Annotated in this window: 67 protein-coding genes, 3 tRNA genes, 2 rRNA genes and 1 riboswitch (1 of these 73 running past the window's edge); of the genes, 12 read left to right on the top strand and 60 right to left on the bottom strand. The window is 56.7% G+C overall.

The features are described 5' to 3' along the window. The 5 genes from atpB to upp all read right to left on the bottom strand — a co-directional run. Positions 1-179: the start of a F0F1 ATP synthase subunit A gene (gene atpB / locus VE009_RS20840; protein WP_325011007.1), read on the bottom strand. Its footprint begins 613 nt before the window's first position; 179 of the gene's 792 nt are visible here — the first part of the coding sequence; the start codon lies at positions 177-179; its stop codon lies off the left edge, out of view. A 7-nt stretch (positions 180-186) separates the two neighbouring features. Next, entirely contained in the window at positions 187-567 is a 381-nt protein-coding gene (locus tag VE009_RS20835) for an ATP synthase subunit I (RefSeq protein ID WP_325011005.1), read from the bottom strand. Beyond that, a complete protein-coding gene (locus tag VE009_RS20830) occupies positions 560-781 on the bottom strand; it encodes a hypothetical protein (RefSeq protein ID WP_325011003.1) in 222 nt (73 codons plus the stop codon). The genes VE009_RS20835 and VE009_RS20830 overlap by 8 nt, the downstream gene beginning before the upstream one ends. A gap of 166 nt (positions 782-947) precedes the next feature. Continuing rightward, positions 948-2,090 carry a non-hydrolyzing UDP-N-acetylglucosamine 2-epimerase gene (wecB, locus tag VE009_RS20825; RefSeq protein WP_325011001.1) on the bottom strand — a complete coding sequence of 381 codons (1,143 nt, stop codon included), beginning with the start codon at positions 2,088-2,090 and terminating at the stop codon, positions 948-950. 21 nt (positions 2,091-2,111) lie between these two features. Beyond that, a complete protein-coding gene (upp, locus tag VE009_RS20820; protein WP_325010999.1) occupies positions 2,112-2,741 on the bottom strand; it encodes a uracil phosphoribosyltransferase in 630 nt (209 codons plus the stop codon). Positions 2,742-2,912: 171 nt separating this feature from the next. On the opposite strand from upp, the gene spoIIP reads away from it, so the two are divergent. Next, complete coding sequence (spoIIP, locus tag VE009_RS20815) at positions 2,913-4,163, top strand: stage II sporulation protein P (protein WP_325010997.1); 1,251 nt, start codon at positions 2,913-2,915, stop codon at positions 4,161-4,163. A 77-nt stretch (positions 4,164-4,240) separates the two neighbouring features. Then, positions 4,241-4,585: a hypothetical protein gene (locus VE009_RS20810; protein ID WP_325010995.1), complete on the top strand. Its 345-nt coding sequence runs from the start codon at positions 4,241-4,243 to the stop codon at positions 4,583-4,585. A 52-nt stretch (positions 4,586-4,637) separates the two neighbouring features. Here the strand turns inward: VE009_RS20810 and VE009_RS20805 are convergent, their stop codons facing one another. The 14 genes from VE009_RS20805 to ychF all read right to left on the bottom strand — a co-directional run bounded on the left by VE009_RS20805 (position 4,638) and on the right by ychF (position 22,777). Continuing rightward, the gene (locus VE009_RS20805) at positions 4,638-4,874 is read right to left on the bottom strand and encodes a hypothetical protein (protein ID WP_325010993.1); all 237 of its coding nucleotides are present in this window, start codon (positions 4,872-4,874) and stop codon (positions 4,638-4,640) included. Further along, a complete protein-coding gene (locus VE009_RS20800) occupies positions 4,864-5,064 on the bottom strand; it encodes a hypothetical protein (protein WP_325010991.1) in 201 nt (66 codons plus the stop codon). Before VE009_RS20800 ends, VE009_RS20805 begins: the two co-directional genes overlap by 11 nt. Positions 5,065-5,135: 71 nt before the next feature. Next, the gene (locus tag VE009_RS20795) at positions 5,136-5,972 is read right to left on the bottom strand and encodes an endonuclease/exonuclease/phosphatase family protein (RefSeq protein WP_325010988.1); all 837 of its coding nucleotides are present in this window, start codon (positions 5,970-5,972) and stop codon (positions 5,136-5,138) included. Between the two features lie 86 nt (positions 5,973-6,058). Beyond that, positions 6,059-7,306, bottom strand: a complete 1,248-nt coding sequence (gene glyA / locus VE009_RS20790) for a serine hydroxymethyltransferase (RefSeq protein ID WP_325010986.1) — start codon at positions 7,304-7,306, stop codon at positions 6,059-6,061. A 25-nt stretch (positions 7,307-7,331) separates the two neighbouring features. Next, the gene (locus VE009_RS20785; RefSeq protein ID WP_325010984.1) at positions 7,332-7,919 is read right to left on the bottom strand and encodes a TIGR01440 family protein; all 588 of its coding nucleotides are present in this window, start codon (positions 7,917-7,919) and stop codon (positions 7,332-7,334) included. A gap of 20 nt (positions 7,920-7,939) precedes the next feature. Continuing rightward, positions 7,940-8,398: a ribose 5-phosphate isomerase B gene (rpiB, locus tag VE009_RS20780; RefSeq protein WP_325010983.1), complete on the bottom strand. Its 459-nt coding sequence runs from the start codon at positions 8,396-8,398 to the stop codon at positions 7,940-7,942. 81 nt (positions 8,399-8,479) lie between these two features. Further along, positions 8,480-8,560, bottom strand: a riboswitch (ZMP/ZTP riboswitch). Between the two features lie 51 nt (positions 8,561-8,611). After that, positions 8,612-9,193 (bottom strand): low molecular weight protein arginine phosphatase, encoded by a 582-nt coding sequence (locus VE009_RS20775; RefSeq protein WP_325010981.1) that lies wholly within the window; start codon positions 9,191-9,193, stop codon positions 8,612-8,614. 64 nt (positions 9,194-9,257) lie between these two features. Next, the gene (locus VE009_RS20770; protein ID WP_414694912.1) at positions 9,258-9,818 is read right to left on the bottom strand and encodes a manganese efflux pump MntP family protein; all 561 of its coding nucleotides are present in this window, start codon (positions 9,816-9,818) and stop codon (positions 9,258-9,260) included. A 94-nt stretch (positions 9,819-9,912) separates the two neighbouring features. Then, positions 9,913-10,989 (bottom strand): L-threonylcarbamoyladenylate synthase, encoded by a 1,077-nt coding sequence (locus VE009_RS20765; RefSeq protein WP_325010980.1) that lies wholly within the window; start codon positions 10,987-10,989, stop codon positions 9,913-9,915. Between the two features lie 135 nt (positions 10,990-11,124). Continuing rightward, entirely contained in the window at positions 11,125-18,543 is a 7,419-nt protein-coding gene (locus VE009_RS20760; protein WP_325010978.1) for a leucine-rich repeat domain-containing protein, read from the bottom strand. 324 nt (positions 18,544-18,867) lie between these two features. After that, positions 18,868-19,518: a stage II sporulation protein R gene (spoIIR, locus tag VE009_RS20755; protein ID WP_325010976.1), complete on the bottom strand. Its 651-nt coding sequence runs from the start codon at positions 19,516-19,518 to the stop codon at positions 18,868-18,870. An 88-nt stretch (positions 19,519-19,606) separates the two neighbouring features. Further along, on the bottom strand, positions 19,607-20,479 hold the full coding sequence (prmC, locus tag VE009_RS20750; RefSeq protein WP_325011464.1) for a peptide chain release factor N(5)-glutamine methyltransferase: 873 nt from the start codon (positions 20,477-20,479) through the stop codon (positions 19,607-19,609). Next, positions 20,479-21,555 (bottom strand): peptide chain release factor 1, encoded by a 1,077-nt coding sequence (gene prfA / locus VE009_RS20745; protein WP_325010974.1) that lies wholly within the window; start codon positions 21,553-21,555, stop codon positions 20,479-20,481. The genes prmC and prfA overlap by 1 nt, the downstream gene beginning before the upstream one ends. A 121-nt stretch (positions 21,556-21,676) precedes the next feature. After that, positions 21,677-22,777: a redox-regulated ATPase YchF gene (ychF, locus tag VE009_RS20740; protein WP_325010972.1), complete on the bottom strand. Its 1,101-nt coding sequence runs from the start codon at positions 22,775-22,777 to the stop codon at positions 21,677-21,679. A 166-nt stretch (positions 22,778-22,943) separates the two neighbouring features. On the opposite strand from ychF, the gene tadA reads away from it, so the two are divergent. The 5 genes from tadA (at position 22,944) to VE009_RS20715 (ending at position 25,980) form a co-directional block, all read left to right on the top strand. After that, positions 22,944-23,444 (top strand): tRNA adenosine(34) deaminase TadA, encoded by a 501-nt coding sequence (gene tadA, locus VE009_RS20735; protein WP_325010970.1) that lies wholly within the window; start codon positions 22,944-22,946, stop codon positions 23,442-23,444. Continuing rightward, entirely contained in the window at positions 23,437-23,913 is a 477-nt protein-coding gene (locus tag VE009_RS20730) for a GNAT family N-acetyltransferase (RefSeq protein WP_325010967.1), read from the top strand. The genes tadA and VE009_RS20730 overlap by 8 nt, the downstream gene beginning before the upstream one ends. Before the next feature lie 45 nt (positions 23,914-23,958). Beyond that, positions 23,959-24,036, top strand: a tRNA-Arg gene (locus VE009_RS20725). Between the two features lie 164 nt (positions 24,037-24,200). Further along, a complete protein-coding gene (locus tag VE009_RS20720) occupies positions 24,201-25,250 on the top strand; it encodes a tyrosine-type recombinase/integrase (protein ID WP_325010965.1) in 1,050 nt (349 codons plus the stop codon). 64 nt (positions 25,251-25,314) lie between these two features. After that, positions 25,315-25,980 carry a hypothetical protein gene (locus VE009_RS20715; RefSeq protein WP_325010963.1) on the top strand — a complete coding sequence of 222 codons (666 nt, stop codon included), beginning with the start codon at positions 25,315-25,317 and terminating at the stop codon, positions 25,978-25,980. A gap of 569 nt (positions 25,981-26,549) precedes the next feature. Here the strand turns inward: VE009_RS20715 and VE009_RS20710 are convergent. The 19 genes from VE009_RS20710 to VE009_RS20625 all read right to left on the bottom strand — a co-directional run bounded on the left by VE009_RS20710 (position 26,550) and on the right by VE009_RS20625 (position 36,742). Continuing rightward, positions 26,550-27,014, bottom strand: coding sequence for a phBC6A51 family helix-turn-helix protein (locus VE009_RS20710; RefSeq protein ID WP_325010960.1), 465 nt, complete (start codon positions 27,012-27,014; stop codon positions 26,550-26,552). Further along, the gene (locus VE009_RS20705) at positions 26,992-27,540 is read right to left on the bottom strand and encodes a hypothetical protein (RefSeq protein WP_325010958.1); all 549 of its coding nucleotides are present in this window, start codon (positions 27,538-27,540) and stop codon (positions 26,992-26,994) included. Before VE009_RS20705 ends, VE009_RS20710 begins: the two co-directional genes overlap by 23 nt. 159 nt (positions 27,541-27,699) lie before the next feature. Further along, positions 27,700-29,835: a phage tail tape measure protein gene (locus VE009_RS20700; protein ID WP_325010957.1), complete on the bottom strand. Its 2,136-nt coding sequence runs from the start codon at positions 29,833-29,835 to the stop codon at positions 27,700-27,702. A gap of 66 nt (positions 29,836-29,901) precedes the next feature. Further along, positions 29,902-30,228: a hypothetical protein gene (locus VE009_RS20695; RefSeq protein WP_325010955.1), complete on the bottom strand. Its 327-nt coding sequence runs from the start codon at positions 30,226-30,228 to the stop codon at positions 29,902-29,904. Position 30,229: 1 nt separating this feature from the next. Further along, positions 30,230-30,514 (bottom strand): hypothetical protein, encoded by a 285-nt coding sequence (locus tag VE009_RS20690; RefSeq protein ID WP_325010953.1) that lies wholly within the window; start codon positions 30,512-30,514, stop codon positions 30,230-30,232. A gap of 2 nt (positions 30,515-30,516) precedes the next feature. Then, a complete protein-coding gene (locus VE009_RS20685; RefSeq protein ID WP_325010951.1) occupies positions 30,517-31,278 on the bottom strand; it encodes a hypothetical protein in 762 nt (253 codons plus the stop codon). Then, the gene (locus VE009_RS20680; protein ID WP_325010949.1) at positions 31,271-31,612 is read right to left on the bottom strand and encodes a hypothetical protein; all 342 of its coding nucleotides are present in this window, start codon (positions 31,610-31,612) and stop codon (positions 31,271-31,273) included. Before VE009_RS20680 ends, VE009_RS20685 begins: the two co-directional genes overlap by 8 nt. Positions 31,613-31,614: 2 nt before the next feature. Next, positions 31,615-31,824, bottom strand: coding sequence for a cold shock domain-containing protein (locus VE009_RS20675; protein WP_325010947.1), 210 nt, complete (start codon positions 31,822-31,824; stop codon positions 31,615-31,617). Further along, positions 31,818-32,204, bottom strand: coding sequence for a hypothetical protein (locus VE009_RS20670; RefSeq protein ID WP_325010945.1), 387 nt, complete (start codon positions 32,202-32,204; stop codon positions 31,818-31,820). The genes VE009_RS20675 and VE009_RS20670 overlap by 7 nt, the downstream gene beginning before the upstream one ends. After that, positions 32,204-32,341: a hypothetical protein gene (locus VE009_RS20665; protein WP_325010943.1), complete on the bottom strand. Its 138-nt coding sequence runs from the start codon at positions 32,339-32,341 to the stop codon at positions 32,204-32,206. The genes VE009_RS20670 and VE009_RS20665 overlap by 1 nt, the downstream gene beginning before the upstream one ends. Positions 32,342-32,489: 148 nt before the next feature. Continuing rightward, on the bottom strand, positions 32,490-32,699 hold the full coding sequence (locus VE009_RS20660; protein ID WP_325010941.1) for a hypothetical protein: 210 nt from the start codon (positions 32,697-32,699) through the stop codon (positions 32,490-32,492). Then, on the bottom strand, positions 32,696-33,088 hold the full coding sequence (locus VE009_RS20655; protein ID WP_325010939.1) for a hypothetical protein: 393 nt from the start codon (positions 33,086-33,088) through the stop codon (positions 32,696-32,698). Before VE009_RS20655 ends, VE009_RS20660 begins: the two co-directional genes overlap by 4 nt. Before the next feature lie 146 nt (positions 33,089-33,234). After that, a complete protein-coding gene (locus VE009_RS20650) occupies positions 33,235-33,816 on the bottom strand; it encodes a hypothetical protein (protein ID WP_325010937.1) in 582 nt (193 codons plus the stop codon). A gap of 254 nt (positions 33,817-34,070) precedes the next feature. Then, positions 34,071-34,241 (bottom strand): DUF5659 domain-containing protein, encoded by a 171-nt coding sequence (locus VE009_RS27290; RefSeq protein WP_414694919.1) that lies wholly within the window; start codon positions 34,239-34,241, stop codon positions 34,071-34,073. Between the two features lie 17 nt (positions 34,242-34,258). After that, on the bottom strand, positions 34,259-34,495 hold the full coding sequence (locus VE009_RS20645; RefSeq protein WP_325010935.1) for a helix-turn-helix transcriptional regulator: 237 nt from the start codon (positions 34,493-34,495) through the stop codon (positions 34,259-34,261). 55 nt (positions 34,496-34,550) lie between these two features. Further along, complete coding sequence (locus VE009_RS20640; protein WP_325010934.1) at positions 34,551-35,219, bottom strand: hypothetical protein; 669 nt, start codon at positions 35,217-35,219, stop codon at positions 34,551-34,553. A 173-nt stretch (positions 35,220-35,392) separates the two neighbouring features. Continuing rightward, positions 35,393-35,749 carry a helix-turn-helix domain-containing protein gene (locus tag VE009_RS20635; RefSeq protein ID WP_325010932.1) on the bottom strand — a complete coding sequence of 119 codons (357 nt, stop codon included), beginning with the start codon at positions 35,747-35,749 and terminating at the stop codon, positions 35,393-35,395. 362 nt (positions 35,750-36,111) lie between these two features. Further along, entirely contained in the window at positions 36,112-36,405 is a 294-nt protein-coding gene (locus VE009_RS20630; protein WP_325010930.1) for a hypothetical protein, read from the bottom strand. Positions 36,406-36,499: 94 nt separating this feature from the next. Continuing rightward, on the bottom strand, positions 36,500-36,742 hold the full coding sequence (locus VE009_RS20625) for a hypothetical protein (protein WP_325010928.1): 243 nt from the start codon (positions 36,740-36,742) through the stop codon (positions 36,500-36,502). 105 nt (positions 36,743-36,847) lie between these two features. On the opposite strand from VE009_RS20625, the gene VE009_RS20620 reads away from it, so the two are divergent. Then, on the top strand, positions 36,848-37,111 hold the full coding sequence (locus tag VE009_RS20620) for a helix-turn-helix transcriptional regulator (RefSeq protein ID WP_325010926.1): 264 nt from the start codon (positions 36,848-36,850) through the stop codon (positions 37,109-37,111). 27 nt (positions 37,112-37,138) lie between these two features. Further along, positions 37,139-37,768: a hypothetical protein gene (locus VE009_RS20615; protein ID WP_325010924.1), complete on the top strand. Its 630-nt coding sequence runs from the start codon at positions 37,139-37,141 to the stop codon at positions 37,766-37,768. Between the two features lie 247 nt (positions 37,769-38,015). Here the strand turns inward: VE009_RS20615 and VE009_RS20610 are convergent, their stop codons facing one another. The 4 genes from VE009_RS20610 to VE009_RS20595 all read right to left on the bottom strand — a co-directional run bounded on the left by VE009_RS20610 (position 38,016) and on the right by VE009_RS20595 (position 41,165). Continuing rightward, positions 38,016-38,711 (bottom strand): stalk domain-containing protein, encoded by a 696-nt coding sequence (locus VE009_RS20610; RefSeq protein ID WP_325010922.1) that lies wholly within the window; start codon positions 38,709-38,711, stop codon positions 38,016-38,018. An 84-nt stretch (positions 38,712-38,795) separates the two neighbouring features. Beyond that, positions 38,796-39,278 carry a hypothetical protein gene (locus tag VE009_RS20605; protein WP_325010920.1) on the bottom strand — a complete coding sequence of 161 codons (483 nt, stop codon included), beginning with the start codon at positions 39,276-39,278 and terminating at the stop codon, positions 38,796-38,798. A gap of 17 nt (positions 39,279-39,295) precedes the next feature. Continuing rightward, entirely contained in the window at positions 39,296-39,913 is a 618-nt protein-coding gene (locus VE009_RS20600; protein WP_325010918.1) for a replication-relaxation family protein, read from the bottom strand. Then, complete coding sequence (locus VE009_RS20595; protein WP_325010916.1) at positions 39,852-41,165, bottom strand: FtsK/SpoIIIE domain-containing protein; 1,314 nt, start codon at positions 41,163-41,165, stop codon at positions 39,852-39,854. Before VE009_RS20595 ends, VE009_RS20600 begins: the two co-directional genes overlap by 62 nt. A 351-nt stretch (positions 41,166-41,516) precedes the next feature. Between VE009_RS20595 and VE009_RS20590 the strand changes: the two genes are divergently transcribed. Further along, on the top strand, positions 41,517-41,741 hold the full coding sequence (locus VE009_RS20590) for a helix-turn-helix transcriptional regulator (RefSeq protein ID WP_325010914.1): 225 nt from the start codon (positions 41,517-41,519) through the stop codon (positions 41,739-41,741). A gap of 262 nt (positions 41,742-42,003) precedes the next feature. Further along, positions 42,004-42,080, top strand: a tRNA-Pro gene (locus VE009_RS20585). A gap of 63 nt (positions 42,081-42,143) precedes the next feature. Here the strand turns inward: VE009_RS20585 and VE009_RS20580 are convergent. Next, positions 42,144-42,635 (bottom strand): hypothetical protein, encoded by a 492-nt coding sequence (locus tag VE009_RS20580; protein WP_325010912.1) that lies wholly within the window; start codon positions 42,633-42,635, stop codon positions 42,144-42,146. Between the two features lie 131 nt (positions 42,636-42,766). Between VE009_RS20580 and VE009_RS20575 the strand changes: the two genes are divergently transcribed. After that, positions 42,767-43,393: a TraX family protein gene (locus tag VE009_RS20575; RefSeq protein ID WP_325010910.1), complete on the top strand. Its 627-nt coding sequence runs from the start codon at positions 42,767-42,769 to the stop codon at positions 43,391-43,393. Here the strand turns inward: VE009_RS20575 and VE009_RS20570 are convergent. The 17 genes from VE009_RS20570 to VE009_RS20490 form a co-directional block, all read right to left on the bottom strand. Further along, a complete protein-coding gene (locus VE009_RS20570; RefSeq protein ID WP_325010908.1) occupies positions 43,374-43,970 on the bottom strand; it encodes a CPBP family intramembrane glutamic endopeptidase in 597 nt (198 codons plus the stop codon). The two genes, VE009_RS20575 and VE009_RS20570, sit on opposite strands and share 20 nt — an antisense overlap. A gap of 101 nt (positions 43,971-44,071) precedes the next feature. Next, positions 44,072-44,200, bottom strand: coding sequence for a cyclic lactone autoinducer peptide (locus VE009_RS20565; protein WP_325010906.1), 129 nt, complete (start codon positions 44,198-44,200; stop codon positions 44,072-44,074). A 5-nt stretch (positions 44,201-44,205) separates the two neighbouring features. Next, positions 44,206-44,751, bottom strand: a complete 546-nt coding sequence (locus VE009_RS20560) for an accessory gene regulator B family protein (RefSeq protein ID WP_325010905.1) — start codon at positions 44,749-44,751, stop codon at positions 44,206-44,208. Continuing rightward, entirely contained in the window at positions 44,748-45,365 is a 618-nt protein-coding gene (locus tag VE009_RS20555; protein WP_325010903.1) for a hypothetical protein, read from the bottom strand. Before VE009_RS20555 ends, VE009_RS20560 begins: the two co-directional genes overlap by 4 nt. Positions 45,366-45,628: 263 nt before the next feature. Next, positions 45,629-45,793 carry a small acid-soluble spore protein P gene (locus tag VE009_RS20550; RefSeq protein WP_325010901.1) on the bottom strand — a complete coding sequence of 55 codons (165 nt, stop codon included), beginning with the start codon at positions 45,791-45,793 and terminating at the stop codon, positions 45,629-45,631. A gap of 5 nt (positions 45,794-45,798) precedes the next feature. After that, complete coding sequence (locus VE009_RS20545; RefSeq protein ID WP_325010900.1) at positions 45,799-45,990, bottom strand: hypothetical protein; 192 nt, start codon at positions 45,988-45,990, stop codon at positions 45,799-45,801. After that, entirely contained in the window at positions 45,987-46,334 is a 348-nt protein-coding gene (locus VE009_RS20540) for a hypothetical protein (protein ID WP_325010898.1), read from the bottom strand. The genes VE009_RS20545 and VE009_RS20540 overlap by 4 nt, the downstream gene beginning before the upstream one ends. 110 nt (positions 46,335-46,444) lie before the next feature. Further along, positions 46,445-46,534: transfer RNA gene (locus VE009_RS20535), tRNA-Ser, on the bottom strand. 46 nt (positions 46,535-46,580) lie between these two features. After that, on the bottom strand, positions 46,581-47,861 hold the full coding sequence (gene serS / locus VE009_RS20530; protein ID WP_325010896.1) for a serine--tRNA ligase: 1,281 nt from the start codon (positions 47,859-47,861) through the stop codon (positions 46,581-46,583). Positions 47,862-47,892: 31 nt separating this feature from the next. After that, positions 47,893-48,468, bottom strand: a complete 576-nt coding sequence (gene pdxT, locus VE009_RS20525; RefSeq protein ID WP_325010894.1) for a pyridoxal 5'-phosphate synthase glutaminase subunit PdxT — start codon at positions 48,466-48,468, stop codon at positions 47,893-47,895. 55 nt (positions 48,469-48,523) lie between these two features. Then, the gene (pdxS, locus tag VE009_RS20520) at positions 48,524-49,408 is read right to left on the bottom strand and encodes a pyridoxal 5'-phosphate synthase lyase subunit PdxS (RefSeq protein ID WP_325010892.1); all 885 of its coding nucleotides are present in this window, start codon (positions 49,406-49,408) and stop codon (positions 48,524-48,526) included. An 89-nt stretch (positions 49,409-49,497) separates the two neighbouring features. Next, positions 49,498-50,784: a D-alanyl-D-alanine carboxypeptidase family protein gene (locus VE009_RS20515; RefSeq protein WP_325010890.1), complete on the bottom strand. Its 1,287-nt coding sequence runs from the start codon at positions 50,782-50,784 to the stop codon at positions 49,498-49,500. A 125-nt stretch (positions 50,785-50,909) separates the two neighbouring features. Beyond that, complete coding sequence (gene guaB / locus VE009_RS20510; protein WP_325010888.1) at positions 50,910-52,370, bottom strand: IMP dehydrogenase; 1,461 nt, start codon at positions 52,368-52,370, stop codon at positions 50,910-50,912. A gap of 66 nt (positions 52,371-52,436) precedes the next feature. Then, complete coding sequence (locus VE009_RS20505) at positions 52,437-53,477, bottom strand: putative glycoside hydrolase (RefSeq protein ID WP_325011463.1); 1,041 nt, start codon at positions 53,475-53,477, stop codon at positions 52,437-52,439. Positions 53,478-53,592: 115 nt separating this feature from the next. Further along, on the bottom strand, positions 53,593-53,730 hold the full coding sequence (locus VE009_RS20500) for a hypothetical protein (RefSeq protein WP_325011478.1): 138 nt from the start codon (positions 53,728-53,730) through the stop codon (positions 53,593-53,595). 136 nt (positions 53,731-53,866) lie between these two features. Continuing rightward, positions 53,867-53,983: ribosomal RNA gene (gene rrf / locus VE009_RS20495) — 5S ribosomal RNA — on the bottom strand. Positions 53,984-54,140: 157 nt separating this feature from the next. Beyond that, a 23S ribosomal RNA gene (locus VE009_RS20490) occupies positions 54,141-54,368 on the bottom strand; the annotation flags it as partial.

Below are 54,368 nucleotides of genomic sequence, written 5' to 3'. Positions count from 1 at the left end.
TGTACGAATTCGATAACCCATTCCATGAAGTTTTGGATTTTCGTCGGATGCGTAACCGACAGGTTGCTGACAGCCGCTCTAGCCAACAGGAATACGATCAGCGACGAAACCAGGATGGCCAGAATAGTCGACAGGTCAAAATGCAAGCCTGCGATTTCTACAACCGGAAATAAGTGCATACTGTGCTCACCCCTTTCCATCGGAACGGTGTTTATTCTGTACAACTGCTGTAAAAAAAACTACAAACTGAACAAAAAAGCAACTAGCCAGCGCAGCGGGTACGGAAAATTGTTCGGGATACCGGTAGGCGATCATCGCCGCGAGCAGCACCGTCGCCATTCTGGCGCCCATGCCGAGCCCGACTTTGCGCGCTCCCCCCTCCGCCGCGAGCTTGCCGGCCGCCTCGACGCGCCTGCGCAATAAGAGCGCATTCACGACGCTGGCAGCGGTGCCCAGCATAAGACCGGCCGCGATCGTCTTCCCTTCCGGGACGAGCGCCCAAGCGGCCAATAACGCGGACATAAAAAAAAGCGCGGTTCGTACGGCCCTCGTCAGCAATTCAGCCATCGGAATCCTCCAGTAAGCGTTTCACCAGGACGACGCATGTGAAGATACCGACAACGAGACCCGCCAGCGTGCCAAAGGCAACCCAGCCTCGTGAATCGCCCAACCACCGCCCAAGGAGAAAGCCCAGGGTGACGCAGACGGCGACATCCGCTCCCATGACGCCGACCAGCGCGGCCGCGCGCCAGGGATTATCCCCGTTGCCTTTCTTTTTCATAGCCGTTACCCCTGTCAATCCTCATTTATTTTATCCATCCTTCGGAGCGTTTGTCAATTCATATAAATTCAAACATTCCGTGAACGAGCCCCCGCAAAGCCTTGATTTATCAAGGTTTTTGGGGGCTGAGAACCATACAGCGCAACTGTATGCTGTAACGTTCGGCTTATGGGACGAACGGCTCGGGCCGTTCCGCGGCGAGGCCGAAATGGTGTTTGATCGCGGCGACGATGCGCTCCGACGCCCGGCCGTCCCCGTACGGATTAGCCGCCCGGCTCATGCGATCGTACAAAGCTGCGTCCGATAGCAGCGCTTTCGCCCGGCCGTATACGGCTTCTTCGTCGGTGCCGACGAGCTCGAGCGTGCCCGCTTCGATGCCTTCCGGTCGCTCGGTCGTGTCGCGAAGCACGAGGACCGGCACGCCGAAGGACGGCGCCTCTTCCTGCAGACCGCCGGAATCCGTTAGGATCAGATGCGTATGAGGATAAAGATTGTACATTTCCACCAGATCGAGCGGTTCGACGAGACGAATGCGCGGATGATCGTCGAGCATCGCGTGAGCCGGCTCCTTCACCGCCGGGCTCGGGTGCACCGGATAGACGATCGCGATATCCTCGAATTCGTCGGCGATTCTGCGCACCGCCCGGAACACGTTGCGATGCGGTTCGCCCTGGGATTCGCGGCGATGCGCCGTCATCAGCACGAGGCGCTTGCCCTGCGCCCAATCGAGAATCGGATGCTCGTACCCTTCGCGCACGATGAATTGGCCGACGTCCGTCACCGTATTGCCGGTCACGTAAATCGCCGATTCCGGTTTGTTTTCTTTGCGCAGGTTGCCCGCGGACCAATCCGTCGGCGCGAAATGCAAATCCGCCAGCACGCCCGTCAGCTGCCGGTTCATCTCCTCCGGATACGGCGACAGCTTGTTCCACGTGCGCAGCCCCGCTTCCACGTGGCCGACTTTGATCTGTTGAAGGAACGCCGCATAGCTCGCCAGGAACGTCGTCAGCGTATCCCCGTGGACGAGGACGATGTCCGGCTTCGCTTCCTGCAGAACCGGCTCCAGCCCTTGCAGCACGCGGATCGTCACTTCGTTCAGCGTCTGCCGTTCTTTCATGACGTTCAAGTCGTAGTCAGGCTTGATGCCGAACGTGTCGAGCACGCTGTCCAGCAGCTCGCGATGCTGCGCCGTCACGCACACGATCGATTCGATGCTGTCGGGATGCTTCTCCAGCTCCTTGATGAGCGGCGCCATCTTGACCGCTTCCGGACGAACCCCGAACACGGTCATGACCTTCAAACGTTTCATGCGATTCCCTCGTTTCCTAAATTACTTCGTGCCGAACAGCCGGTCGCCCGCGTCGCCGAGCCCCGGAATAATGTAGCCGTGATCGTTCAAATAATCGTCGATCGCCGCCGTGTAAATGTCTACGTCCGGGTGCGCTTCCTGCATCGCCTTCACGCCTTCCGGCGCGGCGATGAGGCACATCAGCTTGATTTGCTTGCAGCCGCGATTTTTCAGCATCTGAATCGCCGCGATCGCGGAGCCTCCCGTCGCCAGCATCGGATCGATGACGATCAGCTCGCGCTCGGTCACGTCCGTCGGCAGCTTCGCGTAATACTCCACCGGCTGCAGCGTGTCCGGGTCGCGGTACAAACCGATATGGCCGACCTTCGCCGCCGGCAGCAGCTTCAGAATGCCGTCGACCATGCCGAGGCCGGCCCGCAAGATCGGAATCAGTCCCAGCATCCGGCCCGAAATGATTTTCGCCTCCGCCACGGCGACCGGCGTCTTCACCGTCGTCGACTCGAGCGGTACGTCCCTGGTGATTTCGTACGCCATCAACGTCGCTACTTCGTCCACCAGTTCCCGGAAATCTTTCGTGTTCGTCCGTTCGTCGCGTATGTATGTCAGCTTGTGCTGAATGAGCGGATGATCGCATATATACACTTTGCTCATGACATGCCGTCCCCCTTGACTTTTGCGCGGTTCCTGTTTCTGCCTAAAACCCTACCCATTATATCATTGTCATCGCGACGGCGCACTATGCTCCTCCCATCCGCTTGTTCTACATTCTATCAACGGCTCATAGGATATGAGAAAGAAATAGAGGAGCAGAAGGAGATGCGCATGAAGGAAGCAGCCACCACGCTTGCGGAGACGCTCGGCGCGCTCGCCCGCGCGTTCTGCACCGTCGTCGCTTGGTGCGTCGTCGGCGCATTCGTCGCGATTACGGCCGTGTCGATCCTATGGAAACTGGAGCCGATGCCCGTACGAAGCCTGGACGGCGCCGCCGCCTCGCTGCCGGGACGGTTTTACGCGGATATGCTCGGCTTCGAAATCGCTCAGCTGCAGCGGGACTCGGAGGGTTCGTCCTTCTCGACGCGGAGCGTGACGTCGTTCCTGACGCGGCTCACGACCGGCGTCGATCCGCTCGATCCGCGCACGTTCGCGGCGCAAATGCTGCCCGGCGCCCAAGGCGACCGCAGCGTCATCCTGATTCACGGCATCGGCACCGGCCCGACGGACTACCCCGTCGAGGTTCCCCCCGCGCCTCACCTGCAGGAGCCGTCGGAATCGACGCCCCAGCCGGAGGGGACGACCGGAGAAGATCCGGCCGCCTCGGAGGACGTTCCGCCGGAGAACGCCGACGAACCGCCGTCCTCCGCGGGCGACCCGGCGGAGCCGCCGGGCGAAGAGGCGGAGCCCGCTCCGCGGGAGCCCGTTCCGAACGTCGTGTTCGTCTACCATTCCCATCCGACGGAATCGTTCCTGCCGGAGCTGGAAGGCGCCGATCAAATCGATGAAGCCTACGAACAAGAGGACCGGTCGAAAATGATCACGGCGGTCGGCGAGCGTCTCGCCGCCAGCTTGACCGAGCTCGGCGTGGGCGCGCTTCATTCGGACGAATACTACCCGTGGCGCGGCGCGTACAACGAGTCGCGGAAAACGGTGAAGGCCGTCATGCAGCAGCATGAAGAGCTCCAGTTTTTCTTCGACCTGCACCGGGATTCGGCGCGCAAGGAGAAGACGGCGCTCGTGCACGAAGGCCGGACGTACGCGAAGCTGTTCTTCGTCGTCGGGCAAAAAAATCCGAATTACAAGGAAAATCAAAAGCTCGCCGAGGAGCTTCACTATCGAGTCGAAGAAAAGATCAAAGGGCTCTCCCGCGGCGTCGTCGGCAAGAAAGAGGGCTCCAACGGCGAATTCAACCAAAGCTTGTCGCCGGGCAGCATCTTGATCGAGGTCGGCGGAGTCGACAACACGCTGGAGGAAGCTTTCCGCACCGTCGACGTGCTGGCCGAGGTTATCGCGGAGCTGTACTGGGAGCGGGCCGACGCCGTCGAGACCGACGCGGAGCCGACGCCTCCGCCCGCGTAACCGTGCATGAGGACCGCCGTTCGTGGACATGGTAAGGAACGATTGGACATTCCTCGTTTCGAACGGAGGCGTACCCCATGGATACCCGCATAGAGGACATCGCCGACTGGCTGTTACAGCAGGTCGACACCCCGCTGGTCATTCGCAAGGAAGAGCGAGGCGACGTCGACCAAGTGTTGATGAAGCTTGAGAAAGTGTCCTTCCTCCCGGGCGACCCGGATCGGGACGATTACGTCGAGGACGACCGCCTCGTCCTGCTCGGCGAAGGGCGCATCGCGACCGACGAAGGGGCCCTCGAGCTGCCCAGACACTCCTACGAAATCCCGCTCCGCCCCGATTTCCGCAGCGAGCTCGCGGAGGGGGAGCTGCGGCTCACGACGGACCGCGCTTCGTACCGCGTCGTCCCGCAGCGGGTTCAGTAACCTTAGCGCGCGCCGAACAGCCCGCCTGGAATCCCAGGCGGGCTCTGCCGTTTCATCCGCGGCGGTCCATCGCGTCCCAAATGCCGAGGACGAATACCGCTAGGTTAACGGACACCATAAAGCGGTAATCCCACGCGTTCGGAAATTCGCCGATCGTCGTCCCTGTGGCGTATAAGAACGTCATAAACATAAACAGCAGCACGTTAAATAACAAAGAGTACACCATCCGCGAGGAGAGCTTGTGAACGGGAATCCGCGCAAGCAGCTTGGCAAGAAGCCTAGCGATCATGCTCTTGCCCCCTCGGCATCGGGACGTCTTCGCTCGGCGGCCAAAGGGCGGTCGAAAACGCAAGACTTATGAACGAAACGATCACTCCGCCGACCGGCGTCAGCACGGGAACCACTTCGGTCAGAAACGCCGCGGCGACCGCCAAAATCATCAACCCGACGCAGATGGCCCGCTGACCTTTTCTTTTCAAGATCCGTCCCTCCTTTCTCTAACTCTTCTATACCGTATGCGAGAGTTGAGAGAAGGGCGTGGGGAACTCGTCTAACTTGTCTCCCACTCGAGACGGGCGAATACCGGGTAATGGTCTGACGGATATTTGCCGCGATATTTCTCCCGATCCACGGTCGTTCGCAAGAGCCGGCACGGCTTCGACGCGAAAATGTAATCGATCGGCTCGCCCTTGCGCCCGCCGCCCCGGAAGCCGTGGTACGTCGCTCCGGCGGCGCGCGTCCCCCCGGGATACGATTCGAAGGCGTGCACGAACTCGAACGGCGGCTTCGCGAGCTGGGCGATGGCGCCGCTGCTCGGCTTCGCGTTGAAGTCGCCGGTGAGCACGGCAGGCGCGCCCGTCCGTCCCCGCAGCTCCAGCAGCCGCCTCCCCGCGAGCGAAGCGCCGTGCTGCCTCGCCGCGCGGCTAAGGTGGTCCAGATGCGTGTTGAAGACGGCGAGCCGCACGGTCGGGTCGGCGTTCTCGCGAAACAACGCCCACGTGCAAATGCGAGGATAGGCCGCGCCCCAGCTGCGGCTCCCCGGCCGCCCCGGCGTTTCCGACAGCCAGAACGTCCCCGATTCCTCCGGCGTCCACCGGTCCTGCCGGTAAAGAATCGCGTTCGTTTCGCCGGCGGCGCCGCCCATCCGCCCTTCGCCGAGCCAGGCGTAGCCGGGAAGCAGCGCGTTCAGCTCCGCCATCATGCTGCGGAAGCCTTCCTGCGTTCCGACGAAATCGGCTTCCGCGGCCGCGATCGCCTCCGCGGCGCGCCCCTTCCGGTACCGCCAAGCGTTATACCCGTCGAACAGCGACGCCCGGCGCAGGTTGAACGTCATGACGACGGCGGCGCGCGTCGTTCCCGCGCCGGCCGCCGGCATCGTCGTCATCATGTGGCCTCCCCCCTCCGTATGCGAAAAGAAGGTCCTCCTCCGTTTGGCGGAAAGGACCTTCTTTCGATATGCCGTTTATCGGTTCCTTAGTACTTCATGTTCGGATACAGCGGGTATTGCGCCGTCAGGTCGCGCACCATGCCGCGCGCCTTGTCCAGCACCGACGCGTCGTTCGGCGCCTTCAGCACCGTCGCGATGATCGTGGCAATCTGGCGCATCGCTTCGACGCCCATGCCGCGCGTCGTGACCGCCGGCGTGCCGATCCGGATGCCGGACGTGATCATCGGGCCCGCCGGGTCGTTCGGGATCGCGTTCTTGTTCACCGTGATGCCGACTTCGTCGAGCAGCTTCTCCGCGACTTTCCCTGTAATGTTGAGCGACTGCAGGTCGACGAGCATCAGGTGGTTGTCCGTGCCGCCGGAGACCAGCGGAATGCCTTCCGCGAGGAACTGCTCCGCCATCGCCTTCGCGTTCGTGACGACGTTCTGCGCGTACGTCTTGAACTCCGGCTTCAGCGCTTCGCCGAATGCGACGCCTTTCGCCGCGATGATGTGCATGAGCGGACCGCCCTGCGAGCCCGGGAACACCGCTTTGTCGATCGCGGCCGCCCACGGCTTGCGGCACAGGATGAGGCCGCCGCGCGGACCGCGGAGCGTCTTATGCGTCGTACTCGTGACGAAGTGCGCATGCGGCACCGGGCTCGGGTGAACGCCGCCGGCGACGAGGCCCGCGATATGCGCCATGTCGACCATGAAGAGGGCGCCGACGTCGTTCGCGATCGAAGCGAGCGCTTCGAAATCGATGATGCGCGGGTACGCGCTCGCGCCCGCGACGATCATTCGCGGCATATGTTTGAAGGCCAGCTTGCGGACCTTGTCGTAATCGATCGTATGCGTATCGTCTTCGACGCCGTACGGCACGAAGTTATACAGGATGCCGGACGCGTTGACCGGGCTGCCGTGCGTGAGGTGTCCGCCGTGCGCGAGATTCATGCCGAGGACGGTGTCGCCCGGCTTCAGCGCCGCGAGATATACCGCCATGTTCGCTTGCGCGCCGGAGTGCGGCTGCACGTTCGCGTGCTCCGCGCCGAACAGCGCCTTCACGCGGTCGCGCGCGATGTCTTCGGCGATGTCGACGTATTCGCAACCGCCATAATAACGGCGGCCCGGATAGCCTTCCGCGTACTTGTTCGTCAGTACGGAGCCCATCGCTTCGAGCACCGCTTCGCTGACGATGTTTTCCGATGCGATCAATTCGATGTTGTCCCGCTGGCGGCCGAGCTCGAGGCCCATCGCTTTCAGCATTTCCGGATCTTGCGCTCTCAAATGTTCCATTTCGGTCCCTCTCCCTTATCCCTGGTTATTCGCAAGCTTTTGTTGCGTTCGCTTCGTCTTCCTCTATGATATAAACGGCCCGGGCGCCGCCGATCAGCTTCGGGCGCGTGTACGCCGCGTTCACCCTCGCTTCGCCGATGAAGCGGAGCGCCGGGCGGTACGGCACCGCGACCTTGCGCAAATGCATGCCGATCATCGTCTCGCCGATATCGAGCCCGGCATGCGCCGCGATTTCCTCGACCATGACGGCGTCCGGCAGCTTGCGGTACGCGTAAGAAGCCATCGCGCCGCCCGCCTTCGGCACCGGCACGACGGTCACCGGCTCGAGCCGGTACCGCTCCATCGCCTCCCGCTCGACCACGAGCGCCCGGTTCAGATGCTCGCAGCATTGGTATGCGACATATATGCCGGTTTCGTCCCGAAACCGCTGCAGTCCGCCGAACAGCGCCGCGGCGACGTCCGTCGCGCCCGCCGTGCCGATGCGGCTGCCGAGCACTTCGCTCGTGCTCGCCCCGACGACGAACAGCCGACCCGCCGTCAGTCCGCCCGCCTGCGCGATCTCGAGCGCCGTCCGGTACGCTTCCTCCGCCCAACGTTCGAATTCCGCCGCCATGCGCATCCCTCCGTTCGGATTTACGGGTGCAAATTCGCTTGCGCTTCCAACGAGCACACTTTCGCGATGCGATTTTTGTGGCGTTCGCCTTGCGAAAATTCGGTCGACAGCCACGTCGTCACGATCTCCTGCGCGAGCCCCGGTCCGACGACGCGCTCGCCGAGCGCCAGCACGTTCGTGTCGTTATGCTCCCGCGTCGCCTTCGCCGAGAACGTATCGTGCACGAGCGCGCAGCGGATGCCCGGAATTTTGTTCGCCGCGATCGACATGCCGATGCCCGTGCCGCAAATCAGAATGCCCCGGTCCGCCTTGCCGGCGACCACCTGGTTGCATACCGCCGACGCAAAGTCCGGATAATCGACCGACTCCGGCCCGTGCGCGCCGAAATCCTCCACCTCGTGGCCAAGCGCCCGAATGCCGTCCAGCAGTTCCGCCTTTAACCGATAGCCCGCGTGATCCGCCCCGATTGCGATTTTCACCCAAATCCGCCTCCCTTATCATCTAGAGCCTATTGTACCCCAAAACAGCAAAAAAGAGCATACGACGGGTGTACTCCGTCCATGCTCTGCCCAGGCGACCGGCCGTATAACCCGATGCTCCATTGTGGTCGTCCACGAATGTCGCCAGTTACATCGGGCACCGTACTTCATTGGTTCCATCATATCGTATCCGCGACGCGCTGTAAAGACGATTTACCGCTCCTTCAGCCGTTCGAGCGCCGCTTCAATCGCCTTTTCGATCTCCTCCGCCGTCGACTCGTACACCTTGCGGCTGCCTCCGATCGGGTCCGGGATGTCCGGCGACGGCAGCTGCCGTTCCAATTCGTACAGGCGGTCGCGTTCTTCGTCCGCGATCGGCTGCCCGAGCGCGATTTTCAGCTGCAGCTCTGCGATGAGCGCCTCCCGCTCCTTCATGAGCTCGGCCGTTTCGCTTTCGGCGCTTGCGAATTCTTTCAGGGCGTATGTTTTCTCGACAGCTTGCGGAAACCGCTCCAACAAATGCCGCTTGTGATGCGACGTCATCGTCAGGATCATATCGGCCCACGCCACGTCCGCTTCGGTCACTTCGCTCGAACGGAATCCGCTCGGGTCGATCCCTTTCGCGCGGAGCACGTCCGCCGCGTGCCGCGACATAGGTTGTCCCGCGAGCGCCGCGACCCCGGCCGACTTCACTTCCGCGGGGACGCCCCGCTCCTCCGCCATGCGGCGGAACAATGCCTCGGCCATCGGACTTCTGCACGTATTTCCGGTACATACCAACAGGATTCGTTTCACGCGCTACCGTCCCCCCTCGGTCTTATTTTATGTAATCTGCCCGAGAAGTACAAACAGGTCCGCGTTATATGAGAAACAGGATGCCGAAGACGAGCAGCACCGCTCCTCCGAGCGCCTCCCCGTACTCGCCGATCATTTGGCCGACGCGGCGCCCGATCAGCATGCCGGCGATCGACAGCAGCCCGCCCATCGCCCCGAACAGCAGCACCGTCAAAATAAGATCGGTCGCGAACATGCCGAGCGAGACGCCGACCGACAGCGAATCGACGCTGACGCTGACGGCGAAGGCGAGCAGCCCCCATAGCGAACCCGTATTGAACGACGGCGCGTCCTCGCCGCGGAGCGAGCTGTAAATCATGTGCCCGCCCAGCAAAATCAACAGCCCTCCGCCGATCATGACGGCGACGTCTCCCAACAAGGTGCTTACATACTGTCCCATGCACAGCCCGATGAGCGGCATCACGACGTGAAATGCGGCGATCGCCGCGCTGATTTTCGCGACGTGCAGCAGACGTATGCCCTTCATGCCGATCCCGACGCACAGGGAGAACGCATCCATGCCGAGCGCGACGGCGATCAAGAAAATCGTCATCGTCGGGCCCAGATGCTCCGTTATTTCCGCCAAGTCTTCTCCCTCCTGTCCCCTTCTGTTACCCATGCTTATGCGGACAAGAGGGGATGTATGCGAGGGAGAATGGGACGGTTTCGCGGCTCGACGGTTAGACGCGCACGACGCGGCCGGCTGCCGCTTTGCGCAGCCGGTTCATGTAGGCGAGGCCGAGACCTTGCGGGTCGACGGCCTCGGCGTAGAGGCGAGCGGCGCGCGCCGCGTCGCATTCGCGCAGGGCGGCGTACAGCCGCTGCGCCGCCGCCGCCGTGTCGCCCCGCTCCGCGAGGGCGATGACCTTGTCGGCGCGGTACGCCGGCGCCGCGCCGTTCTCCGCGAACGCGAGCACGGCCGTTCGCGCCCCCGCCGCGGCGTCGGCGTCGAGCCGCGCCTCGATGTAGGCGCGCACCGCGTCCGCCGCGCCCTCGACCACGCACAGCTCGCCCTTGGGCGCGTAGTGCGTGTATTTGACGCCGGGGGACCGCGGCGCCTCCCGATCCGCGTCGTCCGGCTCCGCCCCCGCCGACGCCACGGCGAAGCCGGCGGCCGCGAGCGCCTCCGCGGACACCCCGCCCGGGCGCAGCACGCGCACCGCGCCGGTCGCGCGGTCGACCATCGCCACGGTCGACTCGAGCCCGACGTCGGCGGCCCCGCCGTCGACGATGCCGTCGATGCGGCCGTTCAAATCTTCGCGCACGTGGTCCGCGCGCGTCGGGCTCGGCCGCCCGGATCGGTTGGCGCTCGGCGCCGCCACCGGCACCCCCGCGAGCGCGATCAGCTCGCGCGCGACGGCGTGCGACGGCATGCGCACCGCCACCGTATCCAGCCCCGCAGTCACTCGGGGCGACACCGCGCCGGGCCGCACCGGCAGCACGACGGTGAGCGGCCCGGGCCAGAACGTCTCCATCAGCCGCCGTTCCGTCTCGCCGACATGCGAGGCCAGCGCTTCCGCCTCCGCGATCGACGCCACATGGACGATCAGCGGGTTGTCGGAGGGCCTCCCCTTGGCCGTAAAGATGCGCTCGACCGCCGACGTATTTCGGGCGTCGGCGCCGAGCCCGTATACCGTCTCCGTCGGAAATGCGACCAGCCCGCCGTGCCTCAGGCGCAACGCAGCCTCCGACAGCTGTTCCCGAAGGGCAGGTCCCTCGCCGTCGACTTTCCATAATTTCGTTCGAAGGTCGGACATCGCTTCATCCTTCTTCCCGTTTACCATAGTTTCCCCTTAGTATATCACATGCGTGCAGACCCGCCCGCGCCGAAAAAAAAACCCCCTGCGGCGCAAGCCGCAAGGGGATTTCCCGCAGGTAACAGTTTACAAGCGTTACTGCTGACGGAACGTGACCGACGGAATCAGCTCCAGCACGAACGCGATGTCGCCTTTGTCGGTGACGCCGTCCTGGTTCAAATCGACCGCGCCGCCGCGCATGAACGTGATCAATTTCCTCACCTCGATGCCGCCGCCCGTCGTATCGATCGAAGCGGTTACCTCGGCGACGACGGTCGGGGTGACGACCCGCAAGCCGGAGACCGCGCCGTTGAAGCCGCCCGAAGGCGTCCGCACCGCGTCGGCCGCCGCCGAAACGGCGGCGCCGCTCTGCCAAACGATGTCCTCGTTCGCATCCAGCGCCAGCCAGATCGTCTTCGGATCGGCCGCGTCGTAATAGACGCCCGATACGAAAGCGTTCACCCCGTAAACTCCGAACAGCGCCGGGCTTAACGCTTGGTAGCGGTCCAGCGGCCGGTCGAACACCAACCGAACGCGATCAGGACTGTCTCCGACCGCCGCGAACAACAGGTTCGGGTTTTCGGCCGGCGGCAGTTGAACCGTATCGATTCGAATCGATGCCGCCTGCACGTTGCCCGCCAAATCTTTCGCGAACACCGTATACCAACCGTTCTCGTATACGGTGAAGTAATAGCTCGGCGGCACGCCCGGATGGCCTGGCGTTCGCTCGTAATCGGCGGCCGTCCACTGTCCCGGCGCCCATTTCGTCGCCGCGATGGCGTTCATCGCGCCCGCGGCTTGCAAATCGACGAAAATTCTGGCGCCGCTCGTCGGCTGCGCGGACGTCGACAGCAAAATCGACGGCGGCGTCGTAATGATATGGCCGATATCGACCGTCTGCGTTTTCTCGTTGCCGGCCGCATCGATCGCCTTCACCAAGTAACTGCCGTTCGCCGCCGCGATCACCGTCGCGTAGTACGTTCGTTGCTCCTCGTCGCCTTCGTCGATTTCGACGAAGGCTAGCGGCTCTTCGGAGCCGTCTTCCGCGATCCAGAGGAGCGACAGCAAGGAGTTCGCCGTCCCATACACGCTGGCCGTTACCGAAACTTCCACGGGACCGTTCGTCGGCGCCCCGGGGAAGTGAACGGAAACGCCCGGCGTCTCGGCATTGATATTGGCGACCGCGATCGGCTTCACCGCGATATTGCCGGCCGCATCCTGCACGAAGACGGTGTACCATCCGTTCTGGCTCGCCGCGAACGCCAGCGTTTGCGTAATGTCGTGGCCGCCGGACGCGAACTGCTCCGGCGCGGCCTCGCCTTCCAACCATTTTACGACCTGGACGGCGTTGCCGGCCTCCGCGCCGTACACGCTTGCCGAGACCGTCACGACGACATTGCCGTTCGTCGGATGCGTCGGCGAAGCCGTTAACTCGAGAATCGGCGCATCCCTGACGATCGCGTTGACATGCACGACCTCAACGGCCGAATTGCCCGCGGAATCGCGCACGTACACCGTGTAATCGCCGTTCTCCCCGACGCCGAACGTATCGGTAAACCCGATGCCCGCCTCCGCGAAATACGGCGAATCGCGAACCCCTCCGGCCCACTTAAAGACGTAAGGTCCTAAGCCCCCGTATGCCGTCGCGAACACATGAACGGATCCGTTCGTAGGCGTCGTCGGATGGATTCCGACTTCGAGCGTCGGAGACTCGACGCTGATGTTTCCGACAAATATCCTTTCGATCGCCGCGTTGCCGGCTAGGTCTTTCACGAAGACCGTGTACCATCCGTTATGCGCCGCCTCAAAGTTCATCGTTTCGGTAATGTCGGTCCCGCCGCTGTCGAAATCCCCCAGGGCGGCCTCGCCTTCCAGCCATTTGACGATCTGCACGCCGTTGCCGACTTCCATTCCGTAAACATCGGCATCGACCGTGACGAAGACGCTGCCGTTCGTCGGCGACGTCGTCGATGGCGTCAGCGCAAGATTCGGCGGAACCCTTACGATATTCTCGACGCCGATGACCTCCACCGCCTCGTTGCCCGCGGCGTCGATGACGTATACGGTGTACTCGCCGTTCTCGATGACGCTGAAGCTTTCGGTAAATCCGGTGCCCGCCTCCGCGAAATACGAGATGGTTTGCTCGCCCTCCGCCCATTTCAGAACGTATGGCCCGATCCCGCCCGTCACGCCGGCGGTCACTTCGACCGTTCCGTTCGTCGGCGCGATCGGGAGGAATCCGAGCTCGAGACTCGGCGCCTCCGTACTAATCGCGCTAACGACAATATGCGCTACGGCCGCGTTGCCCGCCGCATCTTTCGCGTATACCGAGTAAGTGCCGTTCTGACTTACCGTGAAGCTCAACGCCTCGGTAATATCGGCGCCTCCGCCGGCGAAGTCCTCCGGCGTCGCTTCGCCTTCCAGCCACTTCACCACCTGCACGGCGTTGCCGATATCCGTCCTGGCCGCCGAGGTCGACACGGTGATCGTGACGCTCCCGTTCGTCGGCGTCGTCGGAGCCGATAGGCCGATGTCTGGCGGTTCCCTCACGATATTTACAATGTTGATCGCTTCCACCGAGGCGTTGCCCGCGGCGTCGACGACGAATACCGTGTAGTCGCCGTTTTCGCTTACCGCGAAAATGTCAGTAAATCCAGTGCCCGCTTCGGCGAAGTACGCCGGATCGCGGATGCCTGCCGCCCACTTGAAGGTGTATGGCCCGATCCCGCCCGTCACGCCGGCGGTCACTTCGACCGTTCCGTTCGTCGGCGCGGTCGATGTCGTCGACAAGTCGAGCGTCAGCGCTTCAAGCGCGATTCGGATCGTCGCCGGGGACGTTTCCGTCACGTTGCCGGCGGCGTCCGTCGCGCGGAACCGCAGCGAATGCGTTCCGTTTTCCGATATTGGTACGAATTCGTCCGTCGACAGCCAAGGACCGTCGTTGAGCGAATACTGCAAGAGGCTAACCCCGCTGCGCTCGTCGACGGCGTCGATCGCTTCGAGCGTAACCGCTTGATTCGTCAGCGTTCCCGGCACATAAGGCAATCCGTCCGCCCGTTTCAACGTCGCGTCCAAGGACGGCGCCGTTTTGTCGATCTTCACCGTTCTCGCGTTCAGCGTTTCATTGCCGGCGGCATCGACCGCGCGGAACCGGTATTCGAATTCGCCTTCCTCTGTCACGTGGATCGGAGGCCAGAACGGAGCGTACGTTTCCCCGCCGTCCGCCGAATATTGCAGAACGGTCAAACCGCTCTGGAAATCGAAATAATTCCCGTCGATGCCTACCGAAACGTTCGTCCACGTCCCCGGCGTATACGCGCTGCCGTTCGTAAGCTTATAGAACCAAGGAGAGAACGTAGGCGCTATATTGTCCAACCGGAATCGCGCGGACGATACGAAGGCGAGATTGCCGTCAGCATCCCCGGCGCGGACGTGCAAATGCCAATGGCCGGTCTTGCCTTCCAGCGTAACCGTTTCTCCGTTGCCGAACGGGGTCCATTCCGCCCCTTCCGGCGGCGCCGGGGTTTCGGACCATGTATATGCGAACAAAGCTTCGTTCAGCGGCAGACCGAGATCCGTTTTGGTAACATCAATTTTGACCGACGCGGTTTTCCCCCACGTTTCGCTTCCGGGGACGCTGAGCTCGATGACCGGGAAGTCGATGACCGTCACTTCATCGCCGGTGGAATTGTTGTACGAATTCACGTCTCCGCCGCCCGACACGGTTGCCGCTGCGTTCAGTAGTCCGCCGCCTATGCCTGCGGCCACATTGACGGTTGCTATCATTGGCGGGTAACTATCTCCCGGAACCAATAAGTCGGATCGAGTACATGTTCCCGTCCCGATGCTGCATGACCACCCGGTTCCCGTCAAGGACGTCAACGTCAGCCCGCTCGCGAAGTCCGCCTCCACCGTTACCGTTCCGCTCGTCGGCCCTTCGCCTTCATTGGTAACCGTAATCGTGTACTGCCGATTCAACAGACCCGGCAAGTAATAATCGTCTTCTCTGACCATCTGGATCGTAAGGTCAGGGTCCAACGCTTCCTCGATCGTTACCGGCATACTCGCCGGCACGGTCGCCGTCGAAACCGTCGACGCGATCGTGTACGTTCCCGGAGCGGCCGGGTTGCCGATTCCTGCCTCCGGCTCGAACACTAGGGTGAATGATTCGGGAAGCGCGCCGGGCGGCGTAATCCATACCTGATTGCCTGAAACGTGCACCGCCGAAGCCGGCGCCGTAAGGGAAGCGTCCGCTTCGTAATAATAAAAAATAACGTGGGCGGCGTCGATCGCGGACGGCACCGTGTACCCCGCAGGGAACGTTACCGCGACGGTCGCGCCGGCCGGCAGCGGTTGAAATGCAGGCATGGTATAGGTAAACGCATACCCCACGTTTGCCGCCGAATCCGCCGTCGAACTCGGCGAAACGTACGCATCAAGCGTCGCGATTAATGTGACATACGCCGGCGAAGCTTCGTTCGCTCCCGGAACCGAGATTCGGAAGAGATGGCTCCCCGCAGTTACCGCATTGTGGATGCCGGAGTCTCCCGGGAAGTAGACGACGATCGAATCTCCGTCGTTCGCGCCGATCGGCATCGGAACGAATACGTCGTTCCCGACGGTCGTTACGCCTTCGACGACGGCGGGCGGCCCCCCTCCAACGCTAACCTCGATTCCGCTGTACTCCGGCAAATACGAAACGTCGTACCCGGCCGGGAACGAAATGGTCACTTCCTCGCCGGCTTCGATCGTTCGATTGGCGACGATCTCCACCCGCACGTCCGTCAACGCGCCGACTTCCTGTTCGCTTTGCTGAACGGACGCGGCGGGGGCGGGCATCGCAAGCGTATACGGGACGGCGGAACCGTTCCCGCCGGCAATCTCGACGTTCTCCCGCAGCAGAACGACCGGCCGCACCCCGAGATCCGTCGGATAGTAGTAAATCGAGCCGTCCGTATTGACGAAGGCGTGGTATTGGTGCGTAAAATACTCCTCCGTGATCGGGTTCGCGAGAAACCATTCCGCATCCCAATCGAGCAGCCGGCCGTCGCCGTGAACCAACGCGCCTCTGTCGAGCGCCGCGCGATATTCTTCGTACGTCAGCAGGTTGACTTTGGTCGTATCGGCCACATAATAAGGCGCAGGGCTCCCCTTTTCTTCCACCGTGCCGTCTTCGTACAGCGTGAGATATGGGACCCTTACCGGATGCGGCACGATCCATTGATCTTCGCCGCCGCCGACGTCCAAGCTTTCAAGGAACGTCCGGTTCAAGTCGTACGCGATGGAGCCGGTCCGCTCGGGATCGTATCGGAAGGCCGGGTCCGATACGATTGAGGAGCTGTAAAAATCAGGCTCCCAAGCTCGCGGCGCTCCGTAAAGCGAGCGAAGCAGCAGCTGCCTTTTCTCCGGATCGATCAATACCCATTCCTTGCCGCCGAAACTGACGATGCTGCCGGCTTCCGCGGAGGATAAGGCTGTTCCGTTCCCGCTTCCTCCGCCGACGACGAGCGTTTGAGCATCCTCGAACGCTTTGTACATATAGCCCGAGTAACCGGACTGGGTGTTGACCCACATTTCGTATACGATCCCGTACTCGCCGGAATCTGCGAACGTAAAGTCGATATCGTGGAGGATGCCTCCGTTCAACAACAGCTCGCCGGTTCCGCCGTAAAGCCGCAATTCGCCGTCAAGGACGGGAATCGGTTCATTCGTATGCGTCCTCGCCGCGACGAACTGCTCTCCGTCGACCGGTGTGCCGTCCTTCGTAATCCGAACGCGAATCTCGTGCTCGATCCAATAATTGATTTCGTCGTACAAATGCGCGCCGATCCGGAACGGAAACGAATGTCCGGCCGTCGGGTTCAGCAGCGGGACGCCGTTCACGGCATAAGACGATGCGCCGGCCCCCGAATAATTGACCCGGATGCCCAACCCGCTGATGATGTTTTGCTGGGCCTCGAAATCGACGCTCGCGCCATACAGATCCAAGCTCGAGGACGACATGGTGAATCCGCCGTTTTGTTTCAGCGTAAGCAAAGGCGACAGGTCCGTAAAGAGCGAGTCGTTTAAATATAGCCAACTAACGCTGGTAAGCACGGTCATCGGTGCGAGGCTGGTGAATGCGTTGCCGCTTAAATCCAATGTTCGGAACGAGAAGTCCGGCGTTTCGATATCGTTAAGGAACGCCAAACTCGCGATTTGATTGTAGTCCAAAACCAATTCGTCTAAGTGCTGCAACCCATTCAAAGAGCTGAAATTGGAAATTTTGTTATGCGAAAGCTTGAGCGTACTTAGCCAGCTATCGGCCGGAAACGCAGGAATCGCGGCAATATCGTTATGCGACAAGTCGATTTCGTCGATTCCCGTCAGCGACGTCACGGGCGTCATATCGGTAATTTTGTTATAGGATGCAAATAAAGAATATAATTCCGAAAATCTTGCAATCGGCGTCAAATCCGTAATGGCGTTCTCCGAAATATCAATCCGGCCCCAAGATAAGCTCGCTTCGACGTTCGTCGCCAAGCCGGACAACGAGGTCAATCCGTTCCCTCGCAAATCGATACTGTAGAGGTTGGGTAAATAAGTGAGCGATTCTAAATCGTCGGCGCTAATTTGATTGTATTGTAGGTCTAGGATGAAAAGTTCGGTTATATACGAGGTTTCGAATCCGGAAAGGTCTGAGATGTTGTTGCCGTCTAAATAGAGCACGCTTAGACTCGGGAGGTGCAGAGCAGGAACCGCTGAAATGCTGTTGTTGCTGAGCTCGATCCGCTCCGCGCGGGTTAATGCGGCGAGCGCCGACATATCGGCGATTTGATTGTCATTCAAAGACACGTATTCCAAATTCGTCAGGGTCGCTAAAACGGAGATGTCGGTGATTAGATTGCCGTCCAAATAAATGCTTGTTATGCCCGGGGGCAAGGTTGCTGGCAGCGAGGAGATCTGGGAGTTTTGAATTTCGATTGTTGTCAGCGAAGGCAGCATCGACAATGTATCAATGTTCGTCAACGGATTGGCCGACATCGTCACCGTGCGAAGGCGAGGCAAATTCGCTAATGGCGTTAGAGAGCTGACGTCGTGCCCTCGCAAATCGATCTCCAACAAATTGACGGCGTGCTCGAGGCCCGTCAAATCCGAAATCGGAGCATTCGCGATCGCGAAATAGTAGCCTTCATCGGAGTAGTAATAATCGATGTACGTAACGGAAGCCATCATATGTTCCGTTATCGGCTCCGTCCACCCGCCGAATACTTCTCCTTCCAGGTAGGTGCGCAAATTATCGTCCGGGATGCTGACGACATCGCTGGAATCGGGGGCCGTGAACTGGATCGTCGGCGCCGTGTAACTGCTCCCGACGGTCACCGTTCCGTATGCCACCGGATCGTAGCCAGGCGCGTAGGCGACAACAGTATAATCCCCGTAATCTACATAGTCTTGCCGATATCCATAAACCCATCCATTGTCGTACCAGGAGCCGTAATCCACGACTTCCAGATGGCCGTCCGTTCTTTCCATGAAGATAACGGCGTTATTTATCGAACTATTATTCCCGTCCACGACCTGGAACGTAACCGATCTGTACTCGGCGGACGCTGTAGGCGCGAACAGAGGAAGCATCGATGCCAGCAAACTAAATATCAAAATGAGCGCAATACGTCGTCTATGTACCTGCCTTACGCCTCCAAAGGGCACCCCGGTCCCTCCCACTCCCTAAGCAAATTATGGTAGTAGTGTACCATTACCTTAGGCCCGTTGAATACACCAAAATGTAAAAAATCCTCGATCAAAAGATCGAGGACGAACGGATGACTTTTCGGCATATTTTTTGGGTGGCGCAGCTTACACCAAGCCCCGCACTTTCTCGATCATACCCGCGATCAGATCCAGCAGGAAAAATCGATATTCGACCTGCGGCTCGCTGGATACCGCCGCTGCTGCGGCGATCGTCGCGGCGCCCGCGCTTTGCGGCGTCTCGGCGGCGGCGACGTCCACGAAGCACAATGGCGGGAACAACACGCACCACCAATTTTGACCGAGACCGCGTCCGAGCGTAATGCGAAGCGCCTCGTATTCGCCGGCCGGATACACTTCCCCGCCATACACCTTCGTCGGGAACGGCACCTTGCCGAGCTCGGCTTTCACGGCATAATCGAATCCCGCTTCCGCGACGACGTCGGCGGCAAGCCGCTCCAGCTCCGGCAGACGGTCGCGAATCGCCGCCCGCGCCTCTTCGATCGACTGCGGGCTCTCCGCCCACTCGTTCATCGACGCGATGACCGCGTCCCGGACGCGCCGCTTGAGCGCTTGGTCGGCCGGCGCGTCGGAATCCGCCAAAATGCGCAGCCGGATCGACTGCTCCGGAATCGCGGACGCCTCCGCCGCCTGCGCGAGCACCGCGTCCGATTTGCTATATTCCCAAGAAGCGACGAGCATCATAAGCATACCGAGAATAAGTACGAATGATTTCTTGAAAGAAGATGGCCGTTTCATCCGGGCTGCCCCCTCATATCCTGATAGCCTCAGTATGGGCAAGCCAGCCGTTCTCTAAACCTAGCAATCTATTAAATTTTTCCCCGTACTAGAGCTGCCTCCGGATGCCGATGACGTGCCGCTCGATGCCCGCGTAATCCTCCACGACCGCGACTTCCGTCCACAGCCCCGCGCCGCGCATCATCTTCGCCAGCTCGCGCGCCTGCCCGAGACCGCATTCGAAGCCGGCGACCCGGGGCCGAGCCCCGAAGGACGCGAGCTGCTCCAGCATGCGCCGATACGGCGTCAGCCCGTCCTCTCCGCCGTCCAGCGCGAGCGGAGGTTCGTAATCCCGCACTTCGACCTGCAGCCCCGCCAAATCGCCCGAAGGGATATAAGGCGGATTCGATACCAGAATATCGATTTCCCCGGCCCCGTACGCCTGGATCGCCGGCTCGAGCAGATCGCCTTCGAGGAACGAGACGGCACCGCCGAGCGCCTCCGCATTGCTCCGCGCCGTCGCCAGCGCCGCCGGGCTGATGTCGCTCGCCGCGACGCGCCACGCCGGCCGCTCGACCGCAAGCGTCACCGCGATGGCGCCGCTGCCCGTGCCGACGTCGACCGCGAGCGGCGCGCCGTCCGCGCCCCACAGCTCTGTTCCGAGCTGGAGAATGCGCTCCGCCAGCAGCTCCGTTTCCGGACGAGGAATCAGCACCGTCCGGTTGACGGCGAACCGCCTGCCGTAGAAGTAGCTCTCGCCTGTAATGTACTGCACCGGCTCGCCGGCCGCGCGTCGCTGCAGCAGCTCCCACAGCTTATCGAACGCGGCCTCTTCCACGGGATCGCTCCACATCGTCAGCAGCCGCGTTCTCGTCACGCCGAGCACATGCTGCAGCAGCAGCTCGGCGGACGACTGCGGCTCCGAGGCGCCCCGCTCCCCTAAAAAAGAAGAAGCCCTCATGTAGGCTTCTCTAGTCGTCATCACGCGGAATATTCCCCTCTCTCGGCCATCTCGGATTGGGACGCCAAGGTCAGCGCCGTAATGATTTCGTCCAGCTCCCCGTTCATCACCTGGTCGAGCTTGTGCAGCGTCAACCCGATGCGGTGGTCCGTCACCCGGCTTTGCGGGAAATTGTACGTCCGAATCCGTTCGCTGCGGTCGCCCGTGCCGACCTTCGAGCGGCGTTCGGAATCGTACTTCGCCATTTCTTCCTGCATCATCTTTTCGTAAATGCGCGCACGCAGCACGCGCAGCGCCATTTCTTTGTTCGAGTTTTGCGATTTGCCGTCCTGACACGTCGCCACGATGCCCGTCGGAATGTGCGTCACGCGCACCGCCGACTTCGTCGTGTTGACCGACTGTCCGCCGGCTCCGCTCGAACAGAACGTGTCGACGCGGATGTCGCTCTCTTTCACTTCGATCTCGATGTCTTCGACCTCCGGCATCACGACGACCGTCGACGTCGACGTATGGATTCGGCCGCCCGACTCCGTCTCCGGCACCCGCTGCACGCGATGCGCGCCGCTTTCGAACTTCAATTTGCTGTACGCGCCTTTGCCTTTGACCATAAAAATAATTTCCTTGAAGCCGCCGAGGTCGCTTTCGTTCGCTTCCATCAGCTCGACTTTCCAGCCTTGGGCGTCGGCGTACTTCGTGTACATCCGGTACAACGAACCGGCGAACAGCGCCGCTTCCTCGCCGCCGGCCGCGCCGCGAATTTCCACGATGACGTTCTTGTCATCGTTCGGGTCCTTCGGCAGCAGCAGGGTGTGGATCTGCGACTCCAGCTGCTCCTTGCGCTCGGTTAGCTCCGAGACTTCGAGCTTCACGAGCTCGCGCATCTCGTCGTCGAGCTTCTCGCCCTGCATCGCCTTCGCATCGGCCAGCTGTTCGCTGACCGCTTTATATTCTTGATACGCGTCGTACACTTCCTGGAGATCGGATTGCTCCTTGGAGTATTCGCGCAGCTTCTTGCTGTCGTTCGCCACATCCGGATCGCAAAGCAGCTCGCTCAGCTTATCGTACCGGTCGGCAAGCGCTTGTAAACGATCAAGCATGGACTGGTCACCTCTTTAATTTTCGTCATCCTATAAGTATAGGGTTTCCCAAAATGGGGTGTCAATTTGCAAATGCATGCAAAAATCGGCGCGCCCGCGAAGCGAACGCGCCAAAACAAGGTTACACGTTGAAGCGGAAGTGCATCACGTCGCCGTCTTTCACGACGTATTCCTTGCCCTCGAGACGGAGCTGCCCCTTCTCCTTCGCGCCATTCATCGAGCCCGCCGCGATCAAGTCTTCGTACGCCACGACCTCGGCGCGGATGAAGCCGCGTTCGAAATCGCTGTGAATGACGCCGGCCGCCTGCGGCGCCTTCGTCCCTTGGCGAATCGTCCACGCGCGCACTTCCTGCACGCCGGCCGTGAAATACGTGTACAAGCCGAGCAGCTTGTAAGCCGCTTGAATGAGGCGGTCCAAGCCGGACGATTCCAGCCCGAGCTCCTCCAGGAACATCGCCTTGTCCTCGCCTTCCAGCTCGGCGATTTCCGCCTCGACGCGCGCGCTGATCGGCACGACTTCGTTGCCTTCCGCCGCCGCGAACTCCCGCACCTTCTGCACGTACGGATTCGCGTCCGCGTTCGCCGCTTCGGCTTCGCTGACGTTCGCCGCGTACAGCACCGGCTTCATCGTAATCAGATGCAGGTCGCGGATGAGCAGCCGCTCGTCGTCCGAAATTTCGACGCTGCGCGCCGGCTTGTCATTGTACAGCGTTTCTTTCACCCGCTCCAGCAGCTCCACCTCTTGCACAACTTTCTTGTCGCCGCCCTTAAGGTTTTTCTTCGTCCGCTCGAGCCGCTTTTCCAGCGTTTCGATATCGGCAAGAATGAGCTCGAGGTTAATCGTCTCGATATCGCGAATCGGGTCGACTCCGCCGGAGACGTGCGTGATGTTTTCATCTTCGAAACAGCGCACGACGTGTACGATCGCGTCCACCTCGCGGATGTGGGCGAGGAATTTGTTGCCGAGCCCTTCGCCTTTGCTCGCGCCCTTCACGAGACCCGCGATATCCACGAATTCGAAAGCCGTCGGCACGATGCGTTCCGGATGAACGATCGCCGCCAGCTTCTGCAGTCTTTCGTCCGGCACCTCGACGACGCCGACGTTCGGGTCAATCGTGCAGAACGGATAGTTCGCCGATTCGGCGCCCGCCTGCGTAATCGCGTTAAACAACGTGGACTTGCCGACGTTCGGCAGCCCGACGATTCCAGCCTTCAAACCCATCTATTGTACACTCCCTGTCTGTATGATCCGAATTTACCCTTGTCTATTATATAGTATAATACGTACAAGTCCACAGTGTTGATAACTTATCCACAGATTTATGCACAGCATGTGCACAAAAGAATGCTTGTTCGCGTAATTTATCCACATTCGGAGGTTTTTACATATGGATAACTCGAATCCGCTGCCTGATGAGCTGTGGATGGAGGAAGCGATCGCCGAAGCCCGGAAAGCGGAACAGATCGCCGAAGTGCCGATCGGCGCCGTCGTCGTCAAAGACGGCGTCATCATCGGGCGCGGGCACAACCTGCGGGAGACGTCGCTCGACCCGACGGCCCACGCAGAAATGATCGCCATCAAGCAGGCGAGCGAAACGCTCGGCGCTTGGCGGCTCACCGACTGCGATCTGTACGTGACGCTCGAGCCCTGCCCCATGTGCGCCGGCGCCATCCTGCAGTCCCGCATTCGCCGCGTCGTGTACGGCGCGCCGGATCCGAAGGCGGGCTGCTGCGGCACCCTGATGAATTTGCTGCAGGATTCCCGCTTCAACCACCGGACGGAGGTCGTATCCGGCACCCTGCAGGAACAATGCGGCGCGCTCCTCACGAATTTTTTCCGCGGTCTCCGCAAAAAATCGAACGAAAAGGCGGGAACCCCCAATGAATGATAACCCCTACGCCATTCGCCCCTTCGAGATCGCCGACCCGGCTAACGCGGAGGCGGTCTACCGGCTGCAGCAAGCTTCTTATCCGATCGAGGCGCGCCTGATCGGGCTCGATTCGATTCCGCCTCTTCACGACACGCCGGCGACGCTGGCGGCTTGCGGCGAAACGTTCGTCGGCTGCTTCCATCCATCCGCCGGCTTGGTCGGCGCCGTGTCGTACAAGCTGTTCGACGACGGCCGGACGCTCGACATCCACCGAATGATGGTGCATCCGGACCATTTCCGCCGAGGTCTGGCATCGAAGCTGCTGGGCGCCGTGCTGTCGCTGCCTGGCCTCACGCGGGCGCTTGTTTCGACCGGCACCGCCAACGCGCCGGCCGTCGCGCTGTACGAACGGTTCGGATTCCAGCCGGACGGCCTGATCGATATCGCTCCCGATGTCACCGTGACGAAATTCGTGAAGTCGTACTGACATCTTGCGAATTTCGCCGGGATCATGCTATTATATTGGCACTGCGCGCCCGTAGCTCAGCCGGATAGAGCGACAGTTTCCTAAACTGTGCGTCGCGGGTTCGAATCCCGCCGTGGCGCGCCAAGTCTTAAAAACCGCGTAGAATCAACGTTTTTACCCCGAAACACCCGCGGATAGACACACGGAAGGTACACAGTTATAAGCGATGGCCTGTACGTAACTGTCGGCGCTAATTTTATACCGGAAACATGCGAAATCTCCTACGAAATCGAGGAGGTTTTTTTGTTATGTCGGAAGATCCGCGGAAAGGAAAGAGTGTCGTCCGGAAGAAGCGCGAAACTGCGACGGAACCGACGCTGTTAACATACCGGTTAGACGACGCGTACGACGTGTTTTTCGCGGCTAAAAAGGCGGAGGGCATGCGGGAGCGAACGTTGGATGGTTATAACGCGGATTGGCGTTATTTCACGGAATGGCTTCGGAAAGAATATCCACATGTGGACAAGATTAATGAAGTAACTGCTTCGGTCATCCGTGAATATGTGAATTACATGTCGACGAAGAAAAAGTACGAAGGTGTGGAAAACCGAGTGGCCGAAACGGGTTTATCCCCGTATACGGTTGCGCTAAGACTCCGGACGCTCCGGACGATATTCAATTTCCTCGCGCGCGAAGAGATGATATCGTCGAATCCGGTGGGCACGATTAAGCAGCCGCGATTCGATAACGAAACGAAGGATACGTTTACAGATGACGAGATCCAGCGGCTACTCGCGGCACCCGACGTAAGCACATACGCTGGACTTCGCGATCGGACGCTCATGCTTGTGCTCGCCGACGGCGGACTCCGTATACAAGAGGCGCTCCGACTCACGACGGAACATATCGACGTCAAATCGCGGTGCATCCATTTGCCGGCGTCGCTAAATAAGTCGAGGAAACCACGTGTTATCCCACTTTCTCCGGAGACTGTCCGCGCGCTCCTGACGCTGATTAACGAGAATAAGCGGTATTTCGATTCGGATCACGTCTTTCTCGCGAATTACGGCGAACCGTTAAAAGCGGACCATTTCCGGAAGCGCCTGCGCCAATTCGCTCGAGACGCCGGGATTCCGGACGATAAGCAAGTGTCGCCGCATCGATTCCGCGCATACTTCTGCACGTCGTATCTAATGAACGGCGGCGACTTGTTCTCGTTACAGCGGATCGTCGCGCATTCTTCGCTCGAGACGACGAAGCGATACGTCAAACTCGACGACGAGAGCCTCCGGAAGCAGCATACGCAATTCTCGCCGCTTGCTCGACTCGGGATTTCGCGAGTGAATAAGAGAAGATAGTGCAGGACTCACCCCCTTTTTACAGAATATAACTCTAACTATTATTCTCAGGGGAGGGGTACGCTTGGAAAGGATAATCTCCAAGAATTCATTTTACTATGGAGAAAAGGAAGGGGAACCATGTGTCGTTTTCCTAACTGGCGGAAAGTATAAATATGAGGTGTTTGTGGATATTGAATCATGGAATAGTTACCTGCACAAATATCATTGGACGATATCTAAGAACGGCAATTATTTAAAGGTAAAGACAAGCATAAATAAACACTCACATAGTTTATACAAGCTAATTTTAGAGAATGAGTATGAGGAATTGGATTATTGGGGTCTTACGGTCGACCACAAAAACAGGGACCCTCTAGATAATAGGAAATCGAATTTTAGGATAGGGAACAGCAAATTAAATGTGATGAACATATCGAGTAAGTACGCGGCTGACGACATGCACTTGATTTATGAGCAAGGGCAAAAGGTCAATGGGGTAAAGAAAGTATATGGATACAAGGTACACACGAATGTATATGATGAAACGAAGTATAAACATTTTAAGACAATCGAGGAAGCAAAAGCTTACCGCGACAATGAATTAATTCCGTATATCAGGGAAATGTATGCTGAGCTAATAAAGAAATCGCGGGATGTAGAGTTTGAAAGAGGTCTTAGGGACAAGCTAAAGAACGGGGAAATTAACGAGGTTTTAGCCGTTTTAAAGAAATATGGGATAATTGATTAACCCCCTGAGATAAAAATATTGTGAGGATTCCTCGGGCACCAGGCAAAGGCCCTACGGTTTTGACCTCCCGCCCCCCTTTCATGGGCACCGGCGGATTCGCATCGTTATTCATCGGATATACATCGATCGGTCGCACAGTCTACAAAACTGTGTGCCATCGGATGAGCGCAGAAACCGCGTCGCATCGGGCTTTCCGGGCGATTGCGGTTTTCTTCGTGTTTATACACCGTTTCATACATCGCAATAAACCGCGCTGCTATGCGGATCGATCATCGGCGGCTCATCGGCGGCGTGCATACGAATGTGCATACGGATACATCGTTGACCCCGTGAGTTTCGGACCGGTCACGCGCCGCGGGCAAAAAGCCGGTATTCTCGTCCGAATACGTCCACGTTATCGGCGTTATCTCAACGCTATCCCTACGCAAAATATCACGCAATATCTACGTATATAGCCGAATTTCCCACGCTAATTACACGGAAAACACGGCGAATTACCGCGCCGAATCCACCGGACACCTTAGCGGAAGGTGAGCGTAGAAATGCGGTAATTCGCCGTGATTTTTACGTTAGTGAGGCGTAATCTCTCCGTTAATCATGCGGTCGAGCTCGGCGAGATCCTTCGCGATCTCCTCGTCGGTTTTGATCCGGTGTTCCGACGCCGCCGACCGGTGATCCTCGACGACGGTGCGATCGGTTAGCAGCGCGAATCGGCGCATGTACAAATCGAGCGCTTTAACGGAGGGAATCCGGTCGCCCGACGGATTAATCAGCTTCATAATCGCGACGTTGACCTCCGAGCGCATCGATTCGAGCTGCTTATCGGTGAGATAGTTGACGTACGCGATGAAATCGTCGTTCTTTTTCCACTCGTAGAATTGGCTCCGGCCGATTCCGATTTCCGCGGCGAGCTCATCGTTCGTTTTCTTCTTACCGCCGTTGAGGACCGGCGACCATTCGTTGTCGACGATCATCTGCGCGGCGATACGCTGCTGCGGTGTCAGCGCGGCTTCAAGCTGTTTTCGTTTTTGCATCGTGAACACTCTCCCATGTTTGGTGATAAATCGATTCATAATGAGTCCAGGCACGGGCGACCTCGGCATCGAATGCTTCCGGATCGGCGCGGAGGCGCTTAACCTCCCGGTATACGTACTCTTTGAACTCGCGTTGTTCCTCGTATGGCATGCGGTAATCATACGCATCGCCGCGCGGATCTCCGATGGTTCCGATATCGATGGCGAAATACAACTTTCGTATGAATGCCGCCTTATCGATTTGATCCGTCGTTCCATCGTCGATGTGGCGGTTGACCTCGTCCATATATCCGATGATTGAACCGAAAAAGGAGCCGAATCGCGGGGCGTCGGTTCCTTTCGAATATTGAAGCAGCTTGAGATATCTGCGGTACTCCCCGAATTTCGACGTATCGATCCGGATGAAACGCCCCTGCGCGATGATGCTTGCGTATTTAACCGCGATGGCCTTGAACGGTTCCAGTCGCTCGGCGATTGCGATAGACAGCGGAACCTCGACGAAACTTTCCGGCTCTTCCGGCGGCAATCCGGCGTCGATTCGCGCCTGGCGATTCTCTTCGGTGAGGCGGGCGATCTCTTCCCGGATTTCCTCCGTTGTCATATCGGCTGTGATTCGTACCATTGTCATCTCTCCTTAGACGGGAGCCCACCGCCATATCGACGAATGAGCTCCCGCATGTCGTCTTTATGTCCAAGTCCCCGGCGTCAATCTACCGAGAATCCGATTGACTTCTAACGCTAACCGCTGAACAGCTTGTGAGTCGACATACGTTGCGTTGATGACGATTTGCGCTCCGCCGGCGCCTCCTGAACCGCTGTACCCACCGCGAGCTACCTTCGCTGGGACGACGGCTTCTCCCTTATGAATCACAGATAGACCCGATTCCTTAACCATATCGGTGCCTATCGCGAGCTGCGGAATCTTGGGAATTTGCGGCATACCGATGGTGAATCCGCCTACTTTACCCACGAGCGGGATGTCTACAGATGGGATCGAAATCTTAATCGAGTTGAAGGCGCCGATGAACGTATTTATCAGCCCGATGATGACGTTGACCGTCGCCCTGATGTGCGTTGATATCGCGTCCCAAACGCCTTCTACGATAGTTTGAATGCCTTTCCACGCCCGATCCCAATCGCCAGAGAAAATTCCTGCGATGAATTCCATAACTCCCTTTAGGATTTTCTCGAAGTTCTCGATTTGGTCCTTCATACCTTTAAAGACCGTCTCGAGAACGCCACCAATCCCACGGAACACTTCGCCCCAAACCGTTGTGAGCACATTAAGAGCCGGCTCTAAAGTCTGCCAAATGCTCTCCCAGGTGCCAAGGAATGCCGATTTTATTAAAGGCCATATTTCCTCAGCCTTGCTAAGAATAGCGCCAAAAGATTCTACCGCAGCGTCTCGGAGATCCGTAAGTAATGGCCCCAACGTTCCCCAGATTTCGTCCCAAATCGCGATGACACCGTTACGGAAATCTTCATTCGTATTCCAAAGAGTCGCAATAATCGCAATGATTCCCGCAATTGCACCCACAACGAGTGCAATCGGACCGAGCGCTACGCCCGATAAAACCGTACCGACGAGGCCAAATCCTGCGACGATTTGCGGAATGAATCCGATGAGAAGAAGCAACGGGCCGGCGACTAATCCGAATCCAGCCGCCAACGCTCCGACCGTGGCAATAACGGTTTTAGTCGTCGGATCAAGATCGTTAAACCAGTTAACGAGGCCGGTGATTTTTTCGGTGACAAACTGCACCGCCGGCGTCAATGCGTCGGATATGCCGATCGCGAGCGTTTCAATCGATCCACTCAACTCATCGATAGAGCCGGCGAAATTGTCTTTCATGATCGCGGCAACTTCCGCGGATGCGCCGGAGCTATTACGTAGAGACTCCGTCATTGCATCAATTTGACCCGGTCCGGCCTCCATCAGCGAGAGCATTCCGGAGACTGCTTCCTTACCGACCAATTGCGCGAGATTCGCGGCTTTCTGCGTCTCCGTCATACCTTCCATTGACGTAGATAGGTTCTCGATGAGATTAGAAATACCGACGAAATTTCCTTCATTGTCGGTAATCGCGACGCCCAACGATTCCATCAATTTCGAATTTTCCTCGGACGGCGAAAGGAGCCCCAATAATGCAGACCGCAACGTTGTCCCCGCTTGCTCACCCTGCATACCTGCGTTGGTCATAATACCGATCGAGGCCGACAGTTCTTCAAGGCTGACACCTAAAGAAGCAGCCGGAGGGCCTGCGTATTTAAGCGCATACTGCATGTCCGTAATGTCAGCCGCCGATATATTGGCAGTTTGAGCGAGGATATCCGCGACTTTTGTTGCCTCGGACGCTTCCTTCCCGAAAATATTTAGAGTAGATGCCATTACTTCGGAGACTTGCGCCATGTCTGCGCCGCTCGCTTCGGATGCCGCAATAACGCCTGGCATAGCGCCCATAATCGAATTGACGTCGAAGCCCATTGCGGCAAGTTCCCGCATAGCGACCGCGGACTCAGACGCCGATTTCGAAGTGCTCGATCCGAGTTGAAGCGCCTGCTCGCGAAGTAATTCGAACTCCTCAGCCGTAGCTCCGGAGATCGCCTGGACACCCGACATTTGCTTGTCGAAGTCGGCACCGACTGCAATAGCCGACCCAATTCCAGCGGCAAGACCGGCCCCCATCGCCGTAAGTCCTGCGCCTGCTGACTTCGCTCCGCCTGCCAGCCCGCTAAGACCGCCCAACTTCCGCTCTAACTCGTCAAATGTTTTCGAGAAGTTGTCGACGGCGCTTATTTCGTATAAAAGTCCCGTGCTCATTTAACGCTCCCCTTTCCCAAATGCAAAAAGACCCCGGAATTATCCGAGGTCTCTCGCTTTGCTAAATTATCTGAATTTGCTTATCGCCCGGCTGTATGCGGCGCCGGAAGCGTAGTAAATGTCCTTATTCGGATTCGACTTACGCGCGCCATCGAGCCACTCGCGGAATAGCCGGATTGCCGTCGCCATGAGCGCGTATGCCTCGAATTTATCCCGCGACAACACATTCCGGCCGGCCTCGACTTTCGCCGCGCATTCATCGAGCCGCTGCATCGCCGCATCGATCGTCGCATGGAATTCCGGCGATTCATCCGTGCATTTCCGGAGCTCGCGCGTTAGGTCATCGCGGATCTCGGCGAACTCTTCGAATACTTGCGGGAGAGCGTTGGTCATTTTACGCACCAACTACTTCCATTCGCGGCCACCCGCGGTATGAAGATGAACCCGTTATTTTCACGCGGTTAAATGGATGAAGGATCTCGTCGAATTTCTCATTCCCATGTAACGGTACCGAGAAAATTTCTCTTTCTTTTCCGTCAACAAAGGAACAAGTAGTAACCGTCAACACCGTAGATCCGTCGTTAATGATAAATAAACTTTCCATTACCTCGTCGAAATCAAAAACCGCATCCCCTGTACCTTGGAACGGCTCGCGGGCGATGAATTTGCTCGCTCTCATCCTCACATTTCCCCTTTCGATGCTTTCGCTAAAGTATCGCGGTCGATCAAATACGGATTACCGGCGCCGGACATCAAGAAAGCTTCAATACCGCGGACTGGATTCGCAATGTCGGCCGTCTTCGCTTCCATCTCTCGGATCTTCCGCCGGATCTCGTCGCGATCGGCCGTAATCGCATCGATTCGGTGCTGCTGCGGATTTACACCGCTAACCGTTTGTCCCATCTCGTAAATCTGCCGGTCCAGAGCTTGCGCCTCGTCACGGAGCCGCTCGGTTTCCTTCTTTACGGAATGGGCGAGCTCGCGGATTGTGCTCTGATAATCCGTACGAATGTAATCCGCGTCCCGAACAAGCGCCGCATGTTTCCGAAGCGCCTCGAGGTATGCCGCTTTCGCCGCGGCGATCTCTTCGCGCAGCTTCTCCGCTTCCTCCGCTTTCTTCCGGAGCTCGGCGATCGCTTCCGAACGAACATCGTCAATCATGGCGGCGGCTCGCGCGGCGTCATGCTTCGGTGCGTCCGCTTTTGCTTCGCGTAAGACCGCTAATTCCGTCTCAGCCGCTTTAATCTCGTCGTCGATACGTTGCAGCGCCGCGGCGTTAAAGCCGGCGTCCGGCGAATATGCCTTCGAGATGCGGCCGCGCTCTTCCGTCAATGCCGCGATCTTCTGCTCGAGAGCCTTTTCGCGCGAAAGAAAAGCGGACATCTTTTCGCCGACGCCCGCGGTTAACTGCCGTGCAAGTTGTAAGAAATTCGGTTTAGCCATTCGATTCATTCTCCTCTTCCTTTTGGCGGATTCGGTCCGCGATCCGCGTCAATTCGGTAATTGTTCGGAAGTCCCGGCCGGACATGGCGCCGTATTCCTTCTCTTTCGCCTCGTAATGCGACCGCAGCTCATCGATCGTCATCGACTCGAGCGGATCATCCTTTCGGTGCTGCTCCGTTTCCATCGCCGCAATCTCCGTCGCCAATTCGGACATCTTCCGGGATGCGGCGCGGTATGCCGGCGATGTGCTTCCGCCCGGCTGGCGGAGGAGGCTGCGCGCGAGCTCTTTGACTTGCTCGAGCTCCTCGCGTTTCTTCGCGATTTCGGCGCTCATTCTTAGCCCTCCACGATAACGTAGACGTTAGCTGCTTTCCGGCCTCGATCCGTCGTCTCTACGTCGAATTCGACGAGTTGTCCTTCGGATAACGTCCGCCATCCGTCTACGCAGATATCTCTGTGGTGAACGAAATAACTATCCCCGTTGTCGCCGCTGATGAATCCCCAACCCTTTGTGTCGTCGAAAAACTTAACCTTGCCTCTTACCATCGTTCCTCTACCCCTTTTATGTGTTCTAATATGGAAAAGCGCCGGTTCTCTTTAAGAGCGTCCAGCGCCAATACCCGAGCTCCCTCGTAATCGATCCGTCGTTCCGACCGGATGGTCAGATTCTCCACCGGATTTCGTGCGTAATGGGCGACGTTATGCGGCGTCTTCACCTTAATCAGTACGTTCTCCCCGAAGACCCTCCGCAGCTTATCCGCCGCAATCCTAATCGCCGCCAAGTTGCCGACGATCTTCTCTACGTAAAGACTTGCGATAAACGTAATCACCGCCGGCTCCCGGACTGGCTCGTATACCTCGATTCCGATACCGGTGCCCTCGGCGTCTTGCTCAACGAAGATCCGCGCGCGAATAACTCTCTGCATTACAACGCCTCCAGCTTCCGAATTTTCTCCGCCACTTTCGCCGTCCATGATCTCGAGATGTCATTCCGTCTAGTTTCGGGCTTCCGTTTGTGCTTTCGGTTGCTGCGGCGAACTTCCGCCGAAGATTTCCGAGCCATTGCGAACCCCCTCCGAAAATCGTGCATATTTGGTACGCTCCGCACGTTTTATCCGGCGGTTTAGCCACGACAAATAAGCCCCGAAGGTGTTTATACCTCCCGCGCTTTCGACGGCTATTTCGCCACTATTTCCGTTGTTTCCGTACGCCTACCGATCGACGTCCACGCCGAGTAAATGACGCGCCGACCGCTTCCTCGTCGCCGGCACCCGATATTGCAACGCAAACACTTCGCCGGCCTTCGAATATTCCGCCATGACAGCGAAATCCGGATACGATCGGCGGATCTTACGGATGATATCGAAGTCCTCCGTATACGCTGCGAGTTCTCTTTCGTTAAGACGCCACAGCCGGTTCATCGATAACCCTCCGCCCTCTGGACGAATGTCTCCGATGTGATCCGGAAGCTATCCGGCCACTCATCGCCGGCATTGATTCCGCCAAGCATTATCCAATATATCGCGCCGCGGATCTCCGGCTTCGTTAAACCGTTGTACCGTTTTGACGGCGAATATGCTTTGCAGAACATCGTCGCGGTCCGTTCGATAAGAGCGAAAAACTTCGATTCCTCCATCTTCGCCAGGTGCTTCGGCTTGTTGACCGTGTGTAAAACATAACCGATGATTTCGTCGAGGATGCTCTCGCTGTCATCGTCATCGCGAAGATAGTACACCGCCAATTTTAGCGGCCGTTTGTCCTCGCGATACTTGATGTACGTAAAACCGTCTTGATCGTGTGTGACTTCCATTCCTTTCATCCCTAACGCTAATCCGTGCGGTACCGTTTAGACTTCGTTTGTCACCCGCGGCTTAAAAGCCCCAACCGTTTCACGTCCGGTCGTAAGACGGTTTCCGTGCAAAATAAAAACGCGTCAAAACATCGATCGCGTTTGCGCTATAACCATGCTTTGAGTTGTTCCAAGGATGAATCTTCCTCCGGGGACGAAACCGGCGCCTCCTCTTGCCTGATGGGTTTGATTCTCGACCGCAATTTCTCCGCCGCAGTCATCCCGGTACTTTCCGCCTTCCAATCCGTACGCTTAGTAGCGAATGACTCTTCGTCCTTCTTATTCCGTTCTTGGATCTCCCGGAGTTTCTCCGTAAAACGGTCGAGCGCTTCGCGATATTCAATACGAAACTCTGCCTCGGTTAGCGGCTCCTTTACGATGAAGTTCAGTTTATTCGTTCGCACCCTCGACTTCTCCGTTCCGACGAGTCCATATCGTTGTAAAACCTCGAGATGCCTTTCGAATACCTTGCGTCCGATTCCGGTCTGTGCGTAAATTTCTTCACGACTCAACCACACTCGACCGTACATCGGATCTTCCGGGTCGTTCATTCGCCAGGACCGGAGGTAAATGTATAACCCCGCCGTTTCTACCGAAAAACCGTCTAACAATGGGTACATCCGCAGTACAACGTATTCCGCTTTCTGAAAACTGTCGTTGGCCGTGAGTGTTTTAGAAGTATCAATCATTGGAGCGCCCCTTCATTAGTTTTTGAGGTAATGTCCGTTTTGGACATAACCCCTCTTTTATCTGTCTCTAAGGGTTTTACCCTTTACCGTGTCAGATCATATATGAATACATTCCGGCGCGTCTCGATACGAATGTATCGAAATGTTTTGTATATCTTTCTCCGTATATATAACTCCAGTATATCTATCTCTGTGTACAAAACGGACAATACGTAATGTCCAAGAGGTACATAACGTTATGTCCAAAACGGACATTACTCCCTCTTGAACTCCGAAATTGCAGCTTTGATATCCGAACTTTCACGGAAAATGAAAACATTCCTATGCGGAACCTCGGGATTTGGCCGCATGTCCAATAGTACAAAACCGCGTTGCATTAAGTATCCGGCTAAACGCTGATATCTCACGATTAGTTCCCGCTTCATCATTCGTACTCCCTCCATTATCGACGCGGCGCCGCGTGGTACTCTTCGTAAACCTCTAGGATCTTAGCCAATTTCTCTGGCGTGAGTTCGAACTCGTCGATCACTTTGCGGCGAATTTCCGGAGTCAGCGTCCGGCGCTCGCGTTCAATGTAGCTGACCAGCGTAGTCGAGACGTCGAGCAGCGATCCCATTTCGGAACAACTCAGCGCGTAAACCTTGCGGATTTTCTTAAACGTCGCATTATCAACGTCCATTACAGCCCTCCTCAGTGTTAAAATTCGTAAACTTATGGGCATAAAAAAACTCGGTTCACCCGAAGGCGGACCGAGTCTCGAGAGATGATCGACTGTTTGCGCAAGACAACCGATCGCCCTCTCTACTTATACATGGGATTTCAGCGGGTAAAAAGTACGGTGCTTCCGAAAAAAATTTTTCGCCCGATTCGATGTCGACGCGTAGAACTCCCGGTGCCTCTCCTCGCTTAAACGCTTCGTACCGTCTCCGGCGCTCGTAGTTGCGAATTTTTGCGTTTTCGTCTACGAAGTTCCCCTCGGTATGACTTCGCTCCCGCCGTTTTTGGCTTCGGTAATCGCGGCCGTCGATTCCAAGAGTCGCCGATGTCTCATCGTACGGGAATTCCCGTTCTTTTCTCCGCTGTTCCCCTTCGAAACTCGCTTCCGCATTCGCCACCGGGTACTCAGCACTTCTCTCCGGAATCATTTCGGCATTGATAATGAAGTCGGCGAGAATGTCTAGCACGGTAAATATCGGACGCTTGTCCTTGCGTCGGATTTGCGGATGCTTCATTTTTTCGCGCTGCATCCGCTTAAAATCGAAACCCTCTGCATATAAAGCGTCGATAAACTCCTGCGCAAGCTTATTTCGAATTTGCTGCGGGTCTCGTCGATGTTGATCCCATAAGCGCTCTAAGCGCAAATAGACCGTGCTTACGACGTTACCTTTTCGCTTGGATACCATACGATTCCCCCTACGGATTGATTAGCGCTGATTCTGCGCTAGGCATCCGCCGAATCACTCGAAAACAAAACGTAAGGTGAGCCGTGTATCCAATTCGATTTTACAACGAATTCACACCGACATCACCTCCTAAATATGACGTTTCGCACATGCCATTTCGCACACTTCGGATTTCACTTCGCCGGCGAGTTGCTTATACGAGTCTGATCTCCGCCGTGATTACGCGCCAAATACTCCGCAAACACCGACTTTGCGACGCGTAGTTGCTTCCCCACCCGGATTACCTTAAACTCTCCGGATCTCATCAACCTGTAAGCGGAATCTCGACCGACACGCATGATCTCTTGGACTTCGGTAACGTCAAGTACGGCCGGATATTCGTCGAAGTTTATCACACCTGCGCCAATAGCTTCGGCTGGCTTTGCGGTTTCTCCGGACCCTCCCGCTTTTAATTCGCGAATAACCTCCGCTCTAATATGCTCGATCAATACATTCAGAGCTTCTAACGTTTTTTTATCTAGTTCATTCATGTTGACGCCTACCCTTCGGATGAGATAAGCGCCATATTACACGAAATTTCCTTCTACGGACAAATTACGAAATTCTTACGCAAAACGACGAAACCAAACATATGTTCCCGCGTATTACATTCCATAAACGCAAACGAGCGGATTAACCGGCCGCCTAAACCGGTCAATCCACCCGATGTTGGCGGCGGGCTGCCAAACGGATTGCCGTCCGTAAGAGACGGTGATGTCTCTACCCGCCGCAAGATCGTCCGAAGTCCGCCAAAACTTCGGAATGTGCCGAAGATCCCGCCGTTTGCCGCCGGCGGAATCGCGATCTCCTCCGCCACAGCGCGCCGCCAACGCGCCGGAACATCATCGGAGAATCATCCGCCGGGCTTCCGGTGGATCGCGAAGTTGAGATCCGGAATACTATCGACGACGGGATACACGGAATCGCCGTACGAAAACCAACCGCTGTATACGTGGTCGTCGTCGCGGGCGCCGGTGAAGAATCCGATGTACACCGTCGGCGGCTTCCACATCGGACCGGTCTTATCCGCTCGCTCCCAACGCGCGGCGAGTAACTCTTCGACGTCACTTTCGTCGAGGCATATACCGAAATCCGTGTCGCCTTCGACGTAATACACGGTAATGCGATCGTAAGTCCTCGCGCTCATTACGCTTCTCCTCCGTTAAATTACGGCGTCGATCACGGCGTCAATGACGACAACGGCGAGCAACCGGAGCAACGCAGCGCGGCGCCGGCGGGAATTAGGCGGATGCGACGGCCGGTTCGGCGGAATGTAGATCGCATGCATTAGCGGACACCTCCTCCGGAAAGATGAAGCCAATAGCGGCCACTACCTCGGGCGTGACGTCCATGCAACCGAGTACGGCGCGCGGTGATGCGCCTGTGATGCGGCAGAAGCGGCGGGGATTCGTTACCAAGCGCTGATTGAAACCGATGAGAGAGACAAGAAAAAGTCCGTCGATTTGTACATAGCGGATTTGCATATATATCCTCCCTTAACGCATATAGTTTATCGTCTGACGTTTAACGATAGTGTATACGCCCTGTCGTTTAACGTCAAGCAATAATTTCCACTTGACTATCGTTTGATGTATAATGTTAAGCGGGAGAGGTGTTATCCAGTGCCACATATTCGGATCAAGCTCGGAGAAATAATCGAGCGAAACGAAGGTAAAATCACAAAAAACGCACTCGCGCGCGAGGCGAAAGTGCGTCCAAATTTGATATACGACTTGTGCGACGATAAGACAAAACGGATCGACCTCGAGACGCTGGCTATTATCATCGCGACACTTAACGAACTAACTGGAAAGAACTACAAAGTTGGGGACATCCTCGAGTATTTACCATGATTATTTCATTGGGGAGGGTTGGTGTGGATGAATTGGCTTGATCGGTTTAAGAAAGATAATAATTCAGCTAGACCGGCGGCACATCAAAGCCTATGTACGCAGTGCGGAACACCGGCCATGTATCAAATTCAAGGACACCTGCTGTGCCTCAATTGCTACCACAAATATCAACAAGTGAACGATATCCACCTAAATCACCTGTATAAACAAATGAACTTTTTAACTGATAGCATTGAGATGACTACTGGAATTCGAGGCCTTACACCAAAGTACGACGTTCGACCACCCACTTATTTTACTGGGAATATCAATGACATAAAAATAAAAGACAGCGTAGTTGGATCAGTAAACACTGGAAACCTTGAAAAACTAAATGTTTCACTGAGAAATGTAAGCGCAAGTGGCTCTGAACAACTTGCTTCTTTGTTAAAACATTTCGTAGAATCTGTCCTCTCAAGCGAATTGAAATTGGAGACTAAAAACGAAATCGTTGAACTTGTAGATACAATAGCCAACGAGGTGTCGACTCCAAAAGAAACAAGGAAGCCCAGCGTTATAAAATCCCTCATAAATAGTGTAAAGGAACTAACAACCGCAAGTAACGGTCTGTTCACTCTATGGGATAACGTGATAAAAATGATTTCATCGATTCTTTAGGTTGTGGTTGATATTGAAACGTAAAGTCCGCTTACGCTCCGATCGTGACTTTCGGAAGGCAGCGATGTCCCTTGCGGAAGTTACCGTCGTGCGGGATAACGAATACATAGGCGCCGGCCGGATATATTCGTTCGATGATGCGACGGTATTCTTTACGGATCAAACATATTATGTTCGAAGTGCTTGCAAGTTTTATACTGAAATATAAAAAGACGACGCAAAAATCACGTCGTCTTTTTTTCGAGCTTTATTGAAGAACAATATCGACCGTTTGTTCTGCTCCGATGGTTTCAAAACTTTCAGCATTAAATGGCCCACTCACCCTAAAACTTAGGCTCGTAATCTCTGAAACATCACTTTTGACCTCTACAACAATTTTCCCTTTCTTAACGACTTTACCGACGAACTCTCCCCCAACGTCGTCAGAATGGAATAACGACATGGCTGCCTCAGCTTGCTCCTTTGTGTTCAAGACTAGCGTCCCCTGATTAGGATGCCAACTAATTGTATCGGTTGACGTGTTTTCAACCTCAACATCAAGAATTACCGCATTAATTGGATCAAGATATGGAGAAGATTTGAACGCGGAATCGAGAGTTACCTTAGAAATTTTCATCTTCATCGGACCGCTCTCCATAGTTACGTTAACGTTGAAAGACTTCGCGCCGGTCGTGACCGGCGTAGGCGACGATCCCGTTTGTGTTCCTGCCTTACTGGTAATCGTAATAGTACGCGTTGCATTGTCAAAATTGACCTCGGCGCCCAATAATTCAGCAGCCGCACGGAGTGGAACGTAACTAGCCCCGTTGATAATTTGGATTTCCGCATTCGCTGTTTTACCATTGACCACCAATTTGATATCCGAGGCAGCGTACACACCGACCGACAGAGACACCACAGCAACCACAAGAAATGAAAACGCTAATAACATTTTCTTTTTCATTGATACACCCCGCTGTAAACTTATTCTATAAGTGATAATTCTTCATAATAAAACAAATTCCTACCTGGTAAATAAAATTATTATTTAGATACTTTTCCCAATTCCGACGAGGAGATCAAGCATCAGCGGACTGAGTTGCACTAGAATGTACCCGAGAGCGGCGTTTTGAAGGATGCTCATTCCGCGTTCGCGATTCCCGACCATGATAAAGAGGCAGCCGCCGGCAATCATCAATCCGGCGATGGGATACGATAACGCGACGATAAGGTCGATGAGAGGGTCGAAGGCGTGCAGGATCTTCCCTTTAATCGCGTCGCCAATGACCGGAATCGCATCGCCGGCCTCTATTGCGGCGGGAGCAGCGAACGCTTTTACGGCGCTGAGCGGCGATAATAACAGCGCCAACGGCACGCCGAACTCGAGCAGCGACTTCACGCGCGGATCATTCAGCCGACGGCGATCGATGAGCGGCGGCGCCTTCTGCGGATATTTGGCGGCCGGCGCCTCGTATTTGCGAAACAACTCAGTGTGCACTCCGCCCTTGACGCCGATCGTTACCGTTACCATTCGGAATCCCTCCCGGATTATTTGATTTCGTCCCACAGATGGACAACGACATCGAGCCCGTCGCACCATTCGGCGAGTTTCTTCCGGCGCTCCTCCGTCAGCGTGACCCATACGAGCCTCGGAAAGTAGCGGAGTTTCTCCTGGAATACGCCGGTCGCCTTGAGGCGCTTGTATCGCTCGATTTTCTCTCGGTTCTTACTCATGTGCTGCTTATGGTCGATTTCGAGAAAATGGCGCCGCAACTCATACACGAAATAGCTGTCGACGATGATGTGCGCCGCCCCTTCCCCGTCGGCCTTGATTCGCGCTTCGTTCTTCCAATCCACCGGCGCGCCGTAATGGATATACGCGTCGTTGCGCATCAGATAATGGCCGGCCGTAGATATCTTTTGGCGGACAACGGCGAAATTCACGCGCTCGCGCCCCGCTTTATTGAGATGGTACACGTTCTCGCCGGATTCACTCCGGAACGACGAAATATAGTCGCGCATCCCGTCGAGCACCTTGCGCGCATTCCGGTCGCTGCGGAGATCGTGAAGCCGCTGTAACTGGGCGCGTGTGGCGTAATCGAGTTTAGCTAATGTCGAGAGAATAGCGTCTTGCCGGGCGATCTTCCGGCGTTGGCTCTCTAACACTCGGCGTCTCCTCCTTCCTCGGCTTGATTACGATGTGCGGCCGAATTGTCCGGTCGATAAACTCGTTATCGATGAACGGCGTCTGCACGACTAGCTTCCGGTCGGTCCGGTAAATCGCGCGCCCCTTTATCAGCGGGAGCTCCTCGGCGCCGGATTCATCGAGAACAACGCGGCTCGCCATTTCGGTCGGAAGCCGGAAGCACAGGCGGGCGTCGCAATTCTGCTTCACCTGGCGCGGCAACGTATCGGCCGTCGGATACTGCGTCGCGTAAATTAACCGGTACCCGAGCCCGCCGCCGATCCGCGCAATTTCCGCGATGATATGCTCGCACTCCGCTTTCTTCCGTTTCACCTCCGCCACCGTCTCACCGGCACTCGCCAGCTCCGCCCCTTCGTCGATGATGATGAAATGGCGCCGATTCGTTTTCGCCTCCGTGATGTCTTCGTACCTCTTCGCGAGAAATTCCGCTTGCTGGCGGAGGATCTCCGCGTGCATCTTCCGGAGGGCTTCGAGACTTTCGTCTACGTTTTTAACGACTGTTTCGACCTGGCGGAGATCCTTGAACCGGTTAAACGACAGCCCGCCCTTTAAATCGATCAAGGTAAACCGGACATCCCTCGCCTGCGTAGTGGTTAACGTGGTGACGATGTTCTTCAAGAAGACGGATTTGCCGTATCGAGTCATGCCGGCGACAATCAAATGCGGTATTTGGTCGAAGTCATGGAACACGCCGCCCTCGCGCGCCTCTCCGACGCATATTTGCCATCCTAGGCAGCGCTGGACCATCGAGGAGTCATAAGACACCAGCGCGGGCATAGGCGCCTTGTAGACGCGTATACGAAGCGTACCGTCGTATTCCATGTCGATCTCCATCCGGTGCTTCCTGCCGGCGAGCAGCGCCTTTATTTGCGCGACGATATCGCCGTCGATTCGCAGCGTCCGGAGATCATCGACCGATAAGTCGAGAATCCCGCGCCGATGGTTCAATCCGTCCTCAATGTGCGCCTTCTTCGCCTTGACCTCGTCGAAGGATAATCCGAGCGGCAAGCGGTAGACGTATTCGGTGCCCCATTCGTATTTCCGTTTCCGGAGCAAATGGATCGTCCGGAGCTTTCCGCCCTCCTTTACGTTGATTCCGCAGTTGTTCGCGATCCGCTGGATCTTGCTCGCATCCGTCACGCCCTTCCCGTCGAGGAACGTCCACGCCAGCAGCCCGCCGGCCACCGCGACTCCGAATATTTCGAGTATCAATCGCATCACCTTCCTGCCAACAATTTCAAAGGGTTTCCGATGTGCGCCGCGCCACCGTCTCCGATGGATATCCGATAGGATAGTGTGACTTCGGCGGCACCGAATGGGACGGGGGAATATCCGCGGGGCTCCGCCGTTTGGCACCGTCCGCGGCACCGTGTGAATACGTCGCCGAGATCCGGTACGTACCGAGTCAGCTATCCGATCGGCGTCGGCGGTACTTTCCGCGGTCATTTCCGCCGGCCTTGATAAACGATATGGGGTGCGGTTTGTCCATTATTCAAATTAATTTGCCGATAGTTTAAAAAATTTGATTTGTGTACATGATGGTTAACGGGAGGCGATGATCTTATGTTTGGATTGGGGAAACCCCGCAGCAAATTCGGGAAATATTTAGACGAACGAGGAATAAAGCAGCAATGGGTGGCGGAGAAAAGCGGAGTCAGCCGCGGAACAATAAGTCAACTCGCGATCGATGACGAAAGGGTTCCGAATTTCCGTAACGCGCAGAAGATCGAAAAAGTTCTTCGCCAAGTTGATCCATTATTCAGCGCGTCAAAATTTTGGAACGTGTGAAGGCGTTGATTCGCCGGCACGATTCGGATAAAATAATTTTACGAACTAAACCGTAGGCCTTCGCATATAACCGTGTACCCTCGGATTAGCGGCGGAATGGCTACGTAAAGGCATTCGTGAGCTTAACGGATGTACACCGTGTTTCCTAAACTGTGCGTCGCGGGTTCGAATCCCGCCGTGGCGCGCCAGAAATTACCCCTTGCATTCAATACTAGTCCATGATATATTAGTTCATGTCGTCGCTCGATGAACGCGACAACGTCGAGACGTGGCTCAGCTTGGTAGAGCGCTTGCTTCGGGAGCAAGAGGTCGCAGGTTCGAATCCTGTCGTCTCGACCATTCCATAACAAATAATAAACCGTCCGCTCGGGTCGCCCCGAACGCGACGGTTTTTCGTTTTTGTTACGAGCTTTTCGCTTGCTTCTCTTGATCCACCCACTTACGAAGCGCCGCGTTCAACTGTTGTTCCGAAGCGAGCAGCTTCGGCAGCAGCGATTTGATCGCGGCCCCGTCCTCGGCTTCCACCGCCTTCGTGAACTCTTCGAACAGCGCTTTGCGCTTCTTCATCGCTTCGCCGCTTTCCTTCGCGAACCGTTCCATTTTCGCTTTCGCTTCGTCCTGCTTCCATTCACGAGATTGCTGCTTCAGCTCCCGCATTTCGCCCATCAGCGCGACCCGCTCGTCCATCGTTTGCTTCCACGCTTCGACCGTGTCCGGCGCATACTTCTCCGCCAACAGCTGCATATACATCGCGTGGTGCGTCGGGGACGCCATGACGCGGACCTGGGCGCGATGATGCCCGCCGTGCTCGTCCGGACGTTCGGCCGCCGCCGCGTTCCCCGCCGTGCCGAGTCCCACCAACAGCGCAATCGCAGCCGGTACATACCAACGCATCGTTCGCCACCTGCCTCCTTGGAAATGTTACCTTCCGTATGGTTCGCAAACGACTGGCAAAATATGTACGCAAGGATGCGTCCTTTCCCGGGCGTGGTATAATAATCGCAAAACGGGAGGGTGGGACAAGCATGCAGTGGGTCGCTATGATTTCTATGTTTCTTGATCATTTCGGGAAGAGCTGGTTCCCGCATGCGCCGATCTGGCAAATCGTCGGCAGACTGGCGTTTCCGATTTACGCTTATTTCATCGCGGTCGGCATGAACCGCACCCGCAGCATGCCGGGCTATATCCGAAGGCTTGCCGTCCTCGCGGCGCTGTCCCAAATTCCGTTCTCTCTGCTTTTCAACACATGGACGATCAACGTCATCGGCACGTTCTTCGTATCCGTCGGCGCGCTGTATTTGATGGAACGCATGCCGAACGATCCGATGCGTTATTTATGGCCCGCCGCCGCCGCGCTGCTCATGGAGCTCGTCTCGTTCGACTACGGCGCCTACGGCTTGTTGTTAATCGTCATTTATCGATATACGCGGGGTCATGCGATGCTGCTCGCTCACCTCGCGCTCAATCTCGCTTACGTGGCGTGGACCGGCGCGGCGCTGCAGCTGTTCAGCCTCATTCCGACCGTCCTCTTTGCGTATCTTACGTTGTCGCAGCGCTTCGACTCGTACCGCGTGCCGAGCTGGTTATGGCGCTCGTTCTATCCGGCGCATCTCGCCGCCTTGTACGCGTCCCTTATCCTCTTGCAGCGATAACGATCATGGCGACGGCATTGAAAATCATATGGGCGGCGATCAGCACGCCGATATCGCCCGTCCGTCGGTATGTCCGGCACCACACCAAACCGAGCAGGAAGTATCCCAAATAAGCGGAATAATTGTGATGGGCCAGCGCGAACAACGCGGAGCTGCCCGCGGCCGCCGGCCAAAACCCCGCAAACTTCGAAAACCATCCGTACAAAGCCTTCCGATAAATCAATTCCTCAAGAATGGCCGAGAACAAGACGCTGCTAATAACGACCCCCAAACTGAGCGAAAGGACGGTCGGAGGCGGCGGGATGCGCAGGCCGTATTGGACGATGACGATCCCCGCGGCTTGCGCCATGATCCCCTGCGTCACTGCGAAAAAAGCGGGCTCCCAAAACCGCGCCGTCTTCAGCGCGGCCCAATCGTATTGTTTCAATTCCTTCCGGAATAGCGCGCAGGCGAATAACACGAACCCGAGAGGCGGCCAAATCGCGGAGGCGGCCGTCGGCCAAAGCAGCTGGAGGAGCAAAATGGCGGCGGCCGCCCCGAGCAGCGACAACAAGCGCCAATCCAAGCGAGCAATCATGATAGTTACGTCCTCCCCTAAAAAAATAACAAAGTTCACCGATTATGCATCGAGTGAACTTTGTCATCCGCTAACTATGAAAGTAAACATGATGTAAAGAATTATTGCTTGCGCTGCAGTTCAGCAGGAACTTCCGGACGGTACCAGTATGCGGAGCTTGCGCTCGTCATTACCACCGTCGCGATTGCGGCCAGAACGGCATTCGCCATCAGTGCGATGCGATATTTCATCTCATTCACCTCCTTTCAAGATGACCTGCAGCAGCATAAGCTGGCGGTGTAAGGGAAAGGGATTGTGAAAAGAATGCCAGCGCTAACTCCGGACTCTGTAACCAAAAGTTCGAAAGTACTATCAGGATGCTAGCAATCTTAAAATGCAATGTGTATTTCGGACCCAATAAATTCAAATGCATGATGTCTTTGGTAGGAGCATATACAATTACAAGAAAAAATGCAAGTAGATTTAATACAAATCCTGTATTCCAATAGGGAATCGGCAAAAATAATAGAACTAGAAATATACTAATCGAAATCAGATTGCATAACTTCGAGGTCGGCAGATGCATGCCCCCGCTGAAAAACCGGAGCGTGACGAAGGCGACCAAGAGCATCAGCGCGTCGAGGAATCGTCCGGTCGCAAGACCGACGAAAAGCACGGTGATCGTGACGAGCAAGGCGTTCAACACGACTTCCAGCGAAAACATCAACACGTCCATGGATGCGGCTTGCGCGTTATTGTTTCGGATAAAGACCGCGATTCTCGTCGCCAGTTTCGTTATCAAGGCTTCTTCCTCCGCAATACGTTAAATCTTTCATCGATTTCCTGCATATTAAACTTGTAAGTAATATACAATCCAATCAAAGAGATAATGATCATCGACCCGAAAATGATAAACAGGTAGTGGTTCAACTCATGCCGGAAATAGCTGAGGAGACCGAATTGGATTAGGCTGATCGCGCAGATGAAGAACGTCGCGATGAAGAAATCTTTCAGCTGCAGATTGCGCTTTTGGAGCCGGAATCGGTTCGTAATGAACATAAATCCGAGACGTTTCCTCTCCATAATGTACACGATGGTCAGGTTGATCAGGAACGAGAGAAACATCAACAAATTTCGCGTCAACTGGCTCGTCATCATTTGTTCGACCGTAATGACGTTAAATGACGTAAACACCACGATAATCGCGGTTTGCATGCCGGTGCTGACGAGGTATCCCGTGCCCCAAATGAGCGATGAAAATAAAAAAGGGATGCGGAGCAGTACGATCGATAAGATAATCCCGGTCATCGCGATCGATAGCGCGTAATAATCCTTGTTCATCAACACGTAATCATGTACCAGCATGACGGCGATGAATACGAACTGAATGACGAGAAGCCGTTTCCAGTATAGCATAATCGGGATTCTATAAATCGCCAGCGAAATAATCGTAAATCCGGTGAAATCTAAGAATGAAAAGAATAAATTTATTAAAAATTGTAGATCTAGCGTCATAGGTTTCAGCTCACCACTTTGATAGGTTCTAGTCTCAATGTACATCAAAAAGGGAAGGTTGTCGAACACAATTTTCGATCTAAAGTATTTGTCCCACAGCGCTGTAAGCGCTCCCTGAGACATGGGAAAAAGGCCGTCCCTATAGAGACGGCCTTGCGTATAGCTTAGCTTCCTTCCCCGTGATTCGCCCGGGAATGCTGGCGGTTTTTAACCTTCTTCGAGCCGGACAGCGGTTCGACGGGGTGCGCAGGATCCTTGCGGTGCTTCGCCGGATTTTCGTGATTTTGTCCGATGTGCGGGTCGATCGTGAAAGTGCCTCTTTTGCTCATGGCCTTTAGCTCTCCCCTGCCTGATGATTTTGCTCGGCTTCGTGACGCTGCGAGGCGACGTTGAGCCGGTCCTGATGGCGCCGGTCGTTTTTATCCTGATTTCGCTGCTGATTTTCTAACGCCGGCAGCTCGGGACCGTCCAACGAGGCGACAACGTTCGACAAGTTTTTGTCGACTCCGTTCGGCGATTTCGTCATGGGTTCGTCAGCCCCTTCAGTTGTTGTGCGCACTCGTGAATATGGCGGACATAGTCTTCGATCAACGTCTGAACGATGTCTCGCCGTTCGTCGGTCGTCACATCGTCCCGCTCCGCGTCCACGAGATCCACCCGAACCTCCCGATTGTCGACGTACTCGACGCGGAAGTCGAAGTTATACATGCTGCGGCCCGCCGTGATAATGTGAATATGAAGCACGTTCGAATCCTTCGCGTCGGGGGCGACGCTCGCCTTGTCGGATGGGTTGAGCAGTCTCGGCAGCGTTTCGTTCCACGCCTTCGCCAGTTCTTCCGCATTCACGGTCCATTCGGCCGTTTTGGTCATCCTGACAACACCTCCGTTTTTTAAGGTGGGATTCCCGGAGGGGTTTTATGCGTGCCAAATCGTTAACAAAAAAAAGAGAGCGGCGATCCGCTCCCGTTGTTTCGTATGTATGGCAGAGAGGGTGGGATTCGAACCCACGGTAGCCTTGCGACTACGGCGGTTTTCAAGACCGCTGCCTTAAACCACTCGACCACCTCTCCGCGACAATCTGCATTGTACCACATTTGGGTGTGTCGCTACAATGCCTTACTTCTTGGCAATGCGCGTCACGCCGCCCATGTACGGTACTAAAGCTTCCGGCACAAGCACGCTGCCATCCGCTTGCTGATAATTCTCAAGGATCGCGGCGATCGTTCGGTCGACCGCGAGGCCAGACCCGTTCAACGTATGGACGAATTCCGGCTTCGACTTCGCGTCCCGGCGGAACCGAATTTGCGCCCGTCTCGCTTGGAAGTCCTCCGTGTTGCTGCAGGACGAAATTTCGCGGTACATGGCCGCGCTCGGCAGCCACACCTCGAGATCGTACGTCTTCGCCGCAGAGAAGCCGATATCGCCTGTACAGAGCGCCAACACACGGTACGGAAGCCCGAGCTTCTCAAGCACCTTCTCCGCGTTCGCCGTCATCGTCTCGAGCTCTTCGTACGACGTTTCCGGCGTCGTAATCTTGATCAGCTCGACCTTATGGAACTGATGGAGTCGGATCAGACCGCGCGTATCGCGTCCAGCCGAGCCGGCCTCGGAGCGGAAGCATGCGCTGTACGCCGTATAATACTTCGGCAAATCGTCCGCGCTCAAAATTTCCTCGCGATGGAAGTTGGTGACCGGCACCTCCGCCGTAGGCACCAAGAAGTAATCCATGCCCTCTAATTTGAAGACGTCTTCCGCGAATTTAGGCAGCTGTCCCGTACCTCTCAAGCTGTCGCTGTTGACGATCATCGGCGGCGTCAGCTCTTCGTAGCCGTGCTCGCCGGTATGGAGGTCCAGCATGAAGTTAATCAATGCCCGCTCCAGACGCGCCCCTAACCCTTTATAGAACACGAATCTGGAACCGGTCACCTTGCTCGCCGCTTCCGTATCGACAATGCCGAGCTCCGCGGCGATTTCCCAATGCGGCTTTGGCTCGAAATCGAATGAACGCGGCTCCAGCAAACGACGAATTTCGACGTTTTCCGTTTCGTTCGCGCCGACCGGAACGCTCTCGTGCGGGACGTTCGGAATCGACATGACGATGGCGTCCAGCTGCTCTTCGACGACGCGAATTTCGTCATCCAGCGCTTTGATGCGGTCCGAAACGTCCCTCATCTCGACGATCAGCGCTTCCGCGTCTTCGCCGGCTTTTTTCTTCCGAGCCACTTCCTGCGACACCGTGTTGCGCCGATTTTTCAAAGATTCGCTTTCCTGCAGCAGCTCCCGGCGGCGGCTGTCCAAATCGGTGAACTGCTCGAGATCTGTCAGCGGCTTTCCGCGCGAGATCAGCGACTGCTTTACCCGTTCGAAATCGTTTCGCAGCAATTTCGTATCTAACACTACTTACAACCTCCCAGGCGGCTGCCAGCGACTATGCGCGATACTCGCGCACCATTTCTATGAAATACATATGCATGCTGTTGTCGTCCGTCAATTCCGGATGGAACGATGCCCCGAGCAAATGCTCCTGCCGCACCGCGACGATCCCGTCCTTATATGTAGCCAGTACGTCCACGCCGTCGCCGGCGCTTTCGATGAGCGGCGCCCGAATGAAGACGGCGCGCACCGGACGGTTCCAGTTTTTCATGTCCAAATCGATCTCGAAGCTTTCCCGTTGACGACCGAAGGCATTGCGCGCGACCGTAATGTCCATCAAACCCAGATGCGTCTCCTCTTGGCCGACGATTCGCTGCGCCAACACGATGAGGCCTGCGCACGTGCCGAAGATCGGCTTTTTGCTGGCCGAAAATTCGCGTATGGCATCGATAAAATCGTACGTCCGCATCAACTTGCCGATCGTCGTGCTTTCCCCGCCGGGAATGATGAGCCCGTCCAGCTCGGCGAGCTGTTCCGCCCGCTTGACGACCGTTCCTTTCGCGCCGCAGCTTTCGATGCTGCGAATATGCTCGGCCACCGCGCCCTGCAGCGCCAGTACCCCGACGTTCATCTTGCCCGCACCCGCTTTCATTTCCCTTTTCCAATATGTGAAAAAGCGGGGAGTTTTACCAACCCCGCTCCTGCATTCTTTGATTCGATTCGAGCTTCGAAATTTCGATGCCCTTCATCGGCGTGCCCAAGTTTTTGGACAGCTCCGCGATCAGAGCGAAATCCGTGTAATGCGTCGTCGCTTCGACGATTGCCTTCGCGAATTTCTCCGGGTTGTCCGACTTGAAAATGCCGGATCCGACGAAGACGCCGTCCGCGCCGAGGTGCATCATGAGCGCCGCGTCCGCCGGTGTCGCTACGCCGCCTGCCGCGAAGTTGACGACCGGGAGCTTGCCGTTCTCGTGTACGTACAGCAGCAGCTCGTACGGCGCGCCCAAGTTTTTCGCTTCGGCCATCAGCTCGTCTTTGGACATGCTCTGCACCTTGCGGATTTGCGCGTTGATCATCCGCATGTGGCGTACCGCTTCGACGATGTTGCCCGTGCCCGGCTCGCCCTTCGTCCGGATCATCGATGCGCCTTCGCCGATGCGGCGGAGCGCTTCGCCGAGGTCGCGCGCGCCGCATACGAACGGCACCGTGAAATCGTGCTTGTTGATATGATAAACTTCGTCCGCCGGCGTCAATACTTCGCTCTCGTCGATGTAGTCAACCCCGAGAGACTCGAGAATTTTCGCCTCGACGAAGTGCCCGATCCGCGCTTTCGCCATGACTGGAATCGTGACGACCTTCGTCACTTCCTCCACGATCGTCGGGTCTGCCATCCGTGCGACGCCGCCGGCCGCGCGAATGTCGGCAGGCACTCTCTCCAGCGCCATGACCGCCGATGCTCCGGCCGCCTCCGCGATCTTCGCCTGCTCCGCATTCATGACGTCCATGATGACGCCGCCTTTTTGCATTTCAGCCATCCCGCGCTTGACGCGAAGAGTCCCCGTTTGCACCATGTTTCTTGCCCTCCGATTCTTATCCGATACTAATGATTACTGAAAGTATATTTTACACATTCCCAAGCGTGTTAGCAATACAAGCGGCCTTATTTAAACAGGCCCACGATGCCTCCGAAGAGGCCGGAGAAGAAGCCGCCGATGCCGCGCATCATCATGCGGAACCATCCGGCCTTCTCGACGTCCTCCGTCACGATGAGCGGCACTTCCATTTTCAAATCGCCGTACGTGACCTCGACGGTGCCGACTTGGTCCTCCGCCTTCAACGGAGCGGACAGCTGCTCCGGCGGATACACCTTCGCCTCGAGCTGAGGCGTCGCTTCCTCCGTCTTCGGGACCACGAGCTGAATGCCTTCGCCGACGACGACCGGCACGTCCTGCTTGAGACCGTTCCGGATATGCACCGTCTTCACGTCGGGCAATTCCGTCTTCGCGGCCAAGATCGTCCGCTTCTCGAAGGTGTTAAAGCCGTAATCGAGCAGCTTGCGCGTTTCCATGAACCGGGCGTGCTCGGATTCCGCCCCCATGACGACGCTGATGAGGCGCATGCCGTCACGCTCGGCCGTGCCCGTGAAGCAATATCCGGCATCCGAAGTATGCCCCGTTTTCAGCCCGTCGAGCCCTTCATAGGCATATTTTCGTAAATTCGGGTTGTCTTTATTCGCCTCGACCATCCAGTTCCAGTTGACCATCGGCTTCGGATCGTTCTCGTTGAATTTCAGAGAAGGAATTTTCGTAATTTCTAGCACTTCCGGATGCTCCAATATGATCGCCTGCGCCAATTTCGCAGCGTCCAGCGCGGTTAGCAGCGTCTCGCCTTCGATGCTCGCCGGCGCATATTCTCCCATATCTCTGCGAGACAAACCGGTAGAATTAATAAAATGAGTGCCGGAAGAAAGGCCGAGCTTTTTCGCCGTATCGTTCATCAACTTCGCGAACTGTTCTTCCGTGCCCGCGATATGCTCCGCGAACGCCACGGCCGCATCGTTGCCGGAGTAGATGGACAACAGCTCGAACACCTTGCGTGCGTCGTAGGATTCGCCTTCGGCCATTTGCTGCCCGGATCCGATCGCGTCCGCAGCGGCCTTCGTCGTATAGATCATCGTATCCCAAGTCATGCGCCCCGCTTCGATTTCTTCCATGACCAAATATTCCGTCATCATCTTGGTCATGCTGGCGGGTTGATAGGGTTGGTCCTCGTTTTCGGCATACAAAATTTGTCCGGTTTCCGCGTCCATCAAGACGGCAGCCCTCACGTTCAACCCGAGATCGACTTGCTCGGCGGCTTGCGCGGCTTGCATGAACGGCGAGAACGTTTGAGCCAGAATGATGCACGTGACAAGCATTGCCCACCGGCTGAAACGTTTCGTTAGCATAACAGTCATTCCCCTTCGCGAATAGATTTGCATTTTTCTATTGTATCATAGGTTCAGAGACAGCCAAAGCGGCGAGGGGCCCAATACAAAAAAAGGAAGACGGGTTTCCCCGTCCTCCCTTGTCGCTACATCGAGTAGTTCGGCGCTTCTTTCGTGATTTGCACGTCGTGCGGGTGGCTTTCTCTAAGGCCTGCGCCCGTGATCTTGATGAACTGCGTGTCCAAACGAAGTTCATCGATCGTACGCGTGCCGCAGTAGCCCATGCCGGCGCGCAAACCGCCAACGAGCTGATGGATCGTGTCCTTGAGCGGCCCTTTGTACGGTACGCGCCCTTCGATGCCTTCCGGAACGAGTTTGCTTTCGTTCTCCTGGAAGTATCGATCCTTGCTGCCTTCCTTCATCGCGCCGATGGAGCCCATGCCCCGGTACACCTTGAAGCGGCGGCCTTGGAAAATTTCCGATTCGCCCGGGCTCTCCTCGGTTCCTGCGAACAGGGAGCCGATCATGACCGCGTTGGCGCCCGCTGCGATCGCCTTCGTGACGTCTCCGGAATATTTGATGCCGCCGTCCGCGATGATCGGCACGTTATACTCCTTCGCGACGTTCGCGCAGTCGTAGATGGCCGTCACCTGCGGCACGCCGATGCCGGCGATGACCCGCGTCGTGCAGATCGAACCCGGGCCGATGCCGACCTTGACGACGGAGGCGCCCGCCTCGATCAGATCGCGCGTCGCTTCGCCCGTTGCCACGTTGCCCGCGATGATAAGCAGGTTCGGATACGCCTGCCGGAGCTTACGCACCGTCTCGATAATGTTGACGTGCGCGCCGTGGGCCGAGTCGACGACGAGAATGTCGATCTCCGCCTCGACGAGCGCCGCTACGCGCTCGAACGTATCTTTGCTGATGCCGACCGCAGCGCCGACGACGAGGCGGCCTTGCGCGTCCTTCGCGGCGTTCGGGAATTGGATGGCCTTCTCGATATCCTTGATCGTAATAAGGCCTTTCAACTGGTAATTGTCGTCGACGATCGGCAGCTTTTCGATTTTGTGCTGCTGCAGGATGACTTCCGCCTGCCGGAGCGTCGTGCCGACCGGCGCGGTAACCAGGTTGTCCTTCGTCATGACTTCTCTGATCTTGATGGAGTAGTCATGGACGAAACGAAGGTCGCGGTTCGTAATGATGCCGACCAGCTTATTGTCGCCGTCGACGATCGGCACGCCCGAGATTCGGTACTTGCCCATCAACTCTTCGGCGTCATAGACGTGATGTTCCGGCGTCAAGGAGAACGGGTTCGTGATGACGCCGCTCTCGGACCGCTTGACGCGGTCGACTTCCTCCGCCTGCTGCGCGATGGACATATTCTTATGAATAATGCCGATGCCGCCCTCCCGGGCGATCGCAACGGCCAAAGCCGACTCGGTAACGGTATCCATGCCCGCGCTGAGAAGCGGAATGTTCAATTGCAAGTTCGGTCCGAGCTTCGTCGACACGTCCACTTCCCGGGGCAGTACGTCCGAACGGCGAGGGACCAGCAGAACATCGTCGAAAGTCAGACCTTCTTTTGCAAACTTATTTTCCCAAGCCAAGGGAGACCCTCCTCGATTTTCATTACAGCCAATAGTAACAGAGTCAAATTTACGGGTCAAGAAAGGCTATAGCGCGTAATTGCAATTCGCATTCCATAGTAAGTATTGATGAATGCCTTGTTCCTTCAAAGCGCGGATTTGTTCGCGTACCTCTTCTTTCCCGTATTTTTGATGCGGATGAACCCAAGTCGCCGTAAACTGCTGCAGCCAAGGGCGGATTTGCGCCGCGTGCTCGCCGTTTCGCTTAAGCGCCTCGCTGCGGGCTCTGGCGTCCTTCACCGCCATCGATACGATTGTGTAAGGCCGTAAATCCGGGTGCTTCACCCCATAGCTCCCTGTCGCATAATGGGACGGATAAATCATTGGGGAAACGACGTCGACCTCCTGCACCAGGAGCTCCCACTTTTGTCCGATGCCCATGCCGTTCTTCGTCGTCGTCGTCAGCCCGAACACGTCCGCCGACACGCGTCCGCCGACGGCATGAATTTCCTGAGAGGCGGTGCGCAGAAAACGCTGAATAATTTGATCCTTCGTCTCCCCGTTGTCGTTCGCGAACGCCGCGTTTCGCTTTAGATCGCCGACTTGTTCAGGGAATCGGACATAATCGAATTGAACCTCGTCGAATCCTAAGCCGATCGCTTCCTTCGCCAAATCGATATTGTACCGCCATGTCTCTTCCTTATATGGGTCTAGCCAAGCCAAGCCTTTCTTATTTTTCCAAACGGCCCCGCTTTTTGTTCGAATCGCCCATTCCGTTTTTTTCGATACGGCGTACGGGTCTTTAAAGGTGACGATTCGCGCGATGGTGTAAATCCCCTGCTGCTTCAAGGTCTTGATCACATTGCCCATATCCCGAACTTTCGCATTGGCATCGGAGCCCAGCGCCTTAGCCGTCTCAACTTGTGAAGGGTACGTAATACGGCCGTAGTCATTTTTCACGTCGATGACCACGGCGTTCAATTCGGTGTTTTGCAGCAAATTCACGATGTTGCGCCATTTCGCCCCGGTTAACGCGTGCGATGAGACATATACCCCCTTGATATCATTCCGAAGCTCGGGCAGGGGGGGAGCCTGTCGCGTCGATGGAGAGGCTGCATGGAGATTCATTCGGGATGATGCGGTGTTGCGGTCCGGCGCTCCCTTGGGGACATGCTTCGGCTGCTGCGGGGCGTTCGCCTCGCCAGCCTTAGGTAACGAGGGTTCGATCTGCCTTGCGGTTCCGTCAGCCGCCTGCCGAGGCGCCGCAACGTTCGGACTTTGCTCTGCGGTTCGAGGCGACTGCATCGATCCGGCGCACCCGGTCGACAAGACGGTTAAGATACACAAACTTGCAAATAAACGTCGATATTTGCTCATTCATGATCCACCTCCTTGGATTAGTATGGAGGAGGGCAGGAAGAGCGATACCGAGCAATGTATGGAACCGCAGCACGGGACAAATCGATATACAGCAAAAAACGCCCCGTTCGCGTGAGCGAATCGAGGCGTTCTTGTCGGCTTGGCAGCGTCCTACTCTCCCGGGACCCTGCGGTCCAAGTACCATCGGCGCTGGAAGGCTTAACGTTCGTGTTCGGGATGGGTACGCGTGGTTCCCTTCCGCCATTACCACCAAACCTAAGTGATGTTTCCGCCAAGAAACATCGATTGTTGGTTCAAGAAGACTTGCCCCCTGAAAACTGGATGCGAATCGAACGAAACATCGTATGGCTGGGGTCCCCGCAAAGTACTCGGAATCCGCTTCGAAGCGACTCGTCACTTTGTGGGGTGTAGTTGGATAAGTCCTCGACCGATTAGTATTCGTCAGCTCCACGCATTGCTGCGCTTCCACCTCGAACCTATCAACCATGTCGTCTACATGGGGTCTTCAAGCAGGGAAATCTCATCTTGAGGGGGGCTTCACGCTTAGATGCTTTCAGCGCTTATCCCTTCCGTACTTGGCTACCCAGCGATGCTCCTGGCGGAACAACTGGTACACCAGCGGTACGTCCATCCCGGTCC

The organism is Paenibacillus sp., from assembly GCF_035645195.1.
Taxonomy (GTDB): Bacteria; Bacillota; Bacilli; order Paenibacillales; family YIM-B00363; genus Paenibacillus_AE.
The sequence above is the reverse complement of the archived record's forward strand: the minus strand, read 5'-3'. Positions and strand labels throughout refer to the sequence as shown.

What these genes read in the sequence shown, in the direction of transcription:
- VE009_RS20670 (WP_325010945.1), bottom strand. Translation starts at nt 32,204, where the DNA reads ATGCAGAGAGTTATTCGCGCGCGGATCTTCGTTGAGCAAGACGCCGAG.
- VE009_RS20710 (WP_325010960.1), bottom strand. Translation starts at nt 27,014, where the DNA reads ATGCAAAAACGAAAACAGCTTGAAGCCGCGCTGACACCGCAGCAGCGT.
- upp (WP_325010999.1), bottom strand. Translation starts at nt 2,741, where the DNA reads ATGAGCAAAGTGTATATATGCGATCATCCGCTCATTCAGCACAAGCTG.
- VE009_RS20575 (WP_325010910.1), top strand. Translation starts at nt 42,767, where the DNA reads ATGCAGTGGGTCGCTATGATTTCTATGTTTCTTGATCATTTCGGGAAG.
- VE009_RS20500 (WP_325011478.1), bottom strand. Translation starts at nt 53,730, where the DNA reads ATGAATGAGCAAATATCGACGTTTATTTGCAAGTTTGTGTATCTTAAC.
- VE009_RS20565 (WP_325010906.1), bottom strand. Translation starts at nt 44,200, where the DNA reads ATGAAATATCGCATCGCACTGATGGCGAATGCCGTTCTGGCCGCAATC.
- VE009_RS20700 (WP_325010957.1), bottom strand. Translation starts at nt 29,835, where the DNA reads ATGAGCACGGGACTTTTATACGAAATAAGCGCCGTCGACAACTTCTCG.
- VE009_RS20655 (WP_325010939.1), bottom strand. Translation starts at nt 33,088, where the DNA reads ATGGAAGTCACACACGATCAAGACGGTTTTACGTACATCAAGTATCGC.
- VE009_RS20605 (WP_325010920.1), bottom strand. Translation starts at nt 39,278, where the DNA reads ATGGTAACGGTAACGATCGGCGTCAAGGGCGGAGTGCACACTGAGTTG.
- VE009_RS20765 (WP_325010980.1), bottom strand. Translation starts at nt 10,989, where the DNA reads ATGTCCGACCTTCGAACGAAATTATGGAAAGTCGACGGCGAGGGACCT.
- VE009_RS20650 (WP_325010937.1), bottom strand. Translation starts at nt 33,816, where the DNA reads ATGATTGATACTTCTAAAACACTCACGGCCAACGACAGTTTTCAGAAA.
- VE009_RS20730 (WP_325010967.1), top strand. Translation starts at nt 23,437, where the DNA reads ATGAATGATAACCCCTACGCCATTCGCCCCTTCGAGATCGCCGACCCG.
- VE009_RS20570 (WP_325010908.1), bottom strand. Translation starts at nt 43,970, where the DNA reads ATGATTGCTCGCTTGGATTGGCGCTTGTTGTCGCTGCTCGGGGCGGCC.
- VE009_RS20620 (WP_325010926.1), top strand. Translation starts at nt 36,848, where the DNA reads ATGTATAATGTTAAGCGGGAGAGGTGTTATCCAGTGCCACATATTCGG.
- VE009_RS20830 (WP_325011003.1), bottom strand. Translation starts at nt 781, where the DNA reads ATGAAAAAGAAAGGCAACGGGGATAATCCCTGGCGCGCGGCCGCGCTG.
- VE009_RS20760 (WP_325010978.1), bottom strand. Translation starts at nt 18,543, where the DNA reads ATGGAAAGAACGGACGGCCATCTGGAAGTCGTGGATTACGGCTCCTGG.
- VE009_RS20555 (WP_325010903.1), bottom strand. Translation starts at nt 45,365, where the DNA reads ATGCTATACTGGAAACGGCTTCTCGTCATTCAGTTCGTATTCATCGCC.
- VE009_RS20795 (WP_325010988.1), bottom strand. Translation starts at nt 5,972, where the DNA reads ATGATGACGACGATGCCGGCGGCCGGCGCGGGAACGACGCGCGCCGCC.
- VE009_RS20505 (WP_325011463.1), bottom strand. Translation starts at nt 53,477, where the DNA reads ATGAATCTCCATGCAGCCTCTCCATCGACGCGACAGGCTCCCCCCCTG.
- glyA (WP_325010986.1), bottom strand. Translation starts at nt 7,306, where the DNA reads ATGGAACATTTGAGAGCGCAAGATCCGGAAATGCTGAAAGCGATGGGC.
- VE009_RS20835 (WP_325011005.1), bottom strand. Translation starts at nt 567, where the DNA reads ATGGCTGAATTGCTGACGAGGGCCGTACGAACCGCGCTTTTTTTTATG.
- VE009_RS20690 (WP_325010953.1), bottom strand. Translation starts at nt 30,514, where the DNA reads ATGAGAGCGAGCAAATTCATCGCCCGCGAGCCGTTCCAAGGTACAGGG.
- spoIIP (WP_325010997.1), top strand. Translation starts at nt 2,913, where the DNA reads ATGAAGGAAGCAGCCACCACGCTTGCGGAGACGCTCGGCGCGCTCGCC.
- ychF (WP_325010972.1), bottom strand. Translation starts at nt 22,777, where the DNA reads ATGGGTTTGAAGGCTGGAATCGTCGGGCTGCCGAACGTCGGCAAGTCC.
- VE009_RS20660 (WP_325010941.1), bottom strand. Translation starts at nt 32,699, where the DNA reads ATGAACCGGCTGTGGCGTCTTAACGAAAGAGAACTCGCAGCGTATACG.
- VE009_RS20590 (WP_325010914.1), top strand. Translation starts at nt 41,517, where the DNA reads ATGTTTGGATTGGGGAAACCCCGCAGCAAATTCGGGAAATATTTAGAC.
- VE009_RS20645 (WP_325010935.1), bottom strand. Translation starts at nt 34,495, where the DNA reads ATGGACGTTGATAATGCGACGTTTAAGAAAATCCGCAAGGTTTACGCG.
- VE009_RS20675 (WP_325010947.1), bottom strand. Translation starts at nt 31,824, where the DNA reads ATGGTAAGAGGCAAGGTTAAGTTTTTCGACGACACAAAGGGTTGGGGA.
- VE009_RS20545 (WP_325010900.1), bottom strand. Translation starts at nt 45,990, where the DNA reads ATGACGAAATCGCCGAACGGAGTCGACAAAAACTTGTCGAACGTTGTC.
- VE009_RS20805 (WP_325010993.1), bottom strand. Translation starts at nt 4,874, where the DNA reads ATGATCGCTAGGCTTCTTGCCAAGCTGCTTGCGCGGATTCCCGTTCAC.
- prmC (WP_325011464.1), bottom strand. Translation starts at nt 20,479, where the DNA reads ATGACGACTAGAGAAGCCTACATGAGGGCTTCTTCTTTTTTAGGGGAG.
- VE009_RS27290 (WP_414694919.1), bottom strand. Translation starts at nt 34,241, where the DNA reads ATGAAGCGGGAACTAATCGTGAGATATCAGCGTTTAGCCGGATACTTA.
- VE009_RS20615 (WP_325010924.1), top strand. Translation starts at nt 37,139, where the DNA reads ATGAATTGGCTTGATCGGTTTAAGAAAGATAATAATTCAGCTAGACCG.
- tadA (WP_325010970.1), top strand. Translation starts at nt 22,944, where the DNA reads ATGGATAACTCGAATCCGCTGCCTGATGAGCTGTGGATGGAGGAAGCG.
- VE009_RS20665 (WP_325010943.1), bottom strand. Translation starts at nt 32,341, where the DNA reads ATGGCTCGGAAATCTTCGGCGGAAGTTCGCCGCAGCAACCGAAAGCAC.
- VE009_RS20720 (WP_325010965.1), top strand. Translation starts at nt 24,201, where the DNA reads ATGTCGGAAGATCCGCGGAAAGGAAAGAGTGTCGTCCGGAAGAAGCGC.
- VE009_RS20635 (WP_325010932.1), bottom strand. Translation starts at nt 35,749, where the DNA reads ATGAATGAACTAGATAAAAAAACGTTAGAAGCTCTGAATGTATTGATC.
- pdxT (WP_325010894.1), bottom strand. Translation starts at nt 48,468, where the DNA reads ATGAACGTCGGGGTACTGGCGCTGCAGGGCGCGGTGGCCGAGCATATT.
- VE009_RS20540 (WP_325010898.1), bottom strand. Translation starts at nt 46,334, where the DNA reads ATGACCAAAACGGCCGAATGGACCGTGAATGCGGAAGAACTGGCGAAG.
- prfA (WP_325010974.1), bottom strand. Translation starts at nt 21,555, where the DNA reads ATGCTTGATCGTTTACAAGCGCTTGCCGACCGGTACGATAAGCTGAGC.
- spoIIR (WP_325010976.1), bottom strand. Translation starts at nt 19,518, where the DNA reads ATGAAACGGCCATCTTCTTTCAAGAAATCATTCGTACTTATTCTCGGT.
- VE009_RS20610 (WP_325010922.1), bottom strand. Translation starts at nt 38,711, where the DNA reads ATGAAAAAGAAAATGTTATTAGCGTTTTCATTTCTTGTGGTTGCTGTG.
- VE009_RS20695 (WP_325010955.1), bottom strand. Translation starts at nt 30,228, where the DNA reads ATGACCAACGCTCTCCCGCAAGTATTCGAAGAGTTCGCCGAGATCCGC.
- VE009_RS20630 (WP_325010930.1), bottom strand. Translation starts at nt 36,405, where the DNA reads ATGAGCGCGAGGACTTACGATCGCATTACCGTGTATTACGTCGAAGGC.
- pdxS (WP_325010892.1), bottom strand. Translation starts at nt 49,408, where the DNA reads ATGGTGCAAACGGGGACTCTTCGCGTCAAGCGCGGGATGGCTGAAATG.
- VE009_RS20785 (WP_325010984.1), bottom strand. Translation starts at nt 7,919, where the DNA reads ATGGCGGCGGAATTCGAACGTTGGGCGGAGGAAGCGTACCGGACGGCG.
- VE009_RS20810 (WP_325010995.1), top strand. Translation starts at nt 4,241, where the DNA reads ATGGATACCCGCATAGAGGACATCGCCGACTGGCTGTTACAGCAGGTC.
- VE009_RS20640 (WP_325010934.1), bottom strand. Translation starts at nt 35,219, where the DNA reads ATGGTATCCAAGCGAAAAGGTAACGTCGTAAGCACGGTCTATTTGCGC.
- wecB (WP_325011001.1), bottom strand. Translation starts at nt 2,090, where the DNA reads ATGAAACGTTTGAAGGTCATGACCGTGTTCGGGGTTCGTCCGGAAGCG.
- VE009_RS20625 (WP_325010928.1), bottom strand. Translation starts at nt 36,742, where the DNA reads ATGCAAATCCGCTATGTACAAATCGACGGACTTTTTCTTGTCTCTCTC.
- VE009_RS20515 (WP_325010890.1), bottom strand. Translation starts at nt 50,784, where the DNA reads ATGCTAACGAAACGTTTCAGCCGGTGGGCAATGCTTGTCACGTGCATC.
- VE009_RS20685 (WP_325010951.1), bottom strand. Translation starts at nt 31,278, where the DNA reads ATGGCTAAACCGAATTTCTTACAACTTGCACGGCAGTTAACCGCGGGC.
- VE009_RS20680 (WP_325010949.1), bottom strand. Translation starts at nt 31,612, where the DNA reads ATGAGCGCCGAAATCGCGAAGAAACGCGAGGAGCTCGAGCAAGTCAAA.
- VE009_RS20550 (WP_325010901.1), bottom strand. Translation starts at nt 45,793, where the DNA reads ATGAGCAAAAGAGGCACTTTCACGATCGACCCGCACATCGGACAAAAT.
- VE009_RS20580 (WP_325010912.1), bottom strand. Translation starts at nt 42,635, where the DNA reads ATGCGTTGGTATGTACCGGCTGCGATTGCGCTGTTGGTGGGACTCGGC.